Annotated in this window: 44 protein-coding genes and 4 pseudogenes (1 of these 48 running past the window's edge); 18 read left to right on the top strand and 30 right to left on the bottom strand. The window is 42.0% G+C overall.

What is annotated here, in order from left to right; all coding sequences use genetic code 11:
- Positions 1-703: 703 nt before the first annotated feature.
- On the bottom strand, positions 704-1,450 hold the full coding sequence (fabG, locus tag V7K67_RS28460) for a 3-oxoacyl-[acyl-carrier-protein] reductase (protein ID WP_334730345.1): 747 nt from the start codon (positions 1,448-1,450) through the stop codon (positions 704-706).
- A gap of 818 nt (positions 1,451-2,268) precedes the next feature.
- Here fabG and trxA point away from each other — a divergent pair.
- Positions 2,269-2,586, top strand: coding sequence for a thioredoxin (trxA, locus tag V7K67_RS28465; protein WP_334730344.1), 318 nt, complete (start codon positions 2,269-2,271; stop codon positions 2,584-2,586).
- Positions 2,587-3,068: 482 nt separating this feature from the next.
- Here the strand turns inward: trxA and V7K67_RS28470 are convergent, their stop codons facing one another.
- The 3 genes and pseudogenes from V7K67_RS28470 to V7K67_RS28480 all read right to left on the bottom strand — a co-directional run bounded on the left by V7K67_RS28470 (position 3,069) and on the right by V7K67_RS28480 (position 4,502).
- Entirely contained in the window at positions 3,069-3,404 is a 336-nt protein-coding gene (locus tag V7K67_RS28470; protein ID WP_335169405.1) for a hypothetical protein, read from the bottom strand.
- A 206-nt stretch (positions 3,405-3,610) separates the two neighbouring features.
- Positions 3,611-3,736: pseudogene (locus V7K67_RS28475) on the bottom strand (undecaprenyl diphosphate synthase family protein); the annotation flags it as partial.
- Complete coding sequence (locus tag V7K67_RS28480) at positions 3,696-4,502, bottom strand: ferritin-like domain-containing protein (RefSeq protein WP_334730342.1); 807 nt, start codon at positions 4,500-4,502, stop codon at positions 3,696-3,698. The gene V7K67_RS28480 and the pseudogene V7K67_RS28475, both read right to left, overlap by 41 nt.
- A gap of 251 nt (positions 4,503-4,753) precedes the next feature.
- On the opposite strand from V7K67_RS28480, the gene V7K67_RS28485 reads away from it, so the two are divergent.
- Together V7K67_RS28485 and V7K67_RS28490 are read left to right on the top strand one after the other, a co-directional pair.
- A complete protein-coding gene (locus tag V7K67_RS28485) occupies positions 4,754-4,993 on the top strand; it encodes a hypothetical protein (RefSeq protein WP_334730341.1) in 240 nt (79 codons plus the stop codon).
- Positions 4,994-5,001: 8 nt separating this feature from the next.
- Positions 5,002-5,202, top strand: a pseudogene (locus tag V7K67_RS28490) (hypothetical protein); the annotation flags it as partial.
- Between the two features lie 5 nt (positions 5,203-5,207).
- On the opposite strand, the gene V7K67_RS28495 reads toward V7K67_RS28490, so the two are convergent.
- From V7K67_RS28495 to V7K67_RS28505, 3 genes are all read right to left on the bottom strand, one after another.
- On the bottom strand, positions 5,208-6,566 hold the full coding sequence (locus V7K67_RS28495; RefSeq protein WP_334730340.1) for an aromatic ring-hydroxylating dioxygenase subunit alpha: 1,359 nt from the start codon (positions 6,564-6,566) through the stop codon (positions 5,208-5,210).
- A 799-nt stretch (positions 6,567-7,365) separates the two neighbouring features.
- Positions 7,366-7,977 carry a HEAT repeat domain-containing protein gene (locus V7K67_RS28500; RefSeq protein WP_334730339.1) on the bottom strand — a complete coding sequence of 204 codons (612 nt, stop codon included), beginning with the start codon at positions 7,975-7,977 and terminating at the stop codon, positions 7,366-7,368.
- 62 nt (positions 7,978-8,039) lie between these two features.
- Positions 8,040-9,959 carry an eCIS core domain-containing protein gene (locus V7K67_RS28505; protein WP_334730338.1) on the bottom strand — a complete coding sequence of 640 codons (1,920 nt, stop codon included), beginning with the start codon at positions 9,957-9,959 and terminating at the stop codon, positions 8,040-8,042.
- Between the two features lie 300 nt (positions 9,960-10,259).
- Between V7K67_RS28505 and V7K67_RS28510 the strand changes: the two genes are divergently transcribed.
- Entirely contained in the window at positions 10,260-10,871 is a 612-nt protein-coding gene (locus V7K67_RS28510; protein ID WP_334730337.1) for a hypothetical protein, read from the top strand.
- An 83-nt stretch (positions 10,872-10,954) separates the two neighbouring features.
- On the opposite strand, the gene V7K67_RS28515 is transcribed toward V7K67_RS28510, so the two are convergent.
- The 8 genes from V7K67_RS28515 to V7K67_RS28550 form a co-directional block, all read right to left on the bottom strand.
- A complete protein-coding gene (locus V7K67_RS28515; protein WP_334706465.1) occupies positions 10,955-11,563 on the bottom strand; it encodes an ankyrin repeat domain-containing protein in 609 nt (202 codons plus the stop codon).
- Positions 11,564-11,572: 9 nt separating this feature from the next.
- On the bottom strand, positions 11,573-13,465 hold the full coding sequence (locus V7K67_RS28520; protein ID WP_335169409.1) for an eCIS core domain-containing protein: 1,893 nt from the start codon (positions 13,463-13,465) through the stop codon (positions 11,573-11,575).
- 184 nt (positions 13,466-13,649) lie between these two features.
- Positions 13,650-14,531: an ACP S-malonyltransferase gene (fabD, locus tag V7K67_RS28525; protein WP_334706469.1), complete on the bottom strand. Its 882-nt coding sequence runs from the start codon at positions 14,529-14,531 to the stop codon at positions 13,650-13,652.
- Between the two features lie 120 nt (positions 14,532-14,651).
- A complete protein-coding gene (locus V7K67_RS28530; protein WP_334730334.1) occupies positions 14,652-15,644 on the bottom strand; it encodes a beta-ketoacyl-ACP synthase 3 in 993 nt (330 codons plus the stop codon).
- 122 nt (positions 15,645-15,766) lie between these two features.
- Positions 15,767-16,789, bottom strand: coding sequence for a phosphate acyltransferase PlsX (plsX, locus tag V7K67_RS28535; RefSeq protein ID WP_334711708.1), 1,023 nt, complete (start codon positions 16,787-16,789; stop codon positions 15,767-15,769).
- A gap of 110 nt (positions 16,790-16,899) precedes the next feature.
- A complete protein-coding gene (locus V7K67_RS28540; protein WP_335169412.1) occupies positions 16,900-17,121 on the bottom strand; it encodes a hypothetical protein in 222 nt (73 codons plus the stop codon).
- Positions 17,122-17,159: 38 nt separating this feature from the next.
- The gene (locus V7K67_RS28545; RefSeq protein ID WP_334730332.1) at positions 17,160-18,641 is read right to left on the bottom strand and encodes a leucyl aminopeptidase; all 1,482 of its coding nucleotides are present in this window, start codon (positions 18,639-18,641) and stop codon (positions 17,160-17,162) included.
- A gap of 176 nt (positions 18,642-18,817) precedes the next feature.
- Entirely contained in the window at positions 18,818-19,984 is a 1,167-nt protein-coding gene (locus tag V7K67_RS28550; RefSeq protein ID WP_334730360.1) for an EcsC family protein, read from the bottom strand.
- A gap of 1,386 nt (positions 19,985-21,370) precedes the next feature.
- Here V7K67_RS28550 and V7K67_RS28555 point away from each other — a divergent pair.
- The 3 genes from V7K67_RS28555 (at position 21,371) to V7K67_RS28565 (ending at position 26,135) form a co-directional block, all read left to right on the top strand.
- Positions 21,371-21,469, top strand: a complete 99-nt coding sequence (locus V7K67_RS28555; RefSeq protein ID WP_335169452.1) for a hypothetical protein — start codon at positions 21,371-21,373, stop codon at positions 21,467-21,469.
- A 186-nt stretch (positions 21,470-21,655) separates the two neighbouring features.
- On the top strand, positions 21,656-25,006 hold the full coding sequence (locus tag V7K67_RS28560; protein ID WP_334730330.1) for a tubulin-like doman-containing protein: 3,351 nt from the start codon (positions 21,656-21,658) through the stop codon (positions 25,004-25,006).
- Between the two features lie 10 nt (positions 25,007-25,016).
- Complete coding sequence (locus V7K67_RS28565) at positions 25,017-26,135, top strand: substrate-binding domain-containing protein (protein ID WP_335169414.1); 1,119 nt, start codon at positions 25,017-25,019, stop codon at positions 26,133-26,135.
- 235 nt (positions 26,136-26,370) lie between these two features.
- On the opposite strand, the gene V7K67_RS28570 is transcribed toward V7K67_RS28565, so the two are convergent.
- Positions 26,371-27,198: an alpha/beta fold hydrolase gene (locus V7K67_RS28570; RefSeq protein ID WP_334730328.1), complete on the bottom strand. Its 828-nt coding sequence runs from the start codon at positions 27,196-27,198 to the stop codon at positions 26,371-26,373.
- Positions 27,199-27,480: 282 nt separating this feature from the next.
- Complete coding sequence (locus V7K67_RS28575; protein WP_334730327.1) at positions 27,481-28,206, bottom strand: lysophospholipid acyltransferase family protein; 726 nt, start codon at positions 28,204-28,206, stop codon at positions 27,481-27,483.
- A 380-nt stretch (positions 28,207-28,586) separates the two neighbouring features.
- Between V7K67_RS28575 and metG the strand changes: the two genes are divergently transcribed.
- The 3 genes from metG to lptC all read left to right on the top strand — a co-directional run bounded on the left by metG (position 28,587) and on the right by lptC (position 32,195).
- Complete coding sequence (metG, locus tag V7K67_RS28580) at positions 28,587-30,191, top strand: methionine--tRNA ligase (protein WP_335169417.1); 1,605 nt, start codon at positions 28,587-28,589, stop codon at positions 30,189-30,191.
- A 166-nt stretch (positions 30,192-30,357) separates the two neighbouring features.
- A complete protein-coding gene (locus tag V7K67_RS28585) occupies positions 30,358-30,987 on the top strand; it encodes a LabA-like NYN domain-containing protein (protein WP_334710139.1) in 630 nt (209 codons plus the stop codon).
- The gene (gene lptC, locus V7K67_RS28590) at positions 30,987-32,195 is read left to right on the top strand and encodes an LPS export ABC transporter periplasmic protein LptC (protein WP_334730325.1); all 1,209 of its coding nucleotides are present in this window, start codon (positions 30,987-30,989) and stop codon (positions 32,193-32,195) included. The genes V7K67_RS28585 and lptC overlap by 1 nt, the downstream gene beginning before the upstream one ends.
- Before the next feature lie 115 nt (positions 32,196-32,310).
- Here lptC and V7K67_RS28595 read toward each other — a convergent pair.
- Positions 32,311-32,532: pseudogene (locus tag V7K67_RS28595) on the bottom strand (IS4 family transposase); the annotation flags it as partial.
- Positions 32,502-32,630 (bottom strand): hypothetical protein, encoded by a 129-nt coding sequence (locus tag V7K67_RS28600; protein WP_335169419.1) that lies wholly within the window; start codon positions 32,628-32,630, stop codon positions 32,502-32,504. The pseudogene V7K67_RS28595 and the gene V7K67_RS28600, both read right to left, overlap by 31 nt.
- 245 nt (positions 32,631-32,875) lie before the next feature.
- Here V7K67_RS28600 and V7K67_RS28605 point away from each other — a divergent pair, with 245 nt between their 5' ends.
- The 3 genes from V7K67_RS28605 (at position 32,876) to V7K67_RS28615 (ending at position 36,379) form a co-directional block, all read left to right on the top strand.
- The gene (locus V7K67_RS28605; protein ID WP_334730323.1) at positions 32,876-33,112 is read left to right on the top strand and encodes a hypothetical protein; all 237 of its coding nucleotides are present in this window, start codon (positions 32,876-32,878) and stop codon (positions 33,110-33,112) included.
- A 353-nt stretch (positions 33,113-33,465) separates the two neighbouring features.
- Entirely contained in the window at positions 33,466-34,020 is a 555-nt protein-coding gene (locus tag V7K67_RS28610; RefSeq protein WP_334710142.1) for a type IV pilin-like G/H family protein, read from the top strand.
- A 139-nt stretch (positions 34,021-34,159) separates the two neighbouring features.
- The gene (locus V7K67_RS28615) at positions 34,160-36,379 is read left to right on the top strand and encodes an O-linked N-acetylglucosamine transferase, SPINDLY family protein (protein ID WP_335169421.1); all 2,220 of its coding nucleotides are present in this window, start codon (positions 34,160-34,162) and stop codon (positions 36,377-36,379) included.
- 322 nt (positions 36,380-36,701) lie between these two features.
- On the opposite strand, the gene V7K67_RS28620 is transcribed toward V7K67_RS28615, so the two are convergent.
- The 8 genes and pseudogenes from V7K67_RS28620 to V7K67_RS28655 all read right to left on the bottom strand — a co-directional run.
- Positions 36,702-37,148 (bottom strand): tellurite resistance TerB family protein, encoded by a 447-nt coding sequence (locus tag V7K67_RS28620; protein WP_334730320.1) that lies wholly within the window; start codon positions 37,146-37,148, stop codon positions 36,702-36,704.
- Between the two features lie 179 nt (positions 37,149-37,327).
- A complete protein-coding gene (locus V7K67_RS28625; protein ID WP_179064901.1) occupies positions 37,328-37,465 on the bottom strand; it encodes a hypothetical protein in 138 nt (45 codons plus the stop codon).
- Between the two features lie 500 nt (positions 37,466-37,965).
- The gene (locus tag V7K67_RS28630) at positions 37,966-38,841 is read right to left on the bottom strand and encodes a bile acid:sodium symporter family protein (RefSeq protein WP_334730319.1); all 876 of its coding nucleotides are present in this window, start codon (positions 38,839-38,841) and stop codon (positions 37,966-37,968) included.
- Between the two features lie 95 nt (positions 38,842-38,936).
- Complete coding sequence (locus tag V7K67_RS28635; RefSeq protein ID WP_335169424.1) at positions 38,937-41,342, bottom strand: sulfatase-like hydrolase/transferase; 2,406 nt, start codon at positions 41,340-41,342, stop codon at positions 38,937-38,939.
- 174 nt (positions 41,343-41,516) lie between these two features.
- Positions 41,517-42,494 carry a formylglycine-generating enzyme family protein gene (locus tag V7K67_RS28640; RefSeq protein WP_335169426.1) on the bottom strand — a complete coding sequence of 326 codons (978 nt, stop codon included), beginning with the start codon at positions 42,492-42,494 and terminating at the stop codon, positions 41,517-41,519.
- Positions 42,495-43,215: 721 nt separating this feature from the next.
- Complete coding sequence (locus V7K67_RS28645) at positions 43,216-44,136, bottom strand: histone deacetylase family protein (protein WP_335169428.1); 921 nt, start codon at positions 44,134-44,136, stop codon at positions 43,216-43,218.
- Positions 44,137-44,215: 79 nt separating this feature from the next.
- Positions 44,216-44,350, bottom strand: a complete 135-nt coding sequence (locus V7K67_RS28650; protein ID WP_334730315.1) for a hypothetical protein — start codon at positions 44,348-44,350, stop codon at positions 44,216-44,218.
- Between the two features lie 30 nt (positions 44,351-44,380).
- Positions 44,381-44,611 (bottom strand): annotated as a pseudogene (locus V7K67_RS28655) (DJ-1/PfpI family protein); the annotation flags it as partial.
- A 90-nt stretch (positions 44,612-44,701) separates the two neighbouring features.
- Between V7K67_RS28655 and V7K67_RS28660 the strand changes: the two are divergent.
- Together V7K67_RS28660 and V7K67_RS28665 are read left to right on the top strand one after the other, a co-directional pair.
- Positions 44,702-46,426, top strand: a complete 1,725-nt coding sequence (locus tag V7K67_RS28660; protein WP_334710149.1) for an ABC transporter ATP-binding protein — start codon at positions 44,702-44,704, stop codon at positions 46,424-46,426.
- 146 nt (positions 46,427-46,572) lie between these two features.
- A complete protein-coding gene (locus V7K67_RS28665; protein ID WP_334730314.1) occupies positions 46,573-47,961 on the top strand; it encodes an LCP family protein in 1,389 nt (462 codons plus the stop codon).
- Between the two features lie 217 nt (positions 47,962-48,178).
- Here V7K67_RS28665 and V7K67_RS28670 read toward each other — a convergent pair whose 3' ends face one another.
- Positions 48,179-49,636, bottom strand: a complete 1,458-nt coding sequence (locus V7K67_RS28670; RefSeq protein ID WP_335169430.1) for a protein adenylyltransferase SelO — start codon at positions 49,634-49,636, stop codon at positions 48,179-48,181.
- A 540-nt stretch (positions 49,637-50,176) separates the two neighbouring features.
- Positions 50,177-50,428: a hypothetical protein gene (locus V7K67_RS28675; protein WP_334730312.1), complete on the bottom strand. Its 252-nt coding sequence runs from the start codon at positions 50,426-50,428 to the stop codon at positions 50,177-50,179.
- A gap of 839 nt (positions 50,429-51,267) precedes the next feature.
- Between V7K67_RS28675 and V7K67_RS28680 the strand changes: the two genes are divergently transcribed.
- Positions 51,268-53,481 (top strand): GumC family protein, encoded by a 2,214-nt coding sequence (locus tag V7K67_RS28680; protein ID WP_334730311.1) that lies wholly within the window; start codon positions 51,268-51,270, stop codon positions 53,479-53,481.
- Between the two features lie 215 nt (positions 53,482-53,696).
- A complete protein-coding gene (locus V7K67_RS28685) occupies positions 53,697-54,842 on the top strand; it encodes a SpoIID/LytB domain-containing protein (RefSeq protein ID WP_334710154.1) in 1,146 nt (381 codons plus the stop codon).
- A 266-nt stretch (positions 54,843-55,108) separates the two neighbouring features.
- Here V7K67_RS28685 and V7K67_RS28690 read toward each other — a convergent pair whose 3' ends face one another.
- Complete coding sequence (locus tag V7K67_RS28690; protein WP_334730310.1) at positions 55,109-56,407, bottom strand: hypothetical protein; 1,299 nt, start codon at positions 56,405-56,407, stop codon at positions 55,109-55,111.
- A gap of 803 nt (positions 56,408-57,210) precedes the next feature.
- Here V7K67_RS28690 and V7K67_RS28695 point away from each other — a divergent pair.
- Positions 57,211-57,671 carry the 5' portion of a hypothetical protein gene (locus tag V7K67_RS28695; RefSeq protein WP_179064185.1) on the top strand. 19 nt of this gene lie beyond the right edge of the window, so 461 of the gene's 480 nt are visible here — the first part of the coding sequence; its start codon is at positions 57,211-57,213; its stop codon lies off the right edge, out of view.

Genomic DNA, 57,671 nt, shown 5'->3' on the forward strand with positions numbered 1-57,671 from the left:
TTTAACGCTTACCTCTAACGTAGTCAAGTTTTGACTTAATCTGGTCAGATTAGAGCTTTTTCAAGCCCCGGCCTTTAGGCATGGGGTTTCTGACAGTCTCCAAGTTCAGAACGAGCAAGTCCTCGCTTATTATAGGCAATCACAGACTGAGGATTGGAACAAACAGCATGGGTAAAGTCTTTAATTCCTCCCTGATAATTACCCAGGGCAATGTGTATATTACCCCGCTCATAATAGGCTTGGTGATTAGAGGATGTTTGAAAAGTCTAATTTAATACCAGCCCTGGCGAATATAATTCGCGGCTACACAGACGAAACCCACCTCCGTGGGTTGAAGACATTGATTTTGTGTTAGTCCGCAGAGGCGGACAATGCCAGTGTAGTAGCGAATTATATTCGCCCAAAACTTTTCAAACATCCTCTAAGAGCATAATAGCGATTAAATAGTTAGCGATCGCCACATACGGTGCGTTAGCCTACGGCGTAACACACCCTATTGGCGTATCAAGGCTAAAATATTGCAAAAAAATTGTAGGTTGGGGAGCCACTGCGTTGCGCGGGTTAAGAGCGTTGTAGCAAGTGGCGTTGGAGGCTTTGCGTAACCAAACATCCTAATATGTGTTGGGTTACGCTCCGCTCCACCCAACCTACGTCTAATCAACTATTTTAAGCTTGCCATGTCACTACAAAAACTCAGCACTATTTAAGCCATGACCATACCGCCATCGACGTTAAAAACTTGTCCGGTAACGTAGGCGGCGGCGGGATCGGCGGCGAGGAAGCGCACCATTCCAGCAATTTCTTCAGGCTGACCGAAGCGACCGAGTGGGATGTATTTGAGAATATCTTCGGGGTTGTTGAGATCGCTGGTCATATCGGTGGTGATAAATCCAGGGGCGACGGCGTTAACGGTGATCCCACGAGTCGCAAGTTCTTTGGCAACGCTTTTGGTGAAGCCGATTACACCTGCTTTAGCGGCGCTGTAGTTGGACTGACCTGGGTTGCCCATTAGCCCAGCAACGGAGGTAATGTTGATAATTCGCCCCGATCGCTGCTTCAGCATAATTTTACTGATGGCGCGTGTACATAAAAAAACACCAGTTAGATTGAGGTCTATTACAGCTTGCCAATCCTCTGTCTTCAAACGCAAAAGCAGATTGTCGCGGGTAATACCTGCGTTGTTGACTAAGATATCCACACGACTAAACTTTTCGATGACGGTCTTAACTAAGGCGTCTACTTGCTCGATTTTAGAAACGTCAGCTTGGATAGCGATCGCCTGACCTCCGGCTGCGATAATTTCTGTAACAACTGCCTCAGCAGCAGCGCTAGAACTGGCATAGTTGATAACTGCGATCGCTCCTTGTGAGGCTAATTCAATTGCGATCGCGCGGCCGATTCCTCGTGATGCACCTGTAATAATTGCGACTTTATCTTGTAATAGTGTCATTTAATGTTCCTCAATCTTAGAAATACTGCGCTAATTATCTTAGAGGTTGTTTGAAAAGTCTAATTTATTACTAGCCCTGGCGATTAGAAATCGCGGCTACACGAGACTTTACCCACCTCCGTGGGTTGAAAACCTTAATTTTGTGTTAGTCCGCGGAGGCGGACAATGCTAGTGTAGTAGCGAATTATATTCGCCCAAAACTTTTCAAACATCCTCTTATGGTGATTTCGGGAACATCTGAATATTGTCTAGATAATATCTAACTCTTGCGGGATGACAATCTTGCTAGCATGACACAAATTAGATAGCTATATGTCGTTTTTAGCTAGATATAGCCCTATTGAATCAAAAGCGCAGAAACAAGATTCCCGACTTCTTAAAGAAGTCGGGAATCTGTGGGTTGCAATTCTCACAAATCAAATAGATTTCTACATAAATTGACTAACACGAATTAACATTTTACTATAATTAAATATCTATAGTTATTTCTCTGTAAATGGATAAATAAGTTTAAGCAATATAATTAGCCTGACTCAATAGACTAGTAAATGTTGTAGTTATAGCAATTGTACACATCACTCTCGTGAATATCTTTATAATTATTTGGTTGCTCAGAATAGGTTTAAATACATATCTAATTCAGATGCACAAACCAAAACAAGATACGTTTTTTATTATAATTATTTAAGATTTTGCCTAGCAAATCAGCCTATATTAACTAATCTAATCTTTTCCCAACAAAAACCATAAACCTATACCGATTTTATTTTCTAAGAATTACCATTGAAACAAACAGTTGAAAATCGGTATGTGTCATAATGGCAACTCAAAAAGAATTTAACAGCTTTGATGATATGCTGTCCGCTTCTGATGTACCTGTATTAGTAGATTTTTACGCTGAATGGTGTGGCCCCTGTCAGATGATGACGCCAATTTTAGAGCAAGTCAATAATCAACTTAAGGATCGCTTGCGGATTGTCAAAATCGACACAGAAAAATACACGGAATTGGCTACTCAGTATAAAATTGAGTCTCTCCCAACCTTAGTATTGTTTAAGGAGGGTAAGCCTGTGGATCGGATAGAGGGAGTGAGGGAAGCAGCGCAGTTGGTGCAATATCTACAAACAAAGATTTAAGCTAACACTTAGAATTTTGATTTTGGTTCTTAGAGGCGCGAAATATCGCGTCTCTTTTAGTAAATAGCAATTGTGCGCCTCTGTGAATCAAATCACTGATAAAATCTTAAGTAAATATTAAGCATATTTACCAGATTGAGCGGGTTATACAAAAGCACCAACTTTCCAATAAAACTGGTAAATCAGGCAAAAGAAATAATTAGTTTATCGTAAATTAAGGGAGCATCCACTTTTGGAAGAAACACCGGGCGATTGGAAATCGCGGCTACACAAACTTTCGTCCGCCTGCGCGGACTCTCTGAAACCCGCGTAGGCGGGTTTTGTTTGTATAGCCCCAGACTTCTAGTCTGTTCGCGTAGCGTGCGCCTTAGCGCAGGGCGATCCGCCAAAACAGGATGCTCCCTAAATTAAAGGGTTTAAGACCTCTACATTGCCATCAGTTACTTCTACTGAATCAGCTCGCCATTTTTTGCGCCTGTTCCTCAAGGGTTTTCGGCATATTCCTTATAAGCAATGAAATGGATAATGCTGGTTTCAGGCATGGGACAATAGTTTGCCATTGCAAGGAGGGTATCGACCATACCACCAAAGCTTAAACCGTTTTCATCTGGTGCAAAGATTGGTTTTGTGAACAGAAAGCTTGCCCATAAATTTCTGTGGTTGGAAAGGTCAGTAATCACTTCTTCGCCATCAAACTCATTGAACCGACGCTGCCAAACCAAGGCAGCAAAGAGTTCTTGGGGAGAATAGGATTTCGCAATCGATTGGATTTTGCTTAAATCAAGCATCACATTGACGGTAAGTAATATTTTTAACAAAACATTTGTAACTACCCTTGCAGTTTATTTACCCAGTGCCTGCTATTCTTATAGTTACTTCGGTCTGTCATAGCAGATAGATTATCCTCGATAATGTTTTTATTTGTGAGCGCTCATATACCATCGTGGTAATGTGAGTGCTTTTACTTTATCGCTGATGGCAAAAATCCGGTTTAATTCTGAGGCGATATTTGGTGTTTGGTAGACTAAGCTGAGAGTGAAGCTTTAACTTGACCAAAACGGCGATCGCGACTTTGATAGCTCAACAAAGCCTGATGAAATGCTTCTCTGTTAAAATCTGGCCAAAGAATATCGGTGAAATACATCTCTGTTATTATGCTGATAGTTTGGCGATCGCGTTTTGATTAGCGTGCGTCCAATTCGTATCAACCCAGTATCAGGGAAAGTCCAAACTCCAAACCCCCAGAATTTGGTTGTATGGTTGATTTTATCCTGTGCTAGTTCCTCTAAAACATCCTGGAGTGCGCCAGTGGTGTGAGCCATGAGCCAAATATAAAGACAGGTTGCACCGTATTCTGTGGCAATGCGGTGTAAGCCGTGGCGATATAGGTCTTCTTGAGCGTCATCTGTGGGGAGATAGCTTCTAACAGTCCGAAGTTTGGGGGTAATTTTCTCGCCTGTTAATTGGGTGTAGATTTTGATTAATGCTGGTGTGTGCTGACGTTCTTCCTTTTCCCACAAACCAAGTTCCAGCAGTTCGCCATCTTCACCGACAGTTCCACCAACAAACCGAGCCATCTGAGGATGCAATTTTTCTAAATACTGGCGACTGGTTTGGGTATAGCCGCGAATGGGCGCTTCTGTCTCCATCGCACCTATCAAGATAGATAAAAATACCTCTGCGTCTAAGCCGATAATTTGATTGCGGTTAATTGTTTGCCAGTCAATGGGTTTCCAGGGACGCGGTTGGGGATTGGCAAACTGTATCAGTAAATCTTGCAGACGGTCATGTAGTTTTTCGACTGCAATATATTTGTCTATGAGTGAACGAATGCGGCGCTGTGTTTGCAGGTAGTGAGGGCTGGGATAGCTTTGACCTGCTAAGTCTTCTGTAATTGGGCTGAGGGTATTAAGCATATTTTTATACTTAAATTTTTATCTCTATGCCCAATAGCCTAAGCGATCGCACTTTGTTTTGTCAGTCGGCTGAAGTCGGCAGTTTTATGTGATAGGGTTGCAAAAGTCGGGGAAAAAGTTGGTTATAGAAAATTTGGGTTTCAAATCTCGCCCTTCTAAGACGACTTTACAAATTTAGAAGAGAGAATTACAGAGAATGTAGCCAAATTGTTAGAACAAGGGTAGATAAAAGCTGAGTAACAGGATAAATCATGAACGCTTATAAAACATATATCACTATTGCAGATCCAAAGCAGTTAGTATTATCTGATTTACCATTTAAAGCAGGACAGAGAGTTGAGGTGATTATTTTGACAGACGATAATCCAAGAGTTACTTTAGCAGAAGAATTAAAAAAATTATTCAAAGAAATACAAGCAATACACGCAGATAATCCCTTGACTGATGAGGAAATAGTAGCAGAAATTGAAGCTTATAGACGGGGTGAATGAAAGTTATTATAGCCACCATCTCATCTCAAGGGTTGTTTTGTTTACTGTGGGATGTCCCACCCGATCAACATCGCCAAATCATCACCTCCCTGAGAAATCGGTCTTTAGTGGAGTGTGATAAAGGTGAATACTGGCTACATCCGGTGATTCGGAAAGAAGCGATCGCACGTTTACGCTTCATACAAAATTGGTATGAGGTAGTGCAACACTAAATTTATTCATGGCGAGTATAGGAATCCTCAAATTGAGTTTTGAGTCTCTGAGCCATAACTGCCAAAATAATTAATGTTATGGAAGTAGATACTGCGGCTATTTTTATTCCAGAAGGATCTGTAAGTATTGCAATAGCCGCGAAAGCGATCGCAACTCCTATACAGCTTTGTTGTAATCGTTTGGTTAAGCGATAAGCTTGGTTACAAGAATTACAAATAAGTGTGTGTTGTGAGAATCGGTCTAAGGTTTTTAAATGTTTATTATCCTCGCTATTATCAATATTTTTAGCAGTGGAATAACCTTGATAAAAAGGCAAAGATGAGCCGTATTTATCTAACCACCTGCGATATGCAACGACTAATGTATCTGATGTTTTGAGCGGTAAATACAATTCTTTTAATTTTTTTCCTAACCGCTCAATTTGTCCCTTTTGTTCAACAACTATTTGCAAATCACCTTCCAAGACTTTGTTACGGGTCATTATATGATCTAGCCAAGGAGGCATCAACTTCGTTTTAAAATCAAAAAAGTTACTATAATTTCTGACGAGAATCCGACATCTATTTCTACCGAGGGGAATTGAATACAAAGCTGTTCCCAAAAATCTATTTTCCTGTTCATTCCCAATTCTGTAAAGAACTAAGTTTGGAGCAACAAAATCTAATAATTGCCAGGGCTGATTGGTTTTTTTTGTCTTTCGATACCTTCCACGAATTCCTTGATGGGAACTTTCAAGGACTTCTATTTCTAGTGGTTGGGCTTCAGTGCGATCGCTAAATATGCCCTCATGACTAATAGGAATATGTGCGGGGTCAATAACGTTTTCAATAAAATAGCTTTGGTCATAAGGCAAGTCTCGCATGTAATCTAAGTTAAAACATCCTGGTTTATCCCAATCTGGTACAGTTGGTATTAACTCATCAACAGCGGCTTTAGCTTCACCAGCCCAAATCCAAATAATTCCTTGACGTTCTATAACTTTAAAGGATGATACACAAGCACTAACAGGAATTTTTGCTTCTTTTGATAACTGGGGAATATGCAAACATTTACCATCTTGGCCAAATTGCCAACCATGATACAAGCACTCTATTCTACCATCAATAATTTGTCCATCAGACAGTCTAGCTGCACGGTGGGCACAACGATCTGTTAAACAAATTATCTGTCCATCTGTGTTTTTGAATAAAACAAAAGGCTCCTCATATAATGAAAATCTATAAGGGCGATTTATGGGAAAATCTTGGAGAAAACATACAGGATACCAACATTTTCTCCAATCAAATTCTGACTGAGATTCAAGAGTCTCAAAAGTAGAATTTTTGGGTGTCGTCTCTATTTTTTTTGTTTCTAATATCATAGTTTTCTCCAGAGTTATATCAGTCTATTCCTCAGCAGAAATTATCCAATTTTTTAGCGGTGGGTGCATTTGTTCTTAGTCCAATTTTCTCTACTGAACTCTAAAATTAATAGTGTGAATTCACCACCACTACACTTAGCTGTGAGGCATGTATACTTAATTTTTTTTGCAATTAAAGCAGTTTTCTTTTACATGAAGTACAAAGTTATGGGTTTTTAGGCAGGAAGTAGAAACTCTTTAGTCTAATTTTGAGTCCTGCATTTTGTACTTCATTTACTTGAAAATTGCTGTAACTTACTGAAGAGTATATCAAATACTTCTTCTACCATTCAGTTTTTTAGGAATATTTACAACCCACCTCCGGCACAAATATCTGTCTCATTCAGTTATTACTGATATAAGTTTTATAAAAAGAATTAAATAATACATTTATTGAAATAGACGATTCAGTATGATATTTTCCCTACTGCTGACCATCCATAGTCCAATACAGTTCAGATAAATAAGTCGGTGCTAATATTTCCAGCTATGTTAAGGAATTTTAATGTCGGGTGTGTTGTCGCCAAGCGCCGCACCGTCAACAATCTCAGGTGCGTTGCTATCAGGCATAACACACCCGACAGCTAATTTATATTTCTTCATATACATTGAATTTTTCTCACCGACTTACTTAAGCCCAAAACACTTGTAGGGACAGCGATTTATCGCGTCTCAAAAACCCAAAATTGTTGCCAGTAGCCCTTAACCCAAGCCTATTGATCCATAGTCAATGTCTTAAAATTGGCTACAGCTAAAGGAATTATTTACTCACCCATTGCTCCCATTGTTGAGCAGCTTGATCGCGTTCTGCCTTTGGCCCAGCAGGATCATAACTTCCTAAACTCTGCCATAACTTATTCCAGTCATGCCCTTGGGGTAACTTACTCACCACAGCTTTAACAATCAAAAAAGCCCGTTCACGAGTCAAATCATTGGGTGCTTGCAGCAAAGGAACAACCAAAGGCAAAACTTCTTTCCCCCCTCGCATTAAAGGATACATTGAAGCGGTGTAGGGATTGTGTAGTATATCAGGGTAATCATCAAGGGTGGCAACCAAAGCGGCCAATGCACGTTTATCCCTTAATGTGTATAGGGCAGTGGCAGCACGGGCGCGTACTTCTGGATTCGTGTCATGGGTAGCTTGGAACAAAGCATCAGCACTGGCAGGGTCGGCAATTTCGCCCAGTCCCTCGGCAGCGAGACGACGGGTACGGGGATTGGAATTAGTCAAGGCTTCCAACAAAATGGGGGTAGCTTGTTTGCCTAAACGGATCAATTCACCCAGAGCTAAACCGCTAGTGTCTTGATCTGTGGAGTAGAGCCGTGCTTTGATCTGCTCTACATGTGTTGCAGTTGCGTCTTGATTATTCATATACAAATTTCCTCCAACGACCAGTATCAAAACTGTCATGAATATTCCTGCCGTTCTCCAGATCACGGTGTTGCTCCTCCTCCACCTGCTGGTGCTGCTGCTGGCACATGCTGAAAGCTCAAAACGACGCGGCGATTGCCCCGACGATTCGCTTCTTTATCTTGGTTAGTAGTGGCATCTGGGGTGAAGTCTTCGGTTGAACCAGAGCCGATGGTTACAGCACTAATTTGAGTTTCAGCTACACCCTTAGCACGCAGGGCTGCTCCAACTGCCTGCGCTCTGCGTAAAGATAAATCTAGGTTGTGTTGAGAAGCACCGCCGCGTCTGTCAGCGAAACCTTCGGGAGTGACTTTTACATCAGGGAAGCGCCGCAGATAATCCAAGAATGTATCGATTTTGCCTGTTTCGCTGGAACTTAGTTGGTCGTTATCGAAATCAAAGTAGAAAATGACTGGTTCGTGTACGTAAAAATCTCGATGCTTCTCCAGAGCCGCATCAAAAGTGGCAGATTGCCCATCCTGTGCTGATCCCTGATCATTCTCAACTTTACCAGCGCGAATCTGGAAGCCCCAATGAAGCGCGCCGTAAGTTGTCATGGTGTCTTCTCCCCTAGCCACCGTCTGAAAGTCGAAATTGAACTCACCAGCCCCTCCAGGGGCATCGGTTAGCTCTGCGGCTTTGATGTCGGTGGGGTCATCGGAGCGTTTGTAACCGATAGTGGCTCCGCTTGCACCACTGGAAGAGGGTCGCGACAGTCCAGGGGTTGCCGGATTGGGTTGGGCTGGGTCGTTGCCAAAAGGATACTGAGCAGGTAAAGCACTTCCGGCTGGGGCATTGGTTCCTGTACCACCGTGGGCTGGTGCATCATTATGCAGTACATCAGTGAAATATCCGCCCTCAACTCCTGTGGTGGCATCAGCAGTGGTGCGTAGGCTAGCACCACGAGCCGCAGGTAAAGACTGAGGTTCGACGTTTGTGCCTGTAGCATTTGTCAAACGCACAATTTGAATCAGTCCAATTTGGTTAGAGTAGGGAGCGGTGGTTTTGGGTTTGAAACGAATAGTAATCGGTAGACTCGCCCCGTTTGGTGTGGCATTGACTTCAAAAGTACCGTGAGTCAGGTCGTATGTGGGGTTAATTGCTCGTTGAATTAATTTTCTCTGGGCTGCACCTGTTTGCTGCACTACATGAGTCAGTTCATGGGCGGTTAATGCATCATTACCTGGTGACTTACCTGCACCAAAGAAAATGTTTTGCTGGTGCGTAAACGCCTGGGCATTTAAATCCCGATTCATCTGTACCGATTCATTGCCTGTATGTACGCGCACTTGACTAAAATCGGCACCAAAACGGGGTTCCATATAGGAGCGTACCGTATCTGGTAACGGGCTACCTCCACTTTCACTGCTGTTTAGTCGAGTCTCAAAATTATCCTCTGTCTGGAAGCTGCCATTGGTAGCGAGTTGTAGCGATCGCTTAGTTTGCAATTCCTCTTCCTCTTCTGGCATTGCTTCCCGTTGCACCAAGGGAGTTATGGCGGCTGCTAGAGGTTTGGTTTGTACTTGGTCTTGAGTCTGTGCATCCTGTAAACCTATCGGTTGAGGTTGAGCCATTCGCATGATTTGATCGGCGACTTTATCAGCTTCCTGCTCATAATAATCGTCTGGCGCACCAACTGTAAGTTTTGTCTGGGGACGATGCAAGGATATGCGACTAATGTCGTGATTAAGGGTCTGTTGTTTGATGGCTTGTGGTTCCAATAATTGCTCATCAATAGGCTGCGCCTCTTGAAGGTCAATTGATGCCTCAGTTACTCTTTGGATTGAATCACTATTTGTTTGTAAACCAAAACCACGTGTTGGAGAAGCTAGTGTAGGAATAGTTGAGGAGGCAAGGGCAGGATTGGTAAAAGTTGATGTGGCTGATTTCTGATGCCCAAGCGTGCGTAGAACTCCAGTGGCTTGTCGTCCGACATCGCTCATCTCACCTTTCCTCCATCAATATTCATTCTTGGTAATAGACATTATAGAATTTGTCTAATTGCGATCGCTATCGACTTAAGTGTAAATTATCTTGCTCATGCCCAGAGCCTAGTACAAGAAGGCAAAAGTAAAAAGGCAAAAGTAAAAAGAAAGAATGCTTATTTTGTAAGCATTCTGGCTATTTTAAATGGGTGGTTTATTTACGCCTTGTTGTACTAGATGAGTGTCACTGTTTTCGGGCATTGAGTTCTGATAGATTTTTATCTAAAATAGCCAGTATAAATTTGGCTAAGGTTTTTTATGAATTCCCGCCGCATTCTCAAAGCTGGTGAATCTTATACTTTCAGCCGATATTTTGAATTGCCCTTCACTTTTGATGATATTTTAGCCGAATTAAATTGCACTCTGGAAAGGAAAAATCTCACGCTCCCTGAATATTCAGAAATTTTAGACCTCCAATTTTTACAGCAACAGCTTCAGCGGAATCTATCTCACATCGATTTAGTGAATGAAACTGCCAGACGAGAAGCTTTAATTGGGCCGATTTTGTTTGAGGTATGCGATTTAACTAATCAGCGACTCAATATCGAATATTCTATTGCTGTCAACGACTATCTGAAAGGAACTCTCGATTACTATATTGCAGCACCTCAAAATTTATTGGTAATCGTTGCCAAACAATCAGATTTAGTTAGGGGATTTACTCAACTTGCGATCGAATTAATCGCCCTTGATGAATGGACTAAATCTACATCTGAGCTTCTATATGGAGCAGTCACGACTGGTGAAGACTGGCGTTTTGGAGTTTACCATCGCGCAAATCGTCAGGTGATTCAAGACCAGAAACGCTATCAAGTTCCAGAAGATTTATTGATATTGGTAAAAATTCTTACAGGTATTGTTACTGGTTAATCAATTGAGTTGCGATCGCATTTGGCCCATTCCACTTTCTGGAATGATACGTTACCCACAGTGCGATCGCACGACAACATCAGTCAGCGCATTAGCAGTGCCTCTGCTGCAACCCACACCGCATCGTCTTTTGCTTCGTTCCGTGGCGGCAACCGTCGATATGCAGTAAACTTATCGGCATCATAAACTTCTGGATCTGCCCCTGCTTGTAAGAGAAGTTCAATCATTTTTAAATCAAGTCGTTTTGCAGCTTGCCCAAGTGCTGTCATTCCACTGCTACCACCAGCATCATTGAGCGTTTTGGTCGCTCCACAACGAAGTAACATTGCTGCTGTGTTGTAATCCCCTTGTTCAACGCACCAGCGTAATGGTGAGTCACCCTCGCTACCAACAACGTTTGGATCTGCACCAGCAGCCAGCAACAAGCGAACAGCTTCTATTTGCCCACGGAAAAGTGCCATCAGCAGTGGTGTAGAATCATGGTCAGCATCCCAAGTATCAACGGATGCATCATGGCGAAGTAACAAAACTAAGGATTCGATCGAACCACCATCTTCAAGTTGCTCAATTGCTTCATGTAGCAGTGTCCATCGGGGAAATTCTGGGCGAAGACTGTTTGGATCAGCTCCGTGTGACAATAATTCTGCGATGCAGTCTAGATTCTGATTTGCGATCGCTTGAAAGAGATCCATTAACATAATTCAAAGATTTGCCATTGGATGACCTGGTGCACAGTTGACCTTTTCAAGATCCAAGCAATGTTGAAGTCCACTTTTAAGTTGTTCGATAACATCCTGATGAGCTTGATCGGGTTGACCACCAAAACACTTATCCTGGATATTTTCTCTGAGACGCATACATTCCTGCACTGCCTGAATGCGTTGGCGAATCTCTGAGCAGGGTCGCCGCGCTAGCTTCTTTGGACTCACTTTGCTGGGGCTACAACTTTCACCCCCAATCCTATCGCAAAAAGCGTGCATCTCTTGTTGCAATGTATCAAGCACCGAATCCTCACACGTCTGGTTTGGATAACGTCGAGGTATAGGCACTGGCACTGGTAGAGGTTGTGGAACTGGTTTAGCTTCCGGTTCTGGAGTTGCTGGGGTATCGGTATCAGAAGAGATAGCAATACCAACGCCAATAATGACTACAGCAGCAACAGCAATACCTAATCCAATAGCCCAGCCAGGAGGGCCTGTTGCTACTTCGACGGGTGCAGCTTCGGCATCTGCCACCAATAACCCAGTTCCCAAGGCAATGAGTTCTCCTCCTGCAAGGCGATTAATCTTCCCCTCTGGAGAACGTTGACTGACTGCAACTGATTTGCCAGAAGTTACTGCTTCAGCAACTTGGTCTGCTTCGATTTCTGTGGCATTCTGCTGTGAACTAATTGTCAGAGATTTGGTGGCAATACCGACCGGCGCACGCTGTATGCTGGCAGTCGAATTTGACTGCAAAGACGACCCAGACGCTGTTTGGACTCGATTTGATGCCACTGTCTGGGCTGTTTGCATAGCAGATGGGCTAAACGCTGCTAAAACCCGTTGCTTCAAGGTTTCGTCATCACTGCGGGCTGCTGCTTGTAGTTGCTGTAAACCATTAGACAAAGTATCCAAATGCTGCTGACCTTCTTTTTGCAAAGGCGGATTGTCGGTAGACTCGGTACTTGCCTCTATTTGTTTGTCCGAATGAGTATGCAGTTGTTCTAAACGGGCAATCAAATCTAGAATTTTTGCGGTGCTGTTGGAGGACTGTGATGCATCACCATTGGAAGAAGTATCAGCTAAGATTTCCTCATTTTCTTTTCTCATAACTTGATCATCTTCTTCCAAACAGGAAGTGCATTTTCGTTCTAAAGCTCCTGTTTGTTGCACTATGTGGGTCAATTCATGGGCAGTCAACTCATTATTACCTGGATACTTCCCAGCTCCAAAGTAAACATCACTACCATGTGTAAACGCCTGTGCGCCCAACTCCTGGTTCATCTGCACTGCTTGATCACCAGTATGCACCCGCACCTGACTAAAATCATAACCAAAGCGGGGTTCCATAAAGGAGCGCACGTCATCTGCTAAATTAGTACCACCTCCTTTGCTACTATTCAACCGACTTTCAATTTTATCCCCAGCCTGCAAGCTGCCATCGGTATAACGTTGTAGTGATCGCTTGGTTTGCAGTTTTTCTTGTTCTTGCTCACAGGCTGCACATTTTCGCTGCAAGGAATCTTGTATAGGCTGTATGCCAGGAACCATTCGCATCACCTGATTAGCCACCCGATCTGCTTCTTGCTCATACCGATCATTCGGTTCTCCAACTGTGAGTTTTGCCTGGAGACGACGCAAGGATATGCGACTAATGTCGTGAGTCTGGGGCTTTTCTTTGATGACTTCTGGTTCCAATAATTGCTCTTGGGCAGATTGGACTTCTTGAAAGTCTGGTGCTACCTTAGTTACTGTTTGGGGTGAGACAGTATTGATTTGTGAACCAAAGCCGCGTATTGGATTCGCCAGTGTGGGAATACCTGGGGAAGCAAGTGATGGATTCGTAAAAGTTGATGCGGCTGATTTATTGCGCCCAATTATTCGCTGGCTCATCTCACCTTAACCTCAGGCAGATTCTTGAGGCTAATTATACAGTTTGTTGAGTGGCGATCGCTATCGACTTAAGTGTAAATTATCTTATCCACGCCCAGAGACTAGATGAGTATCGCTGTTTTCTAGGATTAGGTGCTGATGGGTGTTTGAAAAGTATTTTATGAAACACCAAAAGCCTCAGAAGTTAAACAGGTAAATGAGCAGCACTCTGAATGTTTTCTAATATTAAATCAGGGCTATTACGTTTAATCAAGCCAGTTAGGACTTTACCAGGGCCAATTTCCACTACTCGCTGGATACCGTTAGCTGGTAATTGTAGAGAAATTTCTCGCCATCTTACAGAACCAGTCATTTGTTGGTTGAGGCGTTCCTTTAAAATCTTGGCATCAATAGACGGAATTGGTTCTACATTAGACAACACTGGCACAATCGCTGGTTGAAATTCCACAGATTCTAGAATATCTTGGAATTCTGCCGCTGCTGGTGCGATTAAATGTGAATGAAATGCTCCAGAAACTTTTAGCGGAATCGCACGCTTTGCTTTAACTTGAGTCATCACTGCTTTTACAGCCTCAGTCGTGCCTGAAATTACCACCTGACCTGAACTATTATCATTTGCCAGCACCACATCAGGTGTTTGGGAAATTGCTTTTTCTAACTGTTCGGGGTCAAAGTTGATCAAAGCTGCCATCATCCCACCAGAGGCGCTATCCATGAGTTCTGCACGACGCTTTACTAGATATAAACCAGCTGACCACTCAAAGACACCCGCAATGTAAAGGGCAGTATACTCTCCCAAACTATGACCAGCAACTAAATCTGGCTGGTGTCCTTGTTCGCGGAGAAGATCGGCAAGAATGCTTTCTACCACATAAAGAATTGGCTGGGTGTATAGTGTCTGTGATAACTTTTCTTCTTCGTTTTGACAGATTTCAATTACAGACCAGCCCAAAATCTCTTCGGCTTGGGCAAATTTGTCTTTAGCGGCAGGTATATCTAATAAGTCCATTCCCATTCCCAGTGTTTGGGAACCTTGTCCGGGAAACACCCATGCAGTTTTAGTCATTGGTCATTGATCAGAAAAGTGAAAAGTTAGAAGTGAGGAGTTAGGAGTGAGAAGTGAGGAGTTAGGAGTGAGGAGTTAGAAGTTAAAACTCATAACTCATAACTCTTAACTCCTAATTCTTCACCTTCCCCATTGAAAAATTGCTGCACCCCAGGTAAGACCAGCGCCAAAGCCGGATGCAGCAATGATGTCATTGGGTTTAATTTTACCTTGCCGTACCGCTTCATCTAAAGCTAAGGGGATGGAAGCAGCTGAGGTGTTGCCGTACTGGGCGAGATTACTGATAACCTTATGTTCTGGGACATTCAGGCGTTGGGCAACGGCATCGATAATCCGCTGATTGGCTTGATGCAACAGTAGCCAATCTATTTGATCAACGCTGAGGTTGGCTTGAAACAAGGCTTTATCTATGATTTCTGGCACTTTTTGGACAGCAAAGCGGTAAACTTCTTTGCCGTTCATCGTAATCGGTTGGTAAGCGCCTTTGGTGATATTTACATTAGGGAGTAGTTCTTGGGAAGCGCCTGCATAAGCAAGGTTGAGGTGATGGTTTTGAGTACCATCACTTTTAAGTGCAAATCCTAATAAGCGATCGCTTTTGGCAGCCTGTAATACTACTGCCCCTGCACCATCTCCAAACAATACACAAGTACGCCGATCTTGCCAATCTACCCAGCGAGAGAGGATATCTGCCCCGATCAAAAGTACATTTTTGTAGGTACCAGTTCTAATGTATTGGGCTGCTGTCACCAGACCAAATACAAAGCCGGAGCAGGCAGCTGTCAAGTCAAAGGCTACTGCGTTGGTGGCTCCTAATAGAGCCTGGACTTGACAAGCACTACCAAACAAATCATCAGGGGTGGAAGTTGCCAGTAGAATTAGGTCTAGGTCTTCTGGTTTAATGCCCGCAGATGCGATCGCCTGACTGCTGGCGGCAGTAGCGAGTACACTCAAGGACTCAGATGGCAATGCTAATCGCCGTTGACGAATTCCCGTTCTTGTGGTAATCCAATCGTCTGAGGTTTCAACTACTTCACTCAATGTCTGGTTATGTAAGGAAGTTGCTGGTACTGCCGAGCCGCTTCCGGTAATTGCTACGCCTAAGTTTTGCACTCCTAATCTCCCAAGTTATCAGCCTTTTTGTCCAAAGTCCAATTGTCAGTTGTCCTTTGTCAGTTGTCCTTTGTCCTTTACAAATGACCAATGACTAATGACTAATGACCAATAACTAATGACTAACCGCTCTCGCGCTCTAGGATATATTGGGACTGAATTCGTTGTATCACCTGGTTGTCAACAGCTTCTTTGGCCATGCGAATTGCATTAAAAATTGAAGGAGCTTGTGAGCTACCGTGACCGATAAAACAGACTCCTGCCACGCCTAACAGCAATGCGCCACCATGTTCTGCGTGATCCATTCGCTGCTTAATTCGCTTCAGGTTTGGTTTTAAGAGTGCTGAACCGATTTGACCGTGCAATCCTTGGGGTAATTCTTCCCGCAGAATTTGCAGAATCACTTCTCCGACGGCTTCGGCAAATTTTAATAATACATTGCCGACAAAGCCATCGCAGACAATCACATCAAAGCGACCGGAAAGCACATCACGCCCTTCGGCATTGCCAATAAAATTAATTTGAGAATTTTCGCGTAGTAGTTGGTGGGCGCGGACGGCTGCATCATTGCCTTTAGAGTCTTCTTCACCGATATTTAGCAAACCCACCTTCGGTTCAGTTGTACCCAAGACATACTGACTGTAAGCCGATCCCATAACGCCAAACTGCTCTAAAAACTTAGGACGGCAATCTACATTTGCGCCAACATCAAGTACTAGCACTGGCTTACCAGCAATAATCGTGGGAAAAACAGTCCCGATGGCTGGGCGATCAATTCCCGGCAATCGTCCCAAGCGGAGCAAAGCTGATGCCATCGCTGCCCCAGAGTGACCCGCAGAAAATACGGCATCTGCCTTTTGCTGCTTAACTAAATCCATCGCCACATTGATCGAAGCCTTGCGTTTGCGTCTAACTGCATTTAAAGGCTCCTCATCCATAGCGATCGCTTCTTCAGCAGTCACTATCTCCACCTGCCCTAAACTTGTTTTTGATGGCAAGGTAGCTTCTATTTGTTGGGGATCACCAACCAACAATATATCTACACCCAATTCTTCCCTTGCTCGCAATGCGCCAGCAACGATTTCAGCGGGTGCGTGATCCCCTCCCATTGCGTCAATTGCGATCCGTATGCGAGTCGATCCCATTGCTCACAGTTTCTAGAAACCTTACAAATTTTACCAGATGGCTTTGCCGAAAAAGCTTAACTTTCTGACCGCCAAATTACTTCTGTTACGATTGCAACAATTTTTGCTGGCTAGCTCAAGATAGCACGAATTTGGGGACTGGGTACTGGGGACTGGGGATTGGGGATTGGGTATGGGGCATTGGGAAAGAGAAGGCAGGAGGCACAAGGCAGAAGTTTTTGATTTTTGATTTTTGAATTGATTGCTCCCTCATCTCCCTCATCTCCCTCATCTCCCTCATCTCCCTCATCTCCCCAGTCCCCAGTCCCCAGTCCCCAGTCCCCAGTCCCCAATCCCCAGTCCCCAATCCCCAGTCCCCAATCCCCAGTCCCTAGTCCCTAGTCCCCAGCACCCAATCAACTAGCGTCCGAACGCCGTAGCCAGTTGCCCCTGCACTGTTGTAGCCATTTTCTTTATCTGTCCACACTGGCCCAGCAATATCTATGTGTGCCCAAGGGGTTTCTTTGACGAATTGTTTGAGGAAAAGGGCAGCGGTAATTGCACCGCCTGGACGTGGCCCTGTATTTTTCATGTCCGCTATACCAGACTTTAGTCCTTCAAAATATTTTTCTTCCATTGGCATCCGCCAAATCTTTTCTCCTGAAGTTTCCGCAGCTTTTTCGATTTGGGAAGCGACACCATCATCAGGAGTGTACAAACCAGCAATATCCTCACCCAAGGCAATGACGTTGGCACCTGTAAGGGTGGCTAAATCGATGATCGCGTCTAAGCCCAATTTGTCGGCATACACCAAGGCATCTGCTAGGGTCAAACGTCCTTCAGCGTCGGTGTTGTTCACTTCGATGGTTTTGCCGTTTGATGCTGTGAGAACGTCTCCAGGGTGCATGGCGTGACCGCTAATCATGTTTTCGGTCGCCGCTGAGATAAAGTGAACTTCCGAATCTGGCTTAATTTGAGCAATTGCTTTTGCTGCACCCAAGGTGGCAGCTGCACCGCCCATATCAATTTTCATGGTTTCGATGCCGCTACCAGCACCTTTAATGTTGAGTCCACCGGAGTCGAAGGTTAAACCTTTGCCAATAATTGCTAATTTCTTTTTGGGTGTACCTTCTGGCTTGTAAGTTAGGTGAATAAATTTCGGTGGCAAATCGGAAGCTTGGGCGACTCCTAAAAAAGCACCCATACCCAACTTTTCGCAGTCTTCCCGTTCTAGAATTTGCAGTTGTAAACCGTACTCCTTGGCGATCGCTTGAGCAGTTTCCGCTAAAGTAATTGGTGTTACCGCGTTGGCTGGCGCTGCTACTAACTGCCGTGCCAAATTTACCCCAGAAACGATTTGATTGGCGCGAGTGATGGCTGCTTCTTGTCCACCAAATCCTAGTAAATCTACGGTTTCTATTTGTGAACCTTTATCTTCTGGTTCGGATTTAAAGCGAATATCTTGGTAAAGTGCCAATTCTACACCTTCGGCGATCGCTTGGGCGCTGGCTGCTGGATCGTTGTTCCATAATGGAAAACTAAATCCCAAAATTTTGCTTTTTTGCTTTTTTCCTACCCTGGCGACAGCAGCAGCAGCGCGGCGCAAAGTATCTAGTTTTAGTACATCTGGTTTGCCTAAACCGACCACAATCAATTTCCGCACTGGGCTACCAGCATTCACACGGGTGAAAATAGTACTGTTGGCTTTACCTTTAAATTCTTCTTCAGCAATTAGTTCTTTTAAAACCCCAGACAACTTTTGATCTAAAGTAGCCAGTTCTCCGGTTAACTCTACTGCATCTTCAAATAATCCAATTGCCAAACTATCGCCTGCCCACTCTAGCAAAGGCTTATCACTAGGTTGAATTGTCATTTTGGGATTTTTTGTAAATATTCCTTCCTGTACCAGTATTGCTCAAAATTCTGGTTTCATGGGGACTGGGGATTGGGGACTGGGGGAGATGAGGAAGCAGGGAGAAATCAATTCAAAATTCAAAATTGAAGACTGGGAGGGACACGGGGACAAGGAGAATAACCATGCCCAATGCCCTATCCCCCAATTTTATTTGTGTCAATGTCAAATTTGTTGGCGATCGCTTCGATTATTTCTTGCTCACCTGGTGTAGTCTGATTGTCAAACTGGGCAATTTTGTAACACTGAGCCAATAAGGGTATGGCAAAATCACGATTCAGTTGATTGAGTAGTACATCTAAAGGCTTGGGCGATTTGATATTTTGGGCAATGGCATCCAACGAGGTAGGACTAAGGTTTAGAGTTTGTAATTCTGGCAAAATTTCTTGCCAAGTCTTTTCTGGATGACTAGCAAGGATTATATGAACTAAGATTTGATCCATGATGGCTTGTTGAGCGATCGCACTTTCTAGATATTTTTCACTTTCGGCTTTTAATGTTGCCAATGTCTGAGGCGATGTCAGAGATGTTGATTCATCCAGTTTGGTTTCGTAAAATCGACAAGCAGCATAACCCAATGAATAGATCATCGTTGCATTTGAACTAGCTCCAATTACCGCACCCGCTAAGGGCACATTTCGCAACAAGCCTAATCCCGCAGCTTTCAAAAGACGCTCTCCACCTAAGGCCAAACCAAAAATTGCCAAAACTTCACCTTTACGAGCAGGATCTTTTAAATCTAGCCCGTAGACAGATGCAATTTGATAAAGCATTTCTGACTGTAATTTTGTTGTCGCTGTTAAATCAATTGCCAACAATGCCACTGCTATTCCTGGCAAAATACTAGTGGCTAGTCCAACTGTGGCTGCTTGAGTTGCTTTTTCCACCATGATTCGGTGAGCTATCTGGCTGGGTGATTCATTGGGATACTTTTGCTTGAGCTTGTTTACCGCCGCTTCTGCTTTTTCCAAATCAACAACGCTAGCAGCACCAATTAGCCAATTTAGATTTAACACTCCAGATAGTTTTCTAATCAGCCAATTTTCGCTGAGGCGATTCACAAACTTACCGCTAGTTTGAGTTGTTTGCTCAATAAACTTGTGTGTTTCTTTGGCTGTAGCTTCTCCCACTAATACTGCTGTGCCTAAAATTGCTTGGCCAGTCTGAGCAATAGTTTGAATAAAAGACTCTAATGTAGACGGTTCATTTTCTACTGATGATTGAGCCTGGATTCCTACTTCTGAAGTTTCTCTGGGTGAATTAACTAATTTATTCACGTCTATTTCTTGGGGTTTGTCTACCATTGCTTGACACCATCCTCTAAAGCCTCTCTTTTTTAACTTGTAGCGAAAGTCGGAGTGGCTTGACATCTCCCAACAAGTACAAGTTATAGATCAATAATTCCTGTCACGTTTTTACAGAAAGTCACCTTATTCCCATACAATGATCGCGTTGAGTGTGGCGTTTAAATGGTCAATCTAGAGACGGGCACTATGTTTGCGTTTGTTTCTGAAGGCTCAATACCTGATAATCCCTCGGCTATAGCCTTAGCTCGACTTTATCCAAAATTAAGAACTCGGTTTCTTTATCTGGCAAAAATCGTGGCTTTTTGGCAAATACTTTTTCTACGTCACAGAGCATAGATAAAGTTCAAAAAATAAAACTACTGTCCCACATAGGTTTCAGCGATAGCGATCGCGTTGCGAAAAAAATGGATAAAGTAGAGCTTAGAGGATGTTTGAAAAGTTTTGGGCGAATATAATTCGCTACTACACAAATGAAGTCCACGGAGGTGGACTAATCAAAATCAAGGGTTTTTAACCTGCGGAGGCAGGTTTTGTCTGTGTAGCCGCGACTTCTAGTCGCTAGGGCTAGTAACAAATTAGACTTTTCAAACAACCTCTTAGACTTACAGCCTACTAGAGCAGAAGTCGTATGTCACTACACAATAAAGCATGGCTCTTTACCCGGATTTCTCACCAATGCTCAAAGCCTGTGCAGGGGAGCAGGGGAGCAGGGGAGCAGGGGAGCAGAGGAGAGTTCAATGTGCCTTGTTCTTTCCCCTCCGCCCCTCCGCCCCTCCGCCCCTCCGCCCCTCTGCCCATCAGCATTTCAAACTTGTGAGAAATGCGGGTTTAGTACGTATTATGCTGGACTTTTAATTAAAGTCCGTCACTTCCCTTTAAAATCAAGCCTTACAGGGAGTTATAGTTTCAATTTCAGAAATCTTGCCTCAAATCCTAAGACTAACGGTTGTTATTATTGCCCAGCAAGGGTTTTAAGCTTATTTAGAGACAATATGTAATGAAGAGCCTAAAGCATTATGGCGTTGTTCTAAATGATGTGTATCGTATTAGAACAACTTATATGCCAAAGGCTGAAGCTATTGACAAAGTAAAAATATATCTAGATGATGCCTCCGGCACGCCAAGGGCGAACGCGGCTATAGGAGACTTTACCCACTGACCTGGGTTTCCAATTTTTTGAGTCCGCGCAGGCGGACGAAAGTTTGTGTAGCCGCGATTTCTAATCGTCAGGTACATTTGCACTCATTGAGATGCTCCCAACAGCGTTTGCTTGTTTGTGGTTATCAGGAGTGGCTGAAAACTGAAATAATAAACTAAGCTATTAAAAAAACTTTGGCTATCAATCAGCCAGAGGCAGGGCAAATCATTCATGATCTACGGCTTTTGAGTGGGCTAAGGCAAGAACAGTTTGCAGCCAATCTAAGTGTTACTCGTACCACAATTAACCGTCGGGAAACGGAAGCTCTAAGCCCTCGCCCCTAGCGATGTGAAAAGTTGAGGAGATGTTGGAGAAAATGGATAGTCAATGGCAGGATTTGTTGGCGAAGTATTTGCCAGATTAGTTCAATAAAATACTACTTTTGTGCAACTTAAAGGAAAAACAATACAGCTAGCAAAATCAGGCTATTAATTGCTGAGATAACAACCAATTATTACTAATTAAAGATTATGGCAGATTATATAGGCATGACACCGACTGTAGTCATAGGACTAGGTGGAACTGGAAAAGAAATATTAATCAAAATTCGTCGGATGATTGTGGAGTCTTATGGCTCTTTAGATGCTTTGCCTATTGTGTCTTTTTTACATATAGATACAGAGCAGAATGCCAAAGTTTCAGAACCGCAAACTGTTCTTAAGCAAAATATTTCTCTTAGACCTTCTGAGCAAGTCTGGGCTAAGGTAGAGAATGCCAAGGCAATGCTTAATCAACTTTCTTCTTATGATTATTTAGCAGAATGGTTCCCCAGCCATTTAAGAGGCACAGATTCGATTTTGGCAGGAGCCGGGCAAATTCGCTCCTTGGGAAAATTCGCCTTTTCTGTTAATTATCAAAGTATCAAAAATAGTTTCGACAATGCTTTAGGAAGAATTGTTGGGCATGAGAAATTTTTGTTAGATAAACTCGGATTACAGCTTGATAAAGGAGTGAACATTTTTATTGTTTGTTCCCTATCAGGTGGTACTGGTTCAGGAATGGTGCTTGATCTAGCTTATAACTTGCGTGATTGGGTTCCTCCTTCAGCCATGCCCCAAACATCAGCTTATTTAGTGTTGCCTGGAGCATTTTCAGGATTAGGCGATCGCGTCATTGCAAACGCCTATGCTGCTTTAATGGAACTGAACCATTATTCTCGTAATGATACTCGTTTTGAATGCCAATATAGTAGTAACGCATCAGATCGAATCACCTCTCAAAGTAGCCGGGATGTACCATTTAACTTCTGTTATCTTGTTGGTAATAGTAATGATAAAGTCACCCTGCCTAGTTTAAATTCCGTATTGGAAATGGTGGCTCAAAATGTATTTTTAGATTTTAGTTCAGGATTTAGCCAGTACAAAAAATTAGTCCGAGATAATATCCGTAAACAATGGGCAAGTCCTGACTCTCTTGGTTATCCCCAGAGTTTTATCGCTTTCGGATTAGCTAGTATTCAGTTTCCGATTCAAAGAGTACTTCAAGCTTGTGCATCTCGTTTAGCAAAGCGTGTTGTCAGATGGTGGGAAAATCCTACACCAGCCCCAGGAGCTATGCGGGATTTAATTCAAACAGAAATTCTACCTAGTCTTAATCTATCAGAATCAGACAGCCAGCACCAACTTCTTGATAGCATTAGTCTAGGGAATAACATGAAACCCTACACCAAGGAAGTCGCTGATTGGGTAGCTATTTTACGCAAACGTCGTAACGATTTAAATATTCCCTTTGAGAATCTACAACGTTTTGTCTCGGTTGAGCAAGAAAAATATAGCCCTCACTTTAATGATGGTGATACCGATCCCAGGCGTTGGAGTGATTACTTTCAAAAAATGTGGGACAATCTGAATCAGCTAAAAACTCAAAAGCGGCAAGAACTTCGCCAGATTGTCCATCAGATGATTGAAGACCGTTTCCGAGGCCCTAAATTTGTTCGTCAATTTTTAGAAGTTCTGTTAGAAGTATTTAATAATTACCGTAGTCAATTTGATCAGGAAAGACAAAAAACTTTTCTTCCTAAAGAACAGTCTGCTGCTAATGCATTACAAGTTCTACTGAAACAAATAGACAATCATGCTAAACAGTTTAATCCACTGAATAAAAAGACAGTGATTGAAGAAGACTTCAATGGAATTATGCAAGCACTTCAATCGATATACACTTCTAAAGTCGAAGTAAAATCTCGGACTTTAGGAGTTTTATTATTAGATGCTCTCAAGGAGGAAATTAATAGCTTAATTATAGATTTAACTGCTTTTGATCAAGTTCTAGAAACTCTTCAAACTCAACTGAGTGAACGAGAGCAAACTTACATAGGGGAGACAGGAACATTAACTGTTAATGGAATCTTGCTTTATAACCCTAAAGATGTAGATCAAGTATTTAATCAAGTTTTAGAAGGAAAAACAGAGACGATATTTCCGACGGTTTCTCAAGATATTCTAGACGATTTAGGAATACATCTATTTGACTTATATTCTTTTGATACACTCCGAATCAAAGATTTATTTGAAAGACTTTTAAATCGTTCTGTTGATGAGTTTATTGATAAATCACAATTACAAGTTTCGACGGCTCGAAAATTTTTAGAACAGTATCCGACGTTAGAACAGCAAGAAGCTCAAATTAAAACTACCTTTGAAAAAAGTGAACCCTTCTTGCGCTTTAGCCAAGAGCAAGTAAACCTGGGATGGGAGAATAAGATAGAAAAACGTCAAACTCTAATTGGGATTCAAGGCGGGAATAAGCCGACTGATGTAGCTGTTGCTGCGATTTTACCTCAAATTCGTAAGTCTAGTACTCTTACTGATAAAGATATTAGACCTCTAAACGATCCCCATCATATTTTCTTTGTTCAAGAAGTTGGCGCTTTTCCCTTGCGATTAATTGAAGGGATGGAGAAGATGCGAGTTATTTATCGAACTATTTCCCAAGCTGATAAAAATCCTTTGCATACTCATCAAGATTACCGTCAGTTTCAAGACATTATGCCCTCAAGTCAAGAAGAGGTACAAGTTAAGCAAAATCTGCTTTTAGCCAAAGCATTAGGATTAATAATCCAACATGAAAACAAAGTTACAGGATTTGATGAAATCCGTTTTTCCTATCAGGATAAACAAACAGGTATTGATAAAGTACAAGTGTTAGGGGAAAGTTGGCAAAAAGCTGAGGAAAACCTTTTAAATGATCAAAATCGGAAAGTAAGAGATATTTTAGCTGATTCTCTGAAAAAAATTGGCGAAAATGCCACGACTAAACCCCAAAAGCAGCAGTTATATCAAAAGTTAATCGGTTGTTTGAAGGAAATAGAAAATACGTTTATTGGTGGTAAAGATAATCCTGATTATCATAAGGGAGAAGCAGCGCTTGAGGAATATATCAAGCAATATAATCTGATGATTATTTCTCCATCAGTGAATTCATCAGTAGTAACTGAACCTAACACAACTTCAGCCACCCCCCAAAATAACGAAAACCTAGAAAAGTTTAGAAAGCTAGTTGTGACTTGTTATAAGAACGGTAGCCCTTCTGCTACAGAATTGCAGCTTGTGGAGAAATTTCGTCAGAAATATAATATTTCTCAAACCATTGCCGAGCAAATTATTGCTGAATCTACTCCTAAAAAAGATATAGGAAATGCGATTCAGGAATATAGTTTAATGTATCAAGCTTTTTTAGAAAATGATAATGAAATAGACTTAGAGGAGCAAGCACATTTACTTGATCTCCAAGAGGAATTAGGATTAAGTAATGAACAAGTTGCCAAGATTGAAGCCAGTATTAAATCAGAATCTAATGTATTGAATAATCATCAAAATTAAAGAGGTATTTATGACTCAAAACTATAGTTATAACAATGTTAAATGTTCTAAGTGTGGGCACGATCAGAATGCTTCAACTGCTCGTAAATGTGAGATTTGTGGCAACCCATTGAAAAAAGCATCAGTTCCTCCGTTTGTTTTTGTGGCTTTGGCGGGACTGATAGTTGCAGCAGGTGGATATTTTGCTTTTAAACTAATGCCTAAAACTCCTCAAGTATCTACTACTGTAACTAATCCTCCGGTTTCAGAGCCTTCTAAACCACAGGCAATAACTAATCAGCTTACCCCTGTTCAGGAACCTCAATCTACTCCTACAAGTAGTATTGAACCTACTGCTGCACCTATTGATACATCATTACCTAATCCAAGTGTACTAACTATGGACGGTAGTACAACTATGGTTGCTTTAATGCAGAAGTTGCGTAATGCTTATGCTCAAATTAATCCTAATATTCCTACTATTTATGGACAACCTGATGGTTTTCCAAAAGGCTCAACTAAAGGTCTTGAAGCCTTAATGAACAACTCTGTAATTATGGCAGCAACTTCCCGTCCTTTAAAGCCAAAAGAAGCACAAGCCGGAATTCAAGTAGTGGCGATCGCTCGTGACGCAGTAGCAATTGTAGTAGGTGTTAATAATCCTTTTAAAGGCAGTCTTACTCAAGAGCAATTACGTCAAATCTATCAAGGTAAAATTACTAATTGGTTACAAGTTGGTGGTGTAAATGCTCCGATCAAAGTAATTAATCGTGCGGCTAGTAGTGGTACTAGAGACTTTTTCGAGAGTGTTGTATTATTAGGTCAGCCTTTCGCAGTTGACAGTGCTAATTTCATTACATTTCCTAATGATGAAACCACGGAAATACTTCGGTTACTAGGGAACGATGGAATTAGCTATGCTACGGTTTCCCAGGTTGAAAACCAACAACTGGTAAGAGTTGTACCGCTTAATGGGGTTTCGCCTGTGAACAAAACTGCAATTCAAGATGGCAAATACCCCATTAGTCGCAATGTTTACTTAGCAATTCGTAAACAGAATAGTCCTGCTATCAAACAGTTTGTAGACTTAGCATTATCTCCTCAAGGACAACAAATTGCACAGCAATCAAATTTCATCCCTTTGAAGTGAAATCGGCGGTTAGAAACCGCGTCTACAACTAAATATTGGTCTATAACCGAATGGCACTAAGAAAAGGGAAAATCGTTGAGGCAGAAGGGGTGCTCTTGTGCGGAGGAGCAGGGGAGAAAGAAGAAGTTTAAGGTATACGAACAAATATTTAGAAATTCCCCTCTGCACCTCTGCCCCTCTGCAATCCTTACGCTGCTTACTCTTCAACTTAACTTAGTGCCATTCGTCTATAACCCTATCCTTTCACCTCTAGCCCCGCACCTATATCAGCTTTATTTTCTAAAAATTCATTATCCTGAAGAATTTCATAGAGATTAGTATCTTGCTCTAGCAGGCAAGCGTGTCCACAATGGGGCAACACCACAATCTTATTATTTGGTAAGATGTTCCCTATCCGCTTCACTTCAGTTACAGAAGGCAAAAGGCGATCGCTACCACCGGCAATTAACAAAACTGGTTGAGTCAAATTACCTAACTGTTCCTCATCAAGATGAAACTCTCGTAGTAAAGACAACCGCCAAAGAACCGTTTCAGCTGGGACAGAACGCATAGTTTTCAGCAAATCGTGGCGATCGCTGCGAGAAATGCGTGGCAAAGATGCTAAAAAGGGTAATAATCCCAGTGCGCCAACATCATACAATCCTGATGGTACTAAGTAAGTTAGTTGGGATGCCCAACTTAACCAAGGGCGGAGATGAAAGGATGAAGCTGGGTTAATTAAAATGATTCGTTTAAATAAATGAGGTGCTTGGATTGCTACTTTCATTGCCAAGCAACCACCAAAGGACTCACCACACAGGTAAACTGGCCTCTGAGAGCTTTTTTCTAATTCGGTGTCGATCAAGTCCAATACACTCTTCGTTAGCATATCCCAAGTGTTAAGGTCTTTCCGGGGGATCGCCAAAGAGCGGACATCAAAGCCAGCTTCTAATCCAGCGGTTTGCGATCGCAATAGTTGACCTGTTCCATCCATTCCTGGTAAATATACCAACAGCGGATACTCTGGCTGTACTCGTTCAGGAGTCAGAAAACAAGGCTTTAGCTCAACTTCAGAAATAGTCATTGGTCATTAGTCATTGGTCATTGGTCATTAGTCATTAGTCATTAGACATCTCCAGAAATTAAATATGCTTTACCCATAACCCTTGTAGAGACGTAGCACTGCTACGTCTCTACATTGTTTTTCGGAGATGTCTATTGGTCAATGGTATAAAACTTTTGGACTATTGATTGTTGCTTTTGAGTGAAGTTCGGTGTTTTTGACCAAAAACAAATAATCCTTTGAGAGCAAGAGACTAAAAGTCGTGGGCACAATCCAAAATCCAAAATCCAAAATCGAATGGCTCTAATAGCAACCTTGACGCAGTAAATCGCTAATTTCACTATGACAGTGTTCTGTCAGTTCAGCCACAACAGTTCTAGCTTGTTTGCCATGATATTTTTGATGATATTGGGGCGTAATCCAATAAGGACGACCGATTAACACCGCAACCCGGCGATAAATTACCAAAGGATGCCAACCACCTTGGTTAAATAAGGGTTCTGAAGGGTCAAATACACTCAAAAGCTTTAAGGGGAAGCCGGAAGTGTTGACTTCTTCTAAAGAGGCGATCGCGATCGGTAAAATAGCTAAATCCTGTACATCAGCTCGTAATGCCAAATGAGCAAATCCCCGTTGAAACTCACCCAGATGGTTTGGTTGAGTAAATTTCACCATTGGTTCAGTTCCTTCTGGAAACACTCCCACCATCTGCTTGGACTGCAATAGCACCTGCGACTGCGAAAAAAAGCTTTGCAAGCGGTTTTGAGTCTCCTCCAAGGGAAAACACCCCAATTGACCGGTGACAATCTCCCGCATGACTGGCACTTGTCCCATATAGTGATGGCAAGCAAAGCGAATCGGACTCGATAACGCTGCCATTAAAATCAGTGCATCCATAAAGCTGCGATGATTGCTGACTACCAACACGCTAGCATCCTGGGGAATGCGATCCTCATAATAGCGAAACATTTGCGTTGAAAGTGCCGCCACCAAAGCGCGAGAAATCTCTAGGGGGCTATTTCGATTCATACCTAATCAATATATTTTTCTGGTAAATATGGCGGTTTATCTTAATTTAATTTTTACATTTCTTTACTATTGCCATGACCGTCTTAAGATAGAAATATCTAATCGACAAAAGCAACGAGATTTTCTGCGTTCTCAATTATGTATTCTTGATCACAAGAATATCTAATAGAAACTATTCATAAAAGTTATGATTAGTTAATTTCCATTTTTTAGGTAAAAATGAGTTTAATTGATGTCTATTACAAAACAATTCTTGACCTGATAAATTTGCTAGTATAAAGATGTTATTGGAGAAAATAGGAATAATATTGTATAATGGCGTGGTTTTGCCACCAAAAGCTAAAATGTAAAACGTTTTAATAAGTTAATTTTTATTTTGTATGAATCTAGTGAATAAAACAACAAACACATTTGCGCTGACCACACCTCTATATTATGTAAATGATGTACCCCATATAGGTAGTGCTTACACTACGATCGCAGCCGATGTAGTGGCGCGATTTCAGAGACTACTGGGAAATCAGGTATTACTAATTACAGGTACAGATGAGCATGGGCAAAAAATTCAGCGATCAGCAGAAAGTTTAGGCAAAGCACCACAAGAGTTTTGTGATGAAATTGTTCCTAGCTTCGTGAGTTTATGGCAGTTACTAGACATTCAATACGATCGCTTTAGTCGGACTACTGCACCTCGTCATCAAGCGATCGTGAAAGAATTCTTTGAGCGAATCTGGAAATCTGGTGATATTTACCAGGGACAACAACAAGGCTGGTACTGCGTATCCTGCGAAGAATTCAAAGAAGAACGGGATCTGTTAGAAGGACACCGTTGCCCAATTCATACTAACAAAGAAGTGGAGTGGCGAGACGAGCAAAACTATTTTTTCCGCTTATCCAAATATCAAAATAAGCTCACAGAATTTTATCAATCTACACCGGATTTTATTCAACCAGAAAGTCGGCGTAACGAAGTCCTCAGCTTTGTTAATCAAGGGCTACAAGACTTTTCAATTTCGCGGGTAAATCTAGATTGGGGTTTTCCCGTACCAGTTGATCCCAAGCACACCCTTTATGTCTGGTTTGACGCGCTGCTAGGTTATGTCACAGCATTACTAGAACCAGACGCAGAACCGACTTTAGAAAATGCTTTAAAAACATGGTGGCCGATTAATTTGCACCTAATTGGTAAAGATATTCTCCGCTTCCATGCAGTTTACTGGCCAGCAATGCTGTTGTCGGCTGGCTTACCCTTGCCGGGGCGAGTATTTGGGCATGGCTTTTTGACCAAAGATGGTCTAAAGATGGGCAAAAGTCTGGGTAACACCCTTGATCCTGTTGCGTTAGTTAAACGCTATGGTAGTGATGCCGTTCGTTATTACTTCCTTAAGGAAATCGAATTTGGCAAGGATGGAGATTTTAATGAAGTTAGGTTCATTAATGTTCTGAATGCAGATTTGGCAAATGATCTAGGTAATTTGCTCAATCGTACGTTGAGCATGGTGAAGAAATACTGTGCTGAGAATAATGTCCCATCAATCGGCAATGAAGGAATTCCTGACGAAAATCCTTTGAAAGCAATTGGTTTACGTCTAGGGGAACAGGTGAAACAGGCATACCAGGAGCTAGCTTTTAGCCAAGCTTGTGAGGCTATCCTTTCACTGGCACAAGCCAGTAATAAGTTTATTGATGAACAAGCTCCTTGGTCATTATATAAACAGGGACAGCAGGAATCGGTGGAAAAGGTTCTCTACGCAGTTTTAGAATCAGTTAGACTAGCAGCTTATCTGCTATCCCCAATTATTCCGAACATCAGTAGCGATATTTATCAGCAGCTAGGTTTTGGAATAAATTTTAACGATCAAAAACAAAGTTCAGTTACCGCTCCTTTTACCATCCATGCTACATGGGGAATATTATCTAGTAAACAACCTTTGGGTAGACACCAACCGGTTTTTCAGCGAATAGAAACCCCGAAAAACGATTAGTCCTTATCAAACTCTGATTTTGTTCAATCTCTTATTTTCTCACAAAATTTATCGTGGCTGAATTTAAATCAGCTGCGGAACATTATCATAAGCCGCTGTGACTAGCATCTAAAAGTTGGTAATTTGTATCAAAAATAACAGGGATAAAAATTGAGGTATCACAACGATGTTGAATAATTTGGAAAACGATTCAATCTTTACGCCAGAACAGGTTTTGGAGAATCGGGGTAGGGTTGCCATATTTATTGATGGCTCAAATTTATTTTACGCTGCACTGCAACTAGGGATTGAAATCGACTACACCAAGCTATTATGTCGATTAACGGGAGGTTCTAGACTACTGCGTTCTTTTTTCTACACAGGCGTAGACCGGACAAACGAGAAGCAACAGGGGTTTCTGCTGTGGATGCGTCGCAATGGCTATCGAGTCATTGCTAAAGATTTAGTCCAGCTACCAGATGGCTCTAAAAAAGCTAACCTGGATGTAGAAATAGCGGTAGACATGATGGCACTAGTAGATTCTTATGATACCGCAGTTTTAGTTAGCGGTGATGGGGATTTGGCTTATGCAGTCAATTCAGTCAGCTATCGTGGCGTGCGGGTAGAAGTAGTCAGCTTGCGTTCCATGACCAGCGACAGCTTAATTAATGTTAGCGATCGCTACATTGATTTAGAAGCCATCAAAGAGGATATTCAAAAAACCCCTCGCCAAAGCTATCCATACCGCCCCTTATCTGGGATCGGCTTTTTGGAAGACACTAGAACTAGTGATGGACATTTAGAAATCCAAGAATAATGGCGTATAAGTTTCATAAAAGGGGGAAAAAGGAAGAGAGAAAAATTCAAGATATCTCCTCCGCTCCCTCCTTTCTTGTTTTACCTTTGACTTTTTTCTTGGTATTTGGTTTAGTTGCTTGTGGGGGCAAATCTCCCCCAGCTTCTCAACAAAATACTGAGGCTTCATCTAATTCAGATAGCGATTTAACTTTCTTTGGTGTCACCCTAGAACAAGCAGATGAAGTCGGACGACCGATTTGGAAAGTCAGGGCTACACGGGCAAAATATACCAAAGAAAAAGAAATTGGTCAGGCGGAAAGTCCTTATGGTGAACTATACCAAGATGGCAAAGTAGTTTACAAAATCAAGGCAGATGTAGCAGACATTGCACAAGATGGGAAGCAGTTGTTTCTTAAGGGTAAGATATTTGCCACAGATCCTAATAATGGGATTGTGTTGCAAGGCAATGAATTAGAATGGCGTCCTCAAGAAGATTTGTTAATTGTCCGCAACCAGATTAATGGTACTCATAAACAACTACAAGCAGTAGCACAGGAAGCGCGAGTTAAAACCCGCGAACAGCGCATGGAATTTTCTGGAGGGGTAATAGCCAATTCCACCGATCCCCAAATGCAGGTTAGAACCGAACATTTAATTTGGAATATTAAAGAAGAAAAACTGATTAGCGATCGCCCCGTCCAAATTGACCGCTACAAAGATAATAAAATTAGCGATCGCGGCAAGGGAAATTCTGCCGAAGTCAACTTAAAAACAAAAATTGCCACTGTCAAACAAAATGCTCAACTAGATTTACTAGACCCACCAATGCAAATAGCTAGTAACTCTATGATCTGGAACATGAATGCAGAAACTGTCACCACAAACTCGCCCACGCGAATGTTCCAACGTGCCGAAAATGTCACAGTGACAGCTAATCAAGGTGAAATGAAAATACCACAAAAAACCGTTTATTTAACAGGAAATGTCAACGCCGTTGGTCAACGTCGCCAGTCTTTGAAGTCCAATACATTAACTTGGTATTTAGACAATAAGTTAGTTGAAGCTGAAGGAAATGTGATTTATCGACAAGTTGACCCACCGTTAAATTTTGTCGGTGAAACAGCCCTTGGTAATCTGCAAACAGAAAATATTGTTGTCAAAGGCGGTAGTTCTGGCGGTAGGGTAGTCACGGAGATTATTCCCCAAGAAAGAGCCAATCGTCGGTAGTCGAGTTAGGGGAGTGGGGAATAGGGAGTAGGGGAGATGAGGAAGTCCATTGGTATTGGTGTCAAGTTAAGCTGAAACTCCTTTAAAACCTCGTTTCCAGCCTGAGGCTGGAAATGGTTAAGTAAGAATGCCATGTTTTTCCTGACCGTACTTTAATCAAACGCAAGGTAATAAATGGAGTCTTATTTGTGCCAGAACCCAGACTTATCTTTCTGTCCCTTACTCCATAACTATCTGTAAATACCTGTTCTACCTTGATTGCTGCTCCTTTTTTTATTCTCGTAATAAAGTCCACTTTTTTCTCGATTAATTGATGCCAAAAGTTAAAGTGATAAAACGTAATCTTTCTAGTTGCTCGGCTATTACTTCATCTTCCACCATTGGTCTGTGTTTCTTTTTGGCGTGGTCTCTATTGGTTTTTCGGCTGGTGGTCATGGCTGGACTCAATCGCTCAATTACTTGTCCAGATTCAGTTTCCCACTATTTTTGACCTCTGCAAATACCACCCTTGACAATTTCCCCTTTTCCTTAACTTGTCACCAATGGGCAGAGGGGCAGAGGGGAAAGAACAAGGCACATTGAACTCTCCCCTGCTCCCCTGCTCCCCTGCTCCCCTGCATTTCAAGCTTGTGAGAAATGCGGGTTACAGACTTGGAGCAGCTACAAACCAAGCATCCAGAATGGTAGATGGATCTGATAGAGGGGAAATTATAGTTACGGAAGCATCAGATTACGAATCAGAGGAAATTGGCGCTCAGTTGAGTACCTTCTTGAATATTTGGGTAATACCGCGCAAACTATGGCGTATAAATGGTTCTGGTGCAGGGTTTATCCTACCGAATATAGAAGAGGACGACTCGGAAAAAAGAAACCTGCGATCGCCTGACATTGAGAATCTAGCCCCTAGTGTAGACTAGTACAACACGGCGTAAATAAACCACCCATTTAAAATAGCCAGAAAGCTTACAAAATAAGCATTCTTTCTTTTTACTTTTGCCTTTTTACTTTTGCCTTCTTGTACTAGTACAACACGGCGTAAATAAACTACCCATTTAAAATAGCCAGAAAGCTTACAAAATAAGCATTCTTTCTTTTTACTGTTGCCTTTTTACTTTTGCCTTCTTGTACTAGGGACTTTTAAATGCAAGGATTTGGGATTATGTAAGCATATTTCACCAAACTTTTTTTCTGAAGGTGATAGGAAAGCGATCGCTAGTGGGTAAGTTACATCTAGAACACACAACCACTTCCTACACCAGGGAAAACACTTATGAAAACCGAATTGAAAGCAAAGTTTATCCAACATATCCTCGACAAAAAGAAGGAAAACGAAGGTTTCACACTTATTGAATTATTAGTAGTAATTATCATCATCGGGATTTTGTCGGCGATCGCTCTACCTTCTTTCTTGAACCAAGCTAACAAAGCCAAGCAGTCAGAAGCGAAAACCTACGTAGGTTCCATGAACCGCGCTCAACAAGCTTATTACCTAGAAAATACTGCGTTTTCAAGTACAATTGGTAGTTTAGGTCTTGGTATTGCAACACAAACCGTAAATTACCAATACTCGGCTGCCATACTGACGGGCAATAGTGTAGTAAGCAACTTAGCAGAAGTAATACTTGCTACTGCACCTCTCAAAAGCTATGTTGGTATTGTAGAGGTGACAACCCAACAAGCTACCAGTGAAGCTACTACCGTAGCTGCTTTGTGTGAAGCTAGCAACGCTATGGTTAACGCTGGTGTAAATGCAACTAGCGCTACCATTGCCTATACTGCTGGAGCGCCTAGTTGTCCCACCAGTTTCGTCTCCTTGGCTAAGTAACCAACCAAGGATAAACAGTATATAAATTGTCTCTAAGTTAGATATTTTCTAAAGTGGGTAGATGCTTCTATCCACTTTATTTCCGTTATGTAAGTCATTCACAAGTATATTCCTCATAAAATTTTCTAAGAAAATTATAATGATTACTGACATCTATAATTGGCAAGATCAGGCTGAACAATACTTCATTCAAGAAAAATATTCGCAAGCAGCAGAGTTATATGAACAAGCAATAGCAATAGAACCAAACGCTATTTCTTATTATTGGTACTTAGGATTACTATTGCTATTACAAGGGCAAGAAGCAGAAGCTCAAATGACTTGGATGCTGCCAATGACAGAGGCAGATGAAGAAAAGTTAAAAATTTGGACAAATGAATTATTTCAAGTTTTGCAAATAGAAGCTAAAAGACGTGAAACACTGGCAGAATATTCTCTAGCTTGGTTAATTCGCCAGCATCTACGGGAAATTAATCCTAGTAATATAAATAATTTGCTTCAAATTATTATACTTTCTATCAAGTTGCAAAAATTTGAACAACTGGATAATTTGAATGGGTGGGGATTAATTGAAAGCTTAAACGCAAAAGAAAATATAGAAATTAATACTGAACTATTATTCCAACTTATCAAAGAAGTTTTAAATACTATTCACTTACATCCAATTAATCTAAATTTAATAGAAGCTAGTCTTCCTTATTTCTCTGATCCTCATCAATGCTTCTCTATGGTGCTTCCTGCTGCTATCAAAATCGGTCATACTTTGCGGCAGCCTTTACTAGCAGCATCTTTGTTAGAATTGCATCTACGATTGGAGCCAAATAATGTAGAAATTTTGCGGCACTTAGCGATTTTTTATCAAGATGCTCGTCATTATTCTCAAGGAATAGAGACAGCTAGATTGTGTTATTCGCTATCAGAAGGCTTGGCTGATAAAATTTTTGCACTCCATTTGTTGTTAAGGGGTCTAATGTCAGCAGGGGGATATTGGCAAGAGATATGTACAACTTGTCAAGAATTGGAAACTGTATATAAAGAGTTTATTAAAGCTCAACGAATTCCTTTAGAAGAAGGAAGAATATTACGGTTACTTACGCCATCTTTTGCGATACCTCACATTAAAGATTCTCCTGCTAATTTCCGAGCTATTCATAATAATGTCGCTGAGATTTTTACTAATTATATCCAATCTTTTGCCCAATCAGAAGGAAGAAATTATGTTTATCGAATTATTAATCATCAATCTTTCGCATACCATCCGAGAAAATTAAAAATTGGTTATGTATCTTACGCTTTAAGGAATCATTCTGTTGGTTGGCTAGCTCGCTGGTTATTTCAGCATCATGATCGAGATAAATTTGATATTCATACTTATTTTGTTAACTATACATTAGTAAATGACTATCTCCAAGAGTGGTATCTAAATCAAGGAGGGAAAGCTCACCAATTAGGTATGAATGGGATAGAAATTGCTGACCAGATATATCAAGATGAAATTGATATTTTAGTTGATCTTGATAGCATCACTCTAGATATTACTAGTCAAGTGATGGCACTCAAGCCAGCCCCAATTCAAGTTACTTGGCTGGGGTGGGATGCATCAGGTATACCTGCAATTGATTACTTTATCGCAGACCCTTATGTATTGCCAGATGATGCCCAAAATTACTATACAGAAAAAATCTGGCGATTACCGCAAACTTACATAGCAGTAGATGGCTTTGAAGTGGGTGTACCAACTCTCCGCCGTGATGACTTGGATATTCCTATGGATGCCATTGTATATCTCAGCGCCCAAAGAGGATATAAACGCCATCCAGAAACGACAAAATGGCAAATGCAAATTATTAAACAAGTACCTAATAGCTACTTTTTGATTAAAGGACTTGCTGAAGAGGAAACAATTAAACGCTTCTTTTACCAAATTGCCGAAGAAGAGGGTGTGGATTGTTCTCGATTACGATTTTTACCAATAGTTCATTCAGAGTCGGTTCATCGTGCTAATTTAGCCATTGCTGATATTGTATTAGATACATTTCCCTACAACGGAGCTACGACAACCCTAGAAACCCTCTGGATGGGTATCCCTTTAGTGACAAGAGTCGGTGAACAGTTTGCAGCGCGTAATAGCTACACCATGATGATGAATGCAGGTGTGACAGAAGGTATCGCTTGGACAGATGAAGAATATGTAGAGTGGGGTGTGCGCTTGGGTAAAGATGAAGCTTTACGCCAGCAGGTAGTTTTGAAACTGAAAGCATCTCGACAAACAGCACCCCTTTGGAATGGTAAGCAGTTTACTCGTGAGATGGAGAAGGCTTATCAGCAAATGTGGCAGAGGTATATTGAGAAAAAATAAGCTCGTAGTTCAGGAGTCAGAATTCAGAATTCAGAATTCAGAATACTCTATCCATGTAACCTTACAGAGAAGCAAGCTACGCGCAGCGTCTGTCTGCGACACGCTGCGCGAACGTAGAGAGCATCTTGCAATTTTTAATTAATAATTTTTAATTTTTAATTGGAGCAAAGCGACTTGACTTCTGAGTTCTTCTTGATAAATAATCTTGAACAGCAAAAATAGTGGCAAAGAAGCTGAACTTCCTTGCCATACTTTGTTTATAAGCTACTCATACAGTTTAATCAGGTAGGCACAATAGGCATAACAAGTTATCTTCCACACCCTATGCGCGATTTTTAATCAAGATTACTTGCACAATTTGTATTGCTATCTCACTAGAAACCCCTAAAGCTTGATATAGATCATTTAAAAAGTTTTTTTCTTCTTCAAGTACAATACCTTCAGCTAGGACTAAATCAGTCGCTACTGCAAAGGCTGCTTCCCGCAAGTCTTGAGATAGAGAATCTTTTGCTGCATTAAACAAAGCATTAAAGCCATCACCCTGGAGAATGCCCAAGATTTTGTCAAACAGCCTGTCCATCATCTCATGGGGATAACTTTTAAAAAGTTTCATCTGGGACAACACAGAAATGATAGAATTTGCTTGCTCAACAGAAAGATAACCGTCTGAAGCTGTTGCCGTCAATATAATGACTGCAAAGGCTTCCGCTGGATTGAGTGCTGCTTGGGTTTGGCTTTCTGTGCCCAACACAGCGTCGAATAGACCCATTGTAGTAGCTCCTTGGTTAGAGTCCCAATAGCGCTATAGCTACCTGTGTGTTTGGTAGATTTACAGGTAAGACTGTAACGCTATGAGACTTTCATGTCTTAGTGTTCCCAGGATTCATTCAAGGCGAACACTTGCACCCAATGGTTTTTTGGCAGGAACTACATTGCCATTTGTAAACTTTAGCGTTCTCCTGTCTTTTCTATTGTCTCAATTACCGCCAAACCTATACTAGAAGCTGCTATTAACAGCACTATTGATATCAAATAGGCATTTGTCAGTATCCGCAGGGCTTCATCGAAAAAAATATAGGTGGTCATTGCTTCACCTTTTGAACTTTGTGCTGCTAGTACTTTTTATTTCTCCACACCCTGATAGGTGTATTTCGCTGAGAAACTGCTAGCAATTGCATCTTAACAAAACTTTAGCTCTTTCAGAACACTGCTTAAAATTTTTCTTTCTGAAGATTTGATGAAGTAGGGGACTGGGGACTGGGGACTGGGGATTGGGGACTGGGGACTGGGGATTGGGGATTGGGGGGACTGGGGACTTACCCTGAGCGCAGTCGTACCCCTCCGGGGAAGCAAGCTACGCGTAGCGTCCCGTAGGAAAGTGAGCCGAAGTATTGGGAATTAGGGACTGGGCACAAGAGCCGGAGGAGTGCAGGGGAAAGACTTACTCCAACTTCCCCTCTAGCCCCCATGCTTTCCCTAGTCCCTAGTCCCCAGTCCCCCATCCCCAATCCCCAATCCCCAGTCCCCAATCCCCCATCCCCCATCCCCAATCCCCTGTCCCCAGTCCCCAATCCCCAGTCCCCAATTTACGAAACTTTTATCTGGTCTATTTCTATAATCTTTTCTTCTTGAATTTCTGTAAACTTTTGTCCGGCGATGAGAACTATGACCAACATTAGTAAACTCGTCACCATAATGACGCTCACGACGTTGGGATCGTCGAAATTGCTCGTACCCACTAATAATGCTGCGGCAAAATTACGTTGGGCGGTTCCGACTCCTAGTACTCGTTGGGTATCGATACCAGGGCCGCCCAAAAGATAACCTACGGAAAAGGAGAATACAATGAAAACCGCACAAACCAGGATTGCACCTGTTTGCAATAAAGTGATAATTTCGTAGAAATGTACCGCCAGCCTCACTACTAGACCTAAAAATAATCCAGCACTAGATATTTTCGACACAATCGGCTGGAAGCTAGAGGCGATCGCAGCAAACTTGGCTTTGATAAATAACCCTATGGCTAATGGGCTTAACATCAAAAACAGCAAGGGTTTGGCAATGTCCCAAGAGTTAACTTGTACTCCTTGCAAAACTAAGGGCAGTGCGATCGGCATGTATATAATTGTGCCGAACATCAGCAACATCATCAGTCCTGTAGAGAAAGCCACATTACCTTTGACTATTTGGGCAAGTTTGGGTAAAGCTGGAGGGCCTGCTGCTATTGCCATGATGATGAAACCATCTTTGATTGGTTCACTCAGAGGCACTATTTGCAACAGCAGATACACAAAAAGCGGTACTAAAACAAAATTTGCTACCAAAGATAAGACGATTAAACGAATATTGCGGAGTGGTTCCCAAATCTGCTGTACGGTTAGACGTAAACCAGTACCCAGCATGGTGGCAACAATAAATGTGAGAAATGCTAGCTTGTCGATTAGTGGAAAGATATCGCTCATGATTTTTGATTAAAAAAATATCCAATTATTTATTGTGGGGTGGGCAATATGAGCGCCCAGTAACCAAAGGCGCTCATATTGCCCACCCCACAAGATTATTTCTTGGAAATCCCTAAGTTCTGTTCTATTTGAGGTTGTGCTGACTTGATATCAAGAGTGACTTGCTGTAAGTTGCCTGTGAATGCAAAGGGGACTTTGTAGGTTTCAACTACAGGTGTACCTGTATCTCGACCGACATCAAAGGTTTCGTCAAGGGCCCAACGAAAAGCGATAGTTTTGGCAATTCGACCCTCGGCTACCTGTTTGTCGTTGATGAATAGTTTGCCAGTTCCACCAGTACCAAGAGTCCCACCGTCGTAGTCAAAATCAAATCGCAGTGTAGATTTACCTGTGGGTACTGTTTCTGTAGATTGAATAATGTAGCGTTCGGCATTGACGAAATTGTAGGCATAAGTCGGTTTGCCATCCTCAAGGAAGAAACTCCAACCAGAAAAGCGTCCGCCCTGTGTCAATAGAATGCCTTCTGCACCGCTTTCGGGAATATCTACATTCGCAGTGATGCTGAAGGAGCGATTTTTGATGTTTGGGGCACTACCTTCTGGAATTCCGAATGTGCCCGGATAGTAAGTAAAGCTGGTGCGTCCTGTGAGTAAGCTGGGGCGGAGTTGGATATCAAACCGTTCAAAGGCGCGATCGTCTAATGGTAATACTTGGTATTTCTTGGCTTCAGATAAAAACAACTTCTGGAGTTTTTGCAGCTTTTTGGGATTTTGATCGGCTAAGTTGTTCGCTTCGCTGAAATCTTTCTCAATATTGTATAGTTCCCACGGATCTTGATCAAAGTCAGCTTTGACAGTAGCTTGCCAAGGCAAACGAGGATGACGAGCCGCCGCAATCCAGCCTTGATCGTAAATGGCTCGATTACCCAGCATCTCGAAATACTGAGTTTTACGATGGGAAGGAGCATCGGCATCATCAAAGGTATAGGCGAGGCTAGTACCTTCAATCGGTTGTTGTTTAACTCCATTAACTTTAGTCGGGGCAGTAATTCCAGTAGCTTCTAAAATGGTGGGTGTAATATCAATTACATGATGGAATTGGCTGCGGAGTCCTCCTTGATCTTTGATGCGTTGGCGAAGCCCGCCGGAGGCATCGCCCCAAGAAATTACTAAAGGATTCCGAGTCCCACCAAAGTGAGAGGCGATTTGTTTTGTCCATTGGAAGGGAGTATTCACCGCCCATGCCCAACCCGCAGGAAAATGATTGAATGTCTTAGGACTTCCCAATTCATCAATTGAGGCTAGTAGTTGTTCTGGGTTTTCGGGTACGCCATTGAAGACTTTTAACTCATTGACACTACCTGTTAAACCACCTTCGGCACTGGCACCGTTGTCCCCGACTATGTAAATTACTAAGGTGTTATCTAGTTCACCAAGTTGAGCTATGCCATCAATCAACCGTCCCACTTCATAGTCTGTATGTGCCAAAAATCCGGCAAACACTTCTACCATGTGGCTATAGAGTTTCTGCTGTTCTGCCGATAGGGAATCCCAAGCTGGTAGTTCTTTCGGACGGGGAGTTAACTGAGCATTTTCTGGAATCACACCCAGTTGTTTCTGACGAGCAAAGGTTTCTTCCCGCAATTTATCCCACCCTTGGTTAAACTTACCTTGATATTTATCAATCCAGGCTTTGGGCGCGTGGTGGGGTGCGTGGGTGGCACCAGTAGCAAGATAAGTAAAGAAAGGTTTGTCAGGAGCAATAGATTGTTGAGAGCGAATCCAGGCGATCGCATGGTCTACTAAGTCCGGGGTCAAGTGATAATCTGGGTTATCGCTAGGTTTGTCCACTCGCTTGGTATTTTCTACCAGAGCCGGAGACCACTGATTAGTATCACCACCCAAGAAACCGTAAAAATACTCAAATCCTAACCTTGTCGGCCAGCGGTCAAAAGGGCCGGCGGCACTGGTTTCATAGTCTGGCGTGTTGTGCCATTTACCGAAAGCAGCCGTGTTATAGCCATTTTGACGCAGCACTTCTGCCACAGTGGCAGCACTCTGAGGCAAAATCGCCGTGTAACCTGGATAACCTGTAGCTAACTCTGTGACTACACCTGTACTTACTGAGTGATGATTCCGCCCAGTTAACAATGCTGCCCGTGTCGGTGAACAGAGGGCTGTAGTGTGGAATTGGTTATAGCGTAATCCTCTTTCGGCCAAGCGAGTCAAATTAGGAGTTTCAACTGGGCCACCAAAGGTACTTGCTTGTCCAAAGCCCACATCATCCAGCAGTATTAGCAGCACATTGGGAGCTTGTGCCGGAGCAGTGATTGATGACGGAAAATCCGGTTTTGAATCTTTGTAGGTGATACCGATTTTGCCTTTGAACGACTCTTCAGGAATTGGCAGAACCTTTGATGTGGCTGCTACGGCAGGGCCAGTGAATGTAAACAAGACAATGAGGAAAGAGAGGGCAAGCGATCGCCAAAGTAAACGTGACATGTATTTAATCCTTTGAATCATTAGGAATGGGGAATGGGGACTGGGGACTGGGGAATGGGGAATAGGCAATAGGGACTGAGGAAAGCACGGGGAGTAGATGGGAAGTTGGAGTAAGTCTTTCCCCTTCGCCCCTCTGGCTTTTCTGCCCAATCCCCAATCCCCAATCCCTTCGACTCACTTCAAGTTCTTCACCAAGCGAAAGCCGATGTGGGTTGTTCCGGTGTCGGGGGCTTGAGACTCGCGTGCTGCTGGGCGGAAGCGGCTGCAATAGTTGGGCGCACACAAATAAGAGCCTCCTTTAATTACGTGTAGGGCAATCTCTGTGGGTTTGTTGGGGTCAAAACTCTCCTTTGGTCCTGTGGGGTTCATACTATGAGTTTTGCTGTCATGTCCTAAAGCAAACCAGTCAAGGGTCAATTCCCAGACGTTACCAGCCATGTCGTAAAGACCATAACCATTGGGTGGAAAGGAGCCGACTGGAGCTGTGCCCATATAACCATCACCTGTGGTGTTGAAAAAAGGGAATATTCCTTGCCAGGTGTTAGCTTTTTTCTCAGAATACTGATTTCCCCAGGTGTAGGTTGTGTTGTCTAATCCACCACGAGCGGCGTATTCCCACTGAGTTTCTGTGGGTAATGATTTTTCTGCCCATTTGGCGTAAGCGATCGCATCTTCGTAGGCAATGTGAACAACTGGGTGATTTTCTTTTGCAGCGATGCCTGCGGCGGGCTGCGCCAACGCACTATCGGGACCAAAGGGATGTTGCCAATTCGCTTCGGTTGTCCAATGCCACCAACTCAAAAAGCTCTCACCTGGCTTTGCGATCTGGAATACGAGGGAACCAGGCGATCGCTGCTCATCAGGTAGATCGGGAAACTCTTCTTTAGATAAAGGACGTTCTGCAACTGTCACATATCCAGTCGCTTGGACAAACTCAGCAAACTGAGCGTTTGTAACTTCATATTTGTCAATGCAGAAGGAAGTAACTGTTACACTCTCTGCCGATCGCTCTTCGACAAAACTAGAATTATCTGACCCTATTTTGAAACTGCCTTCGGGAATCAGCACCATCTCTTGAGGACAGTTGATTTGTGTGCTGTCAACCGTGGCCGCAAATGCAACGGAGTTGATCGATAAGACAAACAGTAACATTAAAAAACTGAAAAAATAACAATTTTTCCCTGACTTTGACATTTTGGAAATTACCCCCCTAGATTGGGCGGTTGCAGTTCATAAACAAGATATAGAATTCTCACCAACTTTGATAAATTGGGGAAAAGTTTGTACTGAATTCAACATCAACAACTTGAAACCTCAGATTTATCTGATTAAAAATTTTTCTATAAAGTTTGTATTGAAGAAGAATTCAGCTATTCTGAATTCAGGAGTCAGAATCAATCAGTCGGGGATTCAGACCGCGCAGGAATTGAAGACCACTAAATTTTCAATTTAGTGGGGGTCTTAAACCCGATTATTCATCCGCCAGTCGTACAGAATTCATTCTGAATTCTGACTCCTGACTCCTGAATTCTGTTCGATAATTTCTCTACTGATTAAAAGCTTAAATTTACTAACGTTAAAATAAAAAGTAATTACTCACTTTTTTGCTTGACTATTTGCATAATTTATATATAAAAACATTGGTTTTATTAAAAACTACTGTAAATTTATACATTTACCGTAGTTATGTCTGAATATTGATAAATTACATCTTATCAAAAGATAAGTCAAGAACTTTTTCTGACCAAAGCATTTTACAAGAATCTGAACTTCTCCGAACACGAAGCAGCGTCTCGTTTTGTAGAAAAGAGACGCACGCCTTAGGATTGTAGGGCGATCGCTGGCTCGAAACTCAGCACCGAGACGAGAAAGCCTAGACCAAACAACGTTCAATCGTTGCTACAACTGATTGAGAAAGAGTATCAAAGTCGTAACCACCTTCTAAGCCAAACAGAATTTTACGAGTTAGCCCCAAACAATAATTAGTAAATAAAGCGTAGTCTTCTGGCTGCAAATTTATACTTGCTAAAGGATCTTCCGCATTAGCATCGTAACCAGCACTGACAATTAGTAAATCTGGCTGAAAGTTGGCTAAAAATGGTACTACCTTGTTTTCAAATAGTGGCTGATATGCTGTAATATCGCTACCTGGGGGTATAGGCAAGTTGAGGACATTATTGTGAAAGCCCTGTTCTGTAGCTCTCCCAGTACCGGGATAACAGGGATACTGATGTAACGAACAATAAGCAATTTGGGGATAAATTTCTACAATGGACTGAGTACCATTACCGTGATGTACATCCCAATCAAGGATGGCGACACGGTTAACTCCGGGTTGTTCAAGGGCAAATAAAGCGGCGATCGCAGCATTAGAAAATAGGCAAAAGCCCATCCCCACATCACTTTCTGCGTGATGTCCTGGGGGACGTGCTAGTACAAAAGCTGGATTAGCCGACTTTAACACAGCCTCAACTCCATCCAACCATGCACTGACTGCCAACAATGCCACATCATAACTGCGCGGGGAAACTGGCGTATCTCCATCTAAAGGACCGCCGCCACTAGAGGCGATTTCCCAAAGTTTTTTAATGTAGGCTGGACTATGGACTCTAACCAAAGAAGACATCAGTGAAGGCTGTTCGGATGCTGGTGTAGGCGATCGCCAGGTGATTTTATCTGCAAATGTAGCTGCTTTGAGAGCATTTGCGATCGCTATCAAGCGTTCTGGTTTTTCAGGATGGTATTTTCCAGTCTTGTGATCTAAAAATTCGTCAGAATAGATGACTGGCAGCATAGAACAAAAAATTTGGCAGCAGGGACACTGAAGTTATTGTATCCTTGCTGGTACAAACAGTTTTTCCTTAGCTGGTTTGTTACGCTGATACAGCTGCCCCTGTAGTCGGCTTGGGAGGCTGAATCTGAGCGGTTATCCGTGCCCGATACAACTCTACTAATCGCTGTTCGGATTTCAATAAATCCTTTTTCTTTCTTTTGCCTTGTTCGGTCATCACTTCCTGTCAAGGCAGTTTTCACCTTGGCATACTGATTGGCAATATGCTTACTGTATTAGGGTTCCGTCGCATTTTATCGGGAGCCATACCGCCCGGAATCACTATTGCCTCATATTCGGCTGCGATCGCTTCCGTTGTAGTACCATCGGCTTGGATACTAAGTTTGCCACGTTTACCCTTATATTTTTCATTCATTCGGGAACCGAGGACTACTACCTCCATTCCTGCTTGTTTTAGTCCATTATAAGGAATGCTAAAACAGTTTGTAACTAATTAGTTAACTGTTTAGAAACTCACCAAAAACTGCTAGCGTCAAACAAAGTAAAATATCGTTGTGGACTTTCGAGCTTGAAAACCCGTTCTAATTACTGGCTACTACTGCCTTATATCCGACTCCAGTGGCAAACCATCACCAAGGGACTTATTGGCATCTTGGGATACGTGCTGGCGACATTAGTGTTGATCAATGTCGCTGGTAAATTGGCAATTCCCTTTGCCCAAGGTAATGTAGTAGCGATCGCTCAAATAACTGGTAGTTGTGCTTTAGTATTTCTTGTCAGAGGCTTGTTTCAGTCTATACAAGATATGTACATGGCAAAAGCTGCTTTGCGAGTTGCTTTTCATCTGCGCCAACAAGTCTACACCCATCTGCAAAAGCTCAATCTCAGCTATTTTGAAACTGCAAAAGCAGGTGATTTATCTTACCGCCTTACGGAAGATGTTGACCGCGTTGGCGAAGTGGTAAATAAAGTATTTCACGACTTTATCCCCTGTATTTTGCAGTTGGTAGCAATTCCGATTTACATGATTTACCTGAATTGGCAACTGACACTCGCAACAGTGATAGTTGCACCACTGATGGGTATTTTAGTCGGCTGGTTTGGGGAACGGTTACGCAAGTATTCCTTAAAAAGTCAAAATCGCGTGTCGGGTTTATCAGCCATCCTCTCAGAAGTTTTCAACGGTATTCGTTTGGTACAGGCTTTTGCTGCCGAAAATTATGAAATCGCCCGCTTTGGCCATGAAGCAGAACGCAGTCTGAAAGCCAAATACTCAGCCGAACAGCTAAAAGCAATTCAGATTCCCATCATCGGATTTTTGGAAGCCTTAAGTGCGTTATCGTTACTGATTGTGGGAGCGTGGCAAATTTCCCAAGGTAACTTGACAGTGGCGAATTTTTTCAGTTATCTGGCGGCGGCGGCGCTGTTAATTGATCCTATTGGTCATACTACTAACAACTACAACGAATTTAAGCAGGGTGAAGCATCTGTTGACCGCGTTTTTGAATTGATGGCAATTCAGCCGACGGTGATTGAAAAGACAAATGCGATCGCTCTCCCTCCAGTCAAGGGTAAAGTAGAATATCGTCATATTTCCTTCGCCTATAAACCAGGTGAACCTGTATTAAAAGATATCAGTTTATTGGTATCGCCAGGTGAAGCGATCGCACTTGTGGGTGCTTCTGGTGCTGGTAAAACCACATTTGTCAACCTCCTCCCGCGTTTTTACGACCCCGAAGTTGGTCAAATCTTCATTGACGGTGTTGATATTCGAGATGTAAAGTTGCATAGTCTACGGCGACAAATTGGGATTGTTCCTCAAGAAACCATCATGTTTTCAGGGACAATTGCCCAAAATATCGCCTTTGGACAAGATATTTTTGACATCAAAGCAGTTAAAGAGGCGGCGAAAATTGCTAATGCCCATCAATTTATTAGCCAACTACCAGAGGGTTATAAGACTTGGGTAGGCGAACGTGGGGTAAACTTATCAGGTGGACAAAGACAAAGAATTGCGATCGCTCGTGCTGTTCTGCTCAATCCACAAATCTTAATTCTCGATGAGGCAACATCAGCATTAGATTCTGAGTCAGAAGCACTGGTACAGGAAGCCCTGGAAAGATTGATGGAAAAACGGACAGTATTTATTATTGCTCACCGTTTATCGACAGTTAGAAGGTGCGATCGTATTTTAGTTCTCGAACAAGGACAAATTGTCGAATCGGGAACCCATGAAGAATTATTAGCCCTAGAACATCGCTATGCGCGGTTTTATGCCCAACAGTTTAGTTAGGCATAAAAGGAGTTAGGAGTGGGAAATCTCACTTCTTTACTTAGGGCAGCCACATCTAAAGTAGTCTTGACCATGAGCCACCCTGTCCAAGTACGAGAATTCCGGGTTAGACTATGGCAATTAATTTTATGTGTAGTGGGTGAGAAGTGAAAGAAAAAAATAATCCCAAGAAATCTCAGTTTTTAAAACAGCCATTTGCTTTAGCAATCGGTGCGGCAGTAGTAGCTGCAACTTCTGGAGCAATTTTCTCCTCGCTAAGTTTAACTCCCTTAAAAAATGATGGTGTTGCTTTCCATCTGCCTGGCAGTTCCAAAAGTGTCACAGGCTTGATTCCTGCAACTCTAGATCATTCTGTGAATATTTTGATTCTCGGTATCGACAATTCTGGACATCCCCACGAGAAAAATTTTACTCCTGCTGAGGCATTAGCAGGCAATAGCGATACTATGCTACTGGTCCAAATCAAGCCAGATTCTCATTCGATTAATATACTATCTATTCCTAGAGATACTCTCGTTAAATTTTATGGAGTTGGTGTAGATAAAATTAATGATGCAAACGTGCGTGGTGGAACAAAACTAGCAGCCCAAAGTGTAAGTCAGCTATTAGATGGTGTATCAATTGATCGTTATGTGCGGCTGGATACAGAAGGTTTTATTCATTTGGTGGATGCCTTGGGAGGGGTTGAAGTTAATATTCCTAAAAAAATGGATTATGTAGATCATTCACAGAACCTCAGCATTCACTTTTTAGCAGGTGTACAAAAGTTGAGTGGGCAGCATCTAGAAGAATACATCCGTTTTCGTCATGATGCTTTAGGTGATATTGGTCGAGTGCAGCGACAACAACAAGTTCTGAAAGATATCCTAATTACACTGCTTCAGCCACAAACTATTACTAAATTACCTCAAATTTTAAAGGTAGCTCAAGATAATATAGATACTGATTTATCTATTAATGAAATGTTAGCTATTGCTCAAACTCTAGCTCAAAGTAATCACCATAATTTTATGCTCCTGCCAGGGCGTTTTAGTGAAAAAAGTGAATACAATGTTAGCTACTGGATTTCTGACCATAAAGCTACTAAAAAAATTCTCCAACGTTATTTTAATTTTAATAATGCAGAAGTAAAAGAAGAGGACAAGAATTTAGTGGTGCCGCAAGGTATAAAGATTTTTATCCAAAACGCAACCAGACAACCCGAAGCTGTAGGAAAAGTCACATCTTTACTCGAAAAGCACGGTTTTAGGAATATTTTTCTTTCTAGTCATGAAATTGATACTGATATAGACTCTGCCAAAAAAACCAGAATTATTGCTCAACATGGAAATCCTGAAGCAGCTAATGCAGTTGAACAAGCCCTTGGTGTGGGTGATGTAGAAGTTGCCTCTTTAGGAGATATTGCATCTGATGTCACTGTTGTCATTGGCACAGATTTGACTACTTCAATTTCTGAAAATAATTCTACTTATATCAAACAGAATTTGGCATTACAGACTAGACAAAAATACGGCAAGCTTGGCAGTCCTAAATAAGCTGTTCCGCATTTAATTTGTATAATTAGGGCGGGCAAGATGCCATTGGTGTCAACTTAAGCCCAAATCCTTTTCAAATCTTGTTTCTAGCTAGAGGCTGGAAATGCTACTCATTGAGTCTCTACCGCAAGTCTTGAGGCGTATTCCCAGTTAGAGACAGAAAGGAGAGGGGCAAAGGAAAAAAATGATTTTCGTTATAAGCTTTGCCCCATAGTAACTATTTCCTAGACTGAATTGCCTTGACTAAATCATAAAAAGGTTGCCAATTATCTTCCTGGGTGATTGATTCCCAAATAGATTCAATCACAGGCCTTAATAATGCCGTTTTGGGATTATGAATAGCTAGAGTTTGGGCAATTATATCGGTGCCATCGCTATCAAAATCATTCAAAATTTTATGGTACAATATGCACCAATCATCAAAAATCCCTGACGCACCTGGCACTGGTACAATCTCTGAATTATTCATGACAAAACCTGGTTCATCTCGCCATTTCGATGAAAAAGTACGAGCCATCTCATAAAAAAACTGGTGATAACCAACTTGGCTATCTTTCAAAAATTCAACCGTTAGATTCAACAGTTCCGCAGCTTGTAGATGTGGCAACTCTGAAAAACCTAACTTTTTCAACATCAAAGAACTGTATTCAGCTTGATAATATTCATCAAACCTTTCTAATGCAGCTTCCATTTCGCCTTTATCAATAATCGCCTTTAAAGGTTCTTGGAGCATTTGTAAATTCAGTTGGCAAATACTTGGTTGATTACCGTAACAGTAGCGTCCATAATAGTCAAAATATGCAGCTATAAAGGATGGGTTATAACTCGGAATAAATGCGTAAGGCCCGTAGTCAAAACTCTCTCCAGTAATCGACATATTGTCAGTATTAAGAACTGCATGACAAAAACCAGCCGCCATCCACTGTGCTACTAGTTCTGCAACCCGTTTAACTAATTCGGCGTAAAACAGGGCATATTTATCTTCTTCAGCATTTAAGTGTCGATAATACTGCTCAATTACGTGGTCTAACAGCTTCTTAGTTAAATCTGGACGCTGGAAATAGTGCAGTCGCTCAAAAGTGCCAAACCGAATATGAGAACTGCTCATTCTAATCATCACAGATGAACGAGTAGGCGAAGGTTCATCGCCCCGCCAAAGTGGTAAACCTGTTTCAATCATGCTCAGACAGCGCGAAGTACGTACACCCAAGTAGTGCAGTGCTTCCGCAGCTAGAACTTCCCGCACCCCACCTTTGAGCGTCAGCATACCGTCGCCACCACGAGAGTAGGGTGTTCTCCCAGAACCTTTAGTGCCAAAATCGTACAATTGGCCATCATTGGCGCGTACTTGCCCGTAGAGAAAGCCTCTACCATCACCCAACTGTCCGTTATATTCACCAAATTGATAGCCGTGGTAACGCAGTGCCAACAAGGGTTTACGCCCCTGAAATTGACCAAAGGCTGTGATGAAATCTTCGTCTTTGACTACTTGGGGGTCTAGACCAAAACGGGGTAATAGTTCATCGTTACGCCAACGCAGGAGGTGTTGGGGAAATTCCGCCGCTGCAACCTCATCATAGTAGTCATCGCCTAGAGATTCTAAAGCGCTTTCGTAGTTGAGGGTGAGAAAAGGATTGCTAGAATTCTTGTAGTTTGGGGTTTCAGCCAGAGTCATTACGAGCAAAGCTTAATTCATTCTTCCTTTAATACTACCTCTGGCTTCAGCATCAGCATAGACGCAAAAAGCGACTCATATCTAAAATATGGCAGCACCACCATCAAAATCTGGAGCGCATAAAGAATAAAGCTTTGCAATTTAACGTGTCGTTTAGTGGGGGAGCAAAAACGCCGTTTATTCAGACACTCGTGACGCTCGATAGCGCCGGCGGCAAGCGACGTAGGAGCGTCTGACTCGCTTGCCGCCGGCGCTATCGCATGATTGCGTCTCCCCGAATCACATTGGGAGAGGCTAACGCCAAGGGAGAAGACTCAGCTTAGCTACGCTATCCGCTTTTTCGTTCAGAATTCAATTCTGAATTCTGGCTCCTGACTCCTGAATTCTGTTTGTTAAAAGAGGTTGGGGAAATTCCCTATTTTATCTTTATAACTGTGCCAAATAATACCTCATGAGTAGGCTACAGCTTTGTATTTTATGACAACTTATTACTGAAATCGAGAAAAGATAATTACACTAACCTGTTCCAGTCAATTGTTGTTAAGTAGATAACTCTTCTAGCCCAATCCATTCAGTAATAGATTGCCATTGGCTTGCGTAAACAGTAGTACTCCTACGTTTTTGCTTTTGAGGTTTTCTAGGTAGTTTTCCCATCACAGCATCGGCGAATGAACTAGATTCATTCCAATTATAAATAGGCATTTCCTGCCAGCAGTGGCGACAAAACCAGTAAGTCTCTGCACCACGTATATGTTCTAAAAGTAAACTTGAGCAGCAAGGACAGTAATTCATATTTTTCTCAAATCCTGTTAATAAAAGTGTTATTGCAAATTAGGGCAGCCAGTTGAGAAGCCCGTAAATAATTTAAAACAGTCTGTCTATATTTTGACTATAGTCTTTAAATATGAGGAACTTGTGAGTAAAGTTAGAATACTTAATAAATTAGCAAAATTTATACATATTTCTTAAGTAATGCTCTCAGACTTATTTAGCTGTAAATGTGGGACTTAGGAGCAGTCCGCACCCTAAATACAATGTTCTGGTCTATAGCTCCAATATCCAGTTATTACTCCCAGCAGTATGAGCAATAATACTAACCATAATTCATGTCTTCGTCCCCGAATTTACCTATAGTCTGGGACTTACTGCAATTGTTCGACGAGATTCATACTTGTTAGTTATCCATTTTTTTCACCCTCTACAAATCATTATTATTTTTCTCTCGTTGGAAACCACCCTACTTCCCGACGCGGGAAGGGGAGACGGCGTAGCCAGGGGGTAAATATATTGCAGCTTCACAAAGAAACGGTATTAATATATAGTAATGTTGTAAATTAGATAATTTTTTACTTAAATACTTAGGAAAAATAATTAATTTTTCATCAAGATTTTTCTTCCTTAAATAAAATATTTATTAAAAATTTATTCTTCCAACACTGATTAAGAGTTTATATGCGTGAATTGATGAACATGAAAGCCCCAGTTGGCATAATATTGTGCCAACTGAGCTTGTCATCGTTGGAAGAAGAATTAAGTATGCTATTGCAGGTATTAGGTGTAAAAGATCATTTCACATTTCTCATAAATCTTCCAAATAAATAATAGTGTTTCGATATTAGAGGAGTTTGATAGTGGCTAAGACTAGTCTGAATCCAGAGCAACAGGTTACTACTTCAGCACAAGGCGCAGTTGACATCAGACAACTATCTACTATTTTGCTTCGCCGACGCTTTCTGATCTTGGGGGTTTCCTGTGTAGTTATGTCAGCGGCTAGTCTTTTGGCTATCATTGCCAAACCTACTTACCAGAGCAATATGCAGATATTGGTGAATTCCAATTTATCTGAAGGGGCACAGGCAAATAATATCCCAGTAGAGGAAGATACTCAGGTTAATGATTCCAATTCTCAAGTTGTTGATTCGACTACTCAGATGAAACTCATGCTGAGTTCTAAGCTGCTTCAGAAAGCCGTCGATTTACTTCACTCTGATTATCCTAATATTACCTTACAAGATATCAATGGTCAAAAAAAACATATCATAAAATCACCTCTAGAAGTAACTCCAGAAGAGGGAGGGATAGGGGCTAACAAAGTTTTTAATCAAGTATTTAAAGTTTCTTTCAATGATAACGATCCAGTTAAAGCACAAAGAGTACTTCAAGCTATACAAAAAGTCTATCAAGACTATAATAAACAGCAACAAAAAGAACGTCTCAATCAGGGATTAGCTTTTGTAAATGCTCGCCTACCTGAGGTAAAAAAAGAGGTAAGTAAAGCTGATAAAAATTTGGAACAGTTTCGCAAGAAACATAAATTACTTGATCCTGAAATCCAAAGTAAAATCCTGCTAGAATCTCTAGCTGATATTCAACAACAGCTACAAACCACTCGTGCCAACCTTCAAGATGTAAATGCTCGCTACGACAATCTAGAGCAACAAATAGCATCTTCATCCCAGCAGAATACACTAATTTCTTCTCGTTTAAATCAGTCAAGCCGTTACCAAACACTATTGAGTGAAATTCAAAAAACTGAATTAACCTTAGCTAAGGAAAGGCTCCGCTATACAGACGATTATCCGTCGGTACAAAAGCTAAAGCAGCAACGGCAAAGTCAGCTGTCGCTATTACGAGAAGAAGTGAAAGCTATTACTACTAGCAGTAAGGGAGAACCGTTCTTAAAAGGGCAACTTTTAGGGGTTGATCCAAGGCTAGTAGATGAGTTTATTCTGGTACAGACAACTGTTTTAGGACTAACTGCTAATGAAAAAAATTTAGCCGATTCAGAACAGCGGCTTCGATCTGAGCTAAATAAATACCCAAGCATAATAGCAGAGTATAATCGTCTGCTACCAAAGGTAGAAACTAGCCACAAAACCCTTGAACAACTTCTCCAAGCACAACAGTCTTTGGGACTTAAAATTGCTCAGGAAGGATATAGCTGGCAAGTTTTGGCAGAACCTTCTTCGGGTATTTATATGGGGAACAACAGATTATTCCTTTTGGTTGGGGGAGCGGTAATTGGGCCAATTTTAGGTATTTTAGCAGCCCTAATTTTGGAAAAGTTTAATGATGCTATTTATTGTGCGGGAGATTTAAAGAAACTGACGAACCTACGTGTATTGGGGTCAGTACCAAAGCTACCATCCTATGGTGTCAAAAAGCGGCGGCTGGGACTATCTTGGAATGGGCGGCGAAGTTCAGAGTCTTCTGCAATAGAAGCTACTACTAAATTGCCCGTCCATGAAACCCTGGACATGATCTACCAAAATATTCAAATATTAAAATATCCCTTACCTTTCAAGTCGCTGATGTTTACTTCAGCACTACCAGGGGAAGGGAAGACAACCTTAGTCTTAGGGCTTGTGGCTAGCGCTATACGGATGCATCGACGGGTATTAGTTATTGATGCTAATTTGCAGAATCCTAGCCTACATAAAATCTTGGAACTATCCAATGACTGGGGATTATCTCTGTTGTTAGTTGATGAGACAACCACTGATTTTCAAGATTATATCCAGCCCATTCACCCCTCCATTGATATTTTGACTGCTGGGCCGGCACCGGAAGACACAGTGAAGTTGCTCAGTTCTCAACGGATGAAAGAACTAATAGAGTTATTTGAGCAAAATTATGACTTAGTACTGATAGACGCTCCACCTATTTTAGGGACAGTTGATGCCAGAATTGTGGCATCTTTTTGCAATGGGATTGTCATGGTAGAGCGCATGGGGAAAGTGACTCGAGATGAACTGACTCAAGCAACAGAAATTTTAAGTAAGTTGAATTTAATTGGAATTATCGCTAATGAAGTGAGCAATTCTCAAAAGGTATTGGCATCTTAGGCTGGTAGGGGCAGTGGGCATTGGGCATTGGAAAGAGGTAGAGAAGAACTATTCTTCTCCTGCCTTCTTCACCTGATTTCTACCTTATAGCTAAAGCAAAATGCATAATTAGTAGGAGGTGGCAACTTCCGGCGTTGGAAAAGTGTCCCATCTTAAAGTAGTAGACACCATAATCCAGAGCGTCAATTAGATACTAGTGTGATTAGATGATCAATATGAAATTCCAACTTTACTTAGGCTCTTTATTTTCCCAGATTAAAGTACGTCATTGGTGGGTAAGTATCCTTTTGTGGATAGCTTTGGTTGCCCCAGCTCAAGCGTCTGTAATCTTGCGTGTGGCAATTGAAAGGGGTGTTAATCAGGTAAAAGTGGGTAGTTCCACCACTGGGATTGTGAAGGATAGTACTGGCCGGACTCTTGGACAGTTGCCAGCGATGAGTGCATATTATGCCCAAGCTGTTCCTGGCGGAGTGGCTTTAGATAAGTGGCAGTCTGGTTTATTTTGGATTGAGCCAACTGGTAAAGGATTTGTTTATATTGGCGATCGCTGGTATCGGGGCAGAACTTTGGTTGTTCCCACAGACAAAGGCTTAACGGCTGTTAATTGGGTTGATGACCAAGAATATCTCTACAGCGTTCTCGGTGGCGAAATGGATGCTAGCTGGCCGCAAGAAGCGCTGAAAGCCCAGGCGATCGCAGCCCGCACCTATGCCCTCTACGAACGAGAAAAACAACGGAATAATCCCGTTTACGATTTAGGCAATACCCCCGATCGCTGGCAAATTTATAAAGGTGTGATCAGTGAAGCTCCTTCTACTTACGCCGCAGTGGATTCCACACTAGGGCAAGTACTAACTTACAAAAATCGGATTATTCTCTCAGTCTTCCACGCTTGTTCTGGGGGACACACCGAAAACGTGGAAGATGTTTGGGGAAGCAATGAGCCTTACCTACGTGCTGTTGAAGACTACGATCAAAATATCAGCGAGTGTAATTGGGTGAAAACCTTCTCAACCAGTGAAATTAGCGCTAAATTTCCTGAGGTAGGCAGTGTGACGGCGATGATTCCAGAGACATACTCACCTTTCCACAGTGTTAAAGTTTTAAAAATTGTCGGCAACAAGGGCACAAAAGTGCTACAGGGCGAGGAAGTGCGAACAGCCCTCAAGTTAAAAAGTACCCGCTTTACTGTCACCAAGGGAGGCGATGGTAGTTTTGTACTACAAGGGCTTGGCTACGGTCATGCTTTAGGTATGAGCCAATGGGGGGCGTACAATCTGGCTCGGCAAGGAGTGAACCATCTGCAAATTTTGGGACATTATTATCAAGGTGTAGCCCTGACACCAATTCAGGCGAAGTAAGGAGAAAGTTAGGAGTTAGGAGTTAGAAGTTAGGAGTTTAATCAATACGGTTCGGTTAAGGCAAGAGACGCGATAAATCGCCGTCTCTACAATAGACATCTCCGAAAAACAATGTAGAGACGTAGCACTGCTACGTCTCTACAAGGGTTATGGGTAAAGCATATTTAATTTCTGGAGATGTCTAATAATCAGGCTTGTCATCAAAAAACCTTATCCGAACCGTATTGGGAGTTTAATTATTCACTCCTTACTCTCAACTCTTCACCCTATTCTCCACTCCCTCTTTCCAAGCGTTTCTGCCATTCAGCGTCAATTTGCGCAGAACGCTCAACCTCTTGGTCGAGTAAATCAGTTTCGCTAGTGTACACTAAATCTTCCTTGCCAATGACTTTTTCTGCGGCAAATTGTTGGGCATAGTTGATTTTTTGTTGCAAAGGTGCATCAGGACTTGTCAATATCCTGGCTCTGGAAAGGCGATCGCGGTTGCGATCGCCTATTTTGCCATTACGCCATCTAATCCAGAAATAACGCAATAGCGGTATGCCTAAAAAACCTGCTCCGTAAGCCAATAGCAGCCAATAAATTCCTTGCACAAAAGCTACCAGTCCACCTAATTTGGCGGCAACAATGCCACCTTTCAACAAACTTCCCAGTACTAAGGCAAGAACAAAATTTAGTACACCCAATCCAGCACTCAGCATAATTTGCCCAGAACTTGCGGCACTAAAACGCCAGGGAAATTCCTCTAAGTGATCTGATATTGCATAACGACGCTTTTTAACTGCACTCACCTGCAACTCTGGAAAGTAATAAACAATTTGCCCTTCTGGACTTACGCCCGGTTGCCCATTAAATCGCGTTAGAACGGGCAACATATAATCTTCGTACTCTCTTGTGTATCCCTCGCCAATATCATCTAAATATGGGGCAATTTGTTCTGCTACCACTGCACCACGATTAATCTGAATCACCGTAGCAATTTCTTGCCAGCGACGTTCTTCTAAGTTGGCATTAGGATTACCATCACCAAACAAAAACGAAAATATAGCTTCAAAGAAATTTAGATTGCTTTCTTCTCGGCTTTCACGTCGCCGTTCCTGGTAGTGGGTGTCATAATTTGGGCTAAGATACCAAAATAAATTTGGAAAGAAAAAGAACCCCCCACCACCAGAATTACTGCCCCGATTGTTGCCGTTACGGTCTGAATTAGCAGCAGTAATGATAATGAAGATGGTAATAGTTATCAGAACGATGGAAACAGTTAAGAAAATTCCAAAAGAAATGCGAATCAGGTAAAACAGAACACTCCAGACCTTTTTCCACCATTCTTGCAATCGTAACCGGAAGTATTTATTACGTAAAATTGCTCGAAAATTTCGTGGAAAAAGGTAAACTATATCACCTGAATCTGCTACCTGCAAATGTCCGCCAGCATCAGATGCCAGGGCTAACAAGCTTTGATTAGCTTCAGCGACATTCAATCCTGCCTGAGTTGCCACATCACCAACGGTGACACGGTAGCCCAGTTGTTCCACAGCCTGCATGATGGTGGGACTGGGAGCCATTGCTCTCCTCTCCTGTTGAAAATTATTCCCTTTTCTTAAGTATAAAGTTTTATTTTGAGGGACTTAGTAAAGGTAAAAATAAAGAAGGAAATCATTTTATATAGGAATCCGATTTGATTACTGAACTTACTTGCGTGGTGCGTGTTCGCGTTGGCGAAGCCTCTCGTAGAGCATCGGTGAGAGGTTAAGATAATCTTACTTTTGTCAATTAGAAATTATGCTTAAAATTTGGAAAGAGCCGAGGTATGAAGTTAACTGTTGTACTGAAATTATGGGTTAAGAATAAATGATGCGTATCAAGATGACGCGTAGGCAAAGCCCAACCTAGGCATCGCCCAATCAAAAATTCTGTTTCTAACCCCGATTTCAGCAATATTTTAAGTACTATTGCTTATTGACAAATTGTATCTGACCTTAACCTCTCACAAATGCTCGTAGAGAAGCCTCTCGCAGAGAAGCGCAGCGCAAGCGCGATAGGGAGGGAAGAGGGAACAGGGAATAGGGAAGAAATGAATAGATATTTGCTGAGTTTTTTCAAAAATCAAGTGCGAGTCCTATATAAATTACATGAATTTGGCAAACCGATACTAAAGTCGATGAGCCAGCAAATAACCTGAGAGGTTGTTTGAAAAGTCTAATTTATTACTAGCCCTGGCGAATATAATGACACTGTTGGTCAAACTCATCAAGAGTTGACCAACAGTGTCATTATATTCGCCAAAACTTTTCAAACATCCTCTGAGACGCAACATGTTATAATTGTTTGCCTCAGCTTGGTTAACCAGCAAACTTTCTGCTCAAATATGGTTCAATATACTCTCGCGCAAAGCCCAGAAATTATCCTTACTGTTTCTGGAAAAGATTCAGCCAAAGCCCGTGATAAGGCAATGGATCAACTGATGGAACTGATGGATGCAGGTAAGCTACCCACAGAACTGGAAGAAGGATTTGGCCCTCAACAATTGATTGAGGTTAAGGAGTCGACTATTGATACTGCTAGTGGTGAGGATACCATTACACAAGCTGTCCAGGTTTTGAGTAACCTAGCCACGCTCAAGTTGAAAGTTCAGGAGTCACGAGCTGAAGCGTTGGAAATTCGCAAAGCTGTTGATATTCTGTTCAGCGATGAGTTAGTGACTGAAGAGGAAATTACTCGACTCAAGGAAGGTTTTAAAGTTCTCAAAAATTTTGCTCAAGCTAATGTGCGTTACCAGGAAGCGCGATCTAAAGCAGAACTAGCTCGGCAGACTCTAGATCAAGCTCT

Origin of the sequence: Nostoc sp., from assembly GCF_036917155.1 — a bacterium.
Taxonomy (GTDB): Bacteria; Cyanobacteriota; Cyanobacteriia; order Cyanobacteriales; family Nostocaceae; genus Nostoc.

Coding starts and splice junctions, on each gene's coding strand:
- fabG (WP_334730345.1), bottom strand. CDS start 1,450: ATGACACTATTACAAGATAAAGTCGCAATTATTACAGGTGCATCACGA.
- trxA (WP_334730344.1), top strand. CDS start 2,269: ATGGCAACTCAAAAAGAATTTAACAGCTTTGATGATATGCTGTCCGCT.
- V7K67_RS28480 (WP_334730342.1), bottom strand. CDS start 4,502: ATGCTTAATACCCTCAGCCCAATTACAGAAGACTTAGCAGGTCAAAGC.
- V7K67_RS28485 (WP_334730341.1), top strand. CDS start 4,754: ATGAACGCTTATAAAACATATATCACTATTGCAGATCCAAAGCAGTTA.
- V7K67_RS28495 (WP_334730340.1), bottom strand. CDS start 6,566: ATGATATTAGAAACAAAAAAAATAGAGACGACACCCAAAAATTCTACT.
- V7K67_RS28500 (WP_334730339.1), bottom strand. CDS start 7,977: ATGAATAATCAAGACGCAACTGCAACACATGTAGAGCAGATCAAAGCA.
- V7K67_RS28505 (WP_334730338.1), bottom strand. CDS start 9,959: ATGAGCGATGTCGGACGACAAGCCACTGGAGTTCTACGCACGCTTGGG.
- V7K67_RS28510 (WP_334730337.1), top strand. CDS start 10,260: ATGAATTCCCGCCGCATTCTCAAAGCTGGTGAATCTTATACTTTCAGC.
- V7K67_RS28515 (WP_334706465.1), bottom strand. CDS start 11,563: ATGGATCTCTTTCAAGCGATCGCAAATCAGAATCTAGACTGCATCGCA.
- V7K67_RS28520 (WP_335169409.1), bottom strand. CDS start 13,465: ATGAGCCAGCGAATAATTGGGCGCAATAAATCAGCCGCATCAACTTTT.
- fabD (WP_334706469.1), bottom strand. CDS start 14,531: ATGACTAAAACTGCATGGGTGTTTCCCGGACAAGGTTCCCAAACACTG.
- plsX (WP_334711708.1), bottom strand. CDS start 16,789: ATGGGATCGACTCGCATACGGATCGCAATTGACGCAATGGGAGGGGAT.
- V7K67_RS28545 (WP_334730332.1), bottom strand. CDS start 18,641: ATGACAATTCAACCTAGTGATAAGCCTTTGCTAGAGTGGGCAGGCGAT.
- V7K67_RS28550 (WP_334730360.1), bottom strand. CDS start 19,984: ATGGTAGACAAACCCCAAGAAATAGACGTGAATAAATTAGTTAATTCA.
- V7K67_RS28560 (WP_334730330.1), top strand. CDS start 21,656: ATGGCAGATTATATAGGCATGACACCGACTGTAGTCATAGGACTAGGT.
- V7K67_RS28565 (WP_335169414.1), top strand. CDS start 25,017: ATGACTCAAAACTATAGTTATAACAATGTTAAATGTTCTAAGTGTGGG.
- V7K67_RS28570 (WP_334730328.1), bottom strand. CDS start 27,198: ATGACTATTTCTGAAGTTGAGCTAAAGCCTTGTTTTCTGACTCCTGAA.
- V7K67_RS28575 (WP_334730327.1), bottom strand. CDS start 28,206: ATGAATCGAAATAGCCCCCTAGAGATTTCTCGCGCTTTGGTGGCGGCA.
- metG (WP_335169417.1), top strand. CDS start 28,587: ATGAATCTAGTGAATAAAACAACAAACACATTTGCGCTGACCACACCT.
- V7K67_RS28585 (WP_334710139.1), top strand. CDS start 30,358: ATGTTGAATAATTTGGAAAACGATTCAATCTTTACGCCAGAACAGGTT.
- lptC (WP_334730325.1), top strand. CDS start 30,987: ATGGCGTATAAGTTTCATAAAAGGGGGAAAAAGGAAGAGAGAAAAATT.
- V7K67_RS28600 (WP_335169419.1), bottom strand. CDS start 32,630: ATGACCACCAGCCGAAAAACCAATAGAGACCACGCCAAAAAGAAACAC.
- V7K67_RS28605 (WP_334730323.1), top strand. CDS start 32,876: ATGGTAGATGGATCTGATAGAGGGGAAATTATAGTTACGGAAGCATCA.
- V7K67_RS28610 (WP_334710142.1), top strand. CDS start 33,466: ATGAAAACCGAATTGAAAGCAAAGTTTATCCAACATATCCTCGACAAA.
- V7K67_RS28615 (WP_335169421.1), top strand. CDS start 34,160: ATGATTACTGACATCTATAATTGGCAAGATCAGGCTGAACAATACTTC.
- V7K67_RS28620 (WP_334730320.1), bottom strand. CDS start 37,148: ATGGGTCTATTCGACGCTGTGTTGGGCACAGAAAGCCAAACCCAAGCA.
- V7K67_RS28625 (WP_179064901.1), bottom strand. CDS start 37,465: ATGACCACCTATATTTTTTTCGATGAAGCCCTGCGGATACTGACAAAT.
- V7K67_RS28630 (WP_334730319.1), bottom strand. CDS start 38,841: ATGAGCGATATCTTTCCACTAATCGACAAGCTAGCATTTCTCACATTT.
- V7K67_RS28635 (WP_335169424.1), bottom strand. CDS start 41,342: ATGTCACGTTTACTTTGGCGATCGCTTGCCCTCTCTTTCCTCATTGTC.
- V7K67_RS28640 (WP_335169426.1), bottom strand. CDS start 42,494: ATGTTACTGTTTGTCTTATCGATCAACTCCGTTGCATTTGCGGCCACG.
- V7K67_RS28645 (WP_335169428.1), bottom strand. CDS start 44,136: ATGCTGCCAGTCATCTATTCTGACGAATTTTTAGATCACAAGACTGGA.
- V7K67_RS28650 (WP_334730315.1), bottom strand. CDS start 44,350: ATGACCGAACAAGGCAAAAGAAAGAAAAAGGATTTATTGAAATCCGAA.
- V7K67_RS28670 (WP_335169430.1), bottom strand. CDS start 49,636: ATGACTCTGGCTGAAACCCCAAACTACAAGAATTCTAGCAATCCTTTT.
- V7K67_RS28675 (WP_334730312.1), bottom strand. CDS start 50,428: ATGAATTACTGTCCTTGCTGCTCAAGTTTACTTTTAGAACATATACGT.
- V7K67_RS28685 (WP_334710154.1), top strand. CDS start 53,697: ATGAAATTCCAACTTTACTTAGGCTCTTTATTTTCCCAGATTAAAGTA.
- V7K67_RS28690 (WP_334730310.1), bottom strand. CDS start 56,407: ATGGCTCCCAGTCCCACCATCATGCAGGCTGTGGAACAACTGGGCTAC.